Source organism: Hyunsoonleella aestuarii (genome assembly GCF_006148925.1).
Taxonomy (GTDB): domain Bacteria; phylum Bacteroidota; class Bacteroidia; order Flavobacteriales; family Flavobacteriaceae; genus Algibacter_D; species Algibacter_D aestuarii.
This window is the reverse complement of record NZ_VAWB01000001.1, coordinates 688,358-746,028: the sequence shown is the minus strand read 5'-3', so window position 1 is coordinate 746,028 and position 57,671 is coordinate 688,358. Positions and strand designations below refer to the sequence as shown.

Genomic DNA, 57,671 nt, shown 5'->3' with positions numbered 1-57,671 from the left:
ATATAATATGTCATCAAACAAGAAATACTGGAAAAGTGTTGAAGAGCTAAACGAAAACAGCTCTATTGTTGAGACGCTAAAACAAAACGAGTTTGTTAGTGAGATTCCTACTGATGAATTTTTAGGAGATAAAGAGACTTTAGAGTCATCTTCAACAACTCGTCGCGATTTCTTAAAATATGTAGGTTTTAGTACAGCCGCAGCATCGCTTGCAGCTTGTGAAGGACCTGTGAAAAAATCAATACCATACGTAGTGCAGCCAACGGAAATTATTCCTGGTGTTGCTAACTATTATGCGACTACAATTGCCGATGGTTTCGATTTTGCTAGTGTTTTAGTAAAAACGCGTGAAGGTCGTCCAATTAAAATTGAAAACAATACTATGGCAGCTACTAATGGTAGTGCTAATGCCAGAGTTAATGCTTCAGTTTTAGGTTTGTATGATAGCTTAAGAGTTCAAGGACCTAAAAAAGGTGGCGAGTCTATTTCTTGGAGTGATTTTGATAGTGAAACAACAAAGACATTAACAGATGTTGCTGCTGCAAATAGAGATATTGTATTATTAACTCAAACTTTTGCAAGTCCATCAACTAGTAAGTTAGTAGCTGAATTTTCTGAAAAATATGGAAATGTACGTCACGTTGTTTACGATGCTGTTTCAGAATCTGCTGCTTTGGATGCTTTTCAAGCAAAATATGGAGAACGCGGTTTAATAAATTACGATTTTTCTAAAGCCATGACCATTGTTTCTGTAGGAGCAGATTTCTTAGGAGATTGGCAAGGAGGTGGATTTGATTCTGGATACTCAAAAAATAGAGTGCCGGATCATGGTAAAATGTCAAGACATATTCAGTTTGAATCAAACATGTCTTTAACAGGTGCTAATGCAGATAAGCGTGTGCCTTTAAAACCAAGTGAACAAAAATTAGCTTTAGCTAAACTATATAGCTTAGTTGTTGGTGGTGCTGTTTCTGGAAGTTTACCAGAACACATTGAAACCGCAATTAAAAATGCTGCTTCTCAACTTAAAAAAGCAGGAAGTAAAGGTGTTGTAGTTACAGGGATTCAAGATGTAAATGCTCAAACAGTAGCTTTAGAAATTAACGAAGCTTTAGGTAGTAAAGCTTTTGATTCTGCTTCACCAATTAAGACAAGACAAGGTAGTGATAAAGCAGTAGCCCAATTAGTGGCTGATATGAATGCTGGTAAAGTTGGAGCCCTTATAATGAGTGGTGTAAACCCGGTATATTCTTTACCAAATGCTTCTGAATTTGCAGAAGGATTAAAGAAAGTGGATTTATCGGTTGCATTTTCACTGAAATCTGATGAGACATCATCTTTAACAGATTATATTGCTGCTGCACCACATTATTTAGAATCATGGGGAGATGTTGAGTTGAAAAAAGGACATTATGCCTTAACACAGCCAACTATTCGCCCTTTATTTGATACAAGACAATTCCAAGAAGCTTTATTAAAATGGACAGGAAACGATCTTTCTTACCACGATTACATTAAAGAAGCTTGGGGAACAGCTATTTTAGGAGAAAGTTCTTTCAACAAAGCTTTACACGATGGTGTTTACGTTGGAAGTATTGATACTGAAATAGAAGAAACTTCAATTGTTTCTGAAGAGGAAGAAGTAACTGAAACGCCTTCTGGAAATGCGGCAAGAGCTTTAGCGGCATCTGCTAAATCTGAAGGTTTAGAATTAACATTATACACCAAAGTAGGTATGGGTGATGGGCAACAAGCCAATAACCCATGGTTACAAGAGTTTCCAGACCCAATTACAAGAACATCTTGGGATAATTATTTAACAGTGTCTAAGTCTGATGCTGAAGCTTTAGGCTTAACAAACACGCATGTTGCTAATGGCGCTTTAAATAGTAATTATGCCAATGTTACTGTAAATGCTGTAACTATTACTGTTCCAGTAATTATCCAACCAGGACAAGCTAAAGGATCTGTTGGTCTAGCATTAGGATATGGTAGGACAAATGGATTAAAAGAAGAGATGCAAACAGGTGTTAATGCCTATGCATTATATCAAGGATTCAATAATGTTCAAAATGTTACTGTAGAATCTGCTGGAGGAGAACATGAATTTGCTTCAGTACAGTTGCATAATACTTTGATGGGTCGTGGTGATATTATCAAAGAAACGACATTAGAGATATTTAATACTTACGATAGAGAAGATAAGAAGCATGGTTGGAACAAGATTCCAGTTGTTTCTTTAAATCACGAAGAGACTCCGGTAACTTCTCCAGAAGTTGATTTATGGGATGAGTTTGATCGTTCGATTGGTCATCACTTCAACTTATCTATTGACTTAAATGCTTGTACGGGATGTGGGGCTTGTGTTATTGCTTGTCACGCTGAAAATAATGTGCCTGTAGTTGGTAAAACCGAAGTACGCCGTAGCCGTGATATGCATTGGTTACGAATAGATAGATATTATTCATCTGAAGAATCGTTTGAAGGGGACAATGAGAAAAAAGATAATATTTCTGGTTTAGGAAGCTCGTTAAGTGAGTTTGGTGAAATGGAAGGCGCTTCTGAGAATCCTCAAGTAGCATTCCAACCAGTAATGTGTCAGCATTGTAATCACGCACCGTGTGAAACAGTTTGTCCTGTGGCAGCAACTTCTCATGGTCGTCAAGGTCAAAACCATATGGCTTACAACCGTTGTGTTGGTACGAGATATTGCGCAAACAACTGTCCTTATAAAGTTCGTCGTTTTAACTGGTTCTTATACAATGGTAATGATGAGTTCGATTATTATATGAATGATGATTTAGGGCGCATGGTATTAAACCCAGATGTTGTAGTACGTTCTCGTGGTGTGATGGAGAAATGTTCTATGTGTATTCAAAAAACACAAAAAACTATTCTTGACGCTAAACGTGATGGACGCGCTATTAAGGATGGTGATTTCCAAACGGCTTGTTCTGCTGCATGTAGTAACGGCGCAATGACTTTTGGAGATATTAATGATAAGGAAAGTAAAGTTGCAAAACTTAAAGAAGATAATCGTATGTATCACTTGTTAGAGAGCGTTGGAACAAAACCAAACGTTATTTATCAAACAAAAGTGAGAAATACAACTGAAGTATAAATCTAATTAAAGAATCAATTATATAATTATGGCGTCTCATTACGAAGCACCTATTAGAAGACCTTTAGTTACAGGCGAAAAGTCGTACCACGATGTTACAGTGGATGTAGCAAAACCTGTAGAAGGAAAAGCCAATAAGCAATGGTGGATAGTTTTTGGTATCTCACTTGCTGCTTTTCTTTGGGGAATTGGATGTATTATTTATACAATATCTACAGGAATTGGAACTTGGGGTTTAAATAAAACTGTAGGTTGGGCTTGGGATATTACTAACTTCGTTTGGTGGGTTGGTATTGGTCACGCAGGAACACTTATTTCTGCAGTACTTTTATTATTCCGTCAAAAATGGAGAATGGCAATTAACCGTTCTGCTGAAGCAATGACCATTTTCTCGGTTGTTCAAGCTGGTTTATTCCCTATTATTCACATGGGCCGACCATGGTTAGGGTATTGGGTATTACCTATTCCAAATCAATTTGGTTCTTTATGGGTTAACTTTAACTCACCATTACTTTGGGATGTATTTGCAATTTCAACATATTTATCTGTATCATTAGTATTCTGGTGGACTGGTTTATTGCCTGATTTTGCCATGTTACGTGATAGAGCTATAAAACCTTTCCAAAAGAAAATATATTCATTATTAAGCTTTGGATGGTCTGGTCGAGCAAAAGATTGGCAACGTTTTGAGGAAGTATCTTTAGTGCTTGCTGGTTTAGCAACACCTTTGGTGCTTTCGGTACATACTATTGTATCGTTTGACTTCGCAACTTCGGTAATTCCAGGATGGCATACCACTATATTTCCTCCTTACTTTGTTGCAGGAGCGGTATTCTCAGGATTTGCGATGGTAAACACACTACTTATTATTATGAGAAAAGTATGTAACCTAGAAGATTACATTACTGTGCAACACATCGAATTAATGAACATAGTAATTATGATTACTGGTTCTATAGTTGGAGTGGCTTATATTACAGAGTTATTTATTGCATGGTATTCTGGAGTAGAGTACGAACAGTATGCCTTCTTAAACAGGGCTACTGGACCTTACTGGTGGGCCTATTGGGCGATGATGACATGTAACGTGTTTTCTCCTCAATTTATGTGGTTCAAAAAATTAAGAACAAGTATCATGTTCTCTTTCTTAATATCAATTGTTGTAAACATAGGTATGTGGTTTGAACGTTTTGTTATTATTGTAACCTCGTTACATAGAGATTACTTACCATCATCTTGGACGATGTTCTCGCCAACATTTGTAGATATTGGAATTTTTATTGGAACTATTGGATTTTTCTTTGTACTATTTTTACTATACTCTAGAACATTCCCTGTTATAGCTCAAGCCGAGGTGAAAACGATTTTGAAATCGTCTGGAGAGCGCTACAAGAAAATTAGAGAAGCAGGAGACAGTTTGGTAGGTACGGGTACTGATGAAAGAACCTCTGGTAAGAAAGTTAATAAATCAAAAAAATAAAAGTAGCATATGGAAGCTTCAAAAGTAATTCACGCTATTTATACTGATGATGATGTATTGATGTCTGCTGTAAAAACAGTTAAGGCGGATAGACATCATATCGAAGAAATATACACACCATTTCCAGTTCATGGACTAGATAAAGCGATGGGATTAGAGCCAACACGTATTGCTATCACAGCATTTATGTATGGGTTGGTTGGACTTACGGTTGCAATAGTAATGATGAACTTTATAATGATTGAAGATTGGCCACAAAACATAGGTGGCAAGCCAAGTTTTAGTTATATAGAAAACATGCCGGCTTTTGTACCTATCATGTTTGAGTTAACGGTCTTTTTTGCTGCGCATTTAATGGTAATCACTTTTTATTTAAGAAGTAGAATGTGGCCATTTAAAAAAGCAGAAAATCCAGATCCAAGAACAACAGATGATCATTTTTTAATGGAAATTGCAGTTCATGGAAATGAGAAAGAGCTTCAAAGTTTATTAAAAGAAACAGGAGCAGTTGAAATTAATTTAGTTGATAAAGCCCATTAATAAATAATATGAAAAGCTTAATTAAGATATTAGTAATAGCAGTCGTTTTTGTAGGTGTGTCATGTAATAAGAGTACAGCACCAAACTATCAATTCATGCCAAATATGTATGAATCTGTTGGTTACGAGACATATGGAGAAGCTGCATTCAGAAATGGAGTGGAAGCACAATTACCTGCTGAAGGATCTATTCCTAGAGGATATGTTCCTTTCGATATTGAGAATTCAACTGAAGGTTATGCGTTGGCGAAAGCAACGTTAACGAATCCATTGGATTCAACACAAGTGGATTTAGCTAGAGGTAAAGAGTTGTATGATATTTACTGCGGTATTTGTCATGGTAATAAAGGAAAAGGCCAAGGTAATTTGGTTAAAAGAGAAAAAATACTCGGGATACCAAGTTATGATGATGTGGGTAGAGCAATTAATGAAGGAAGTATTTACCATACTATTTATTACGGTAAAAATGCAATGGGTTCTTATGCGAACCAATTAAATGAAGAGGAACGTTGGCAAGTGGTGTCATACGTTTTAAAGTTGAAAACCGATTTAGAAAAGTAAGAAGATAAGATTATATAGATATGTACACATTTTCAAATAGATTAAAGACATTTTCTATCATTCTAATGGTTTTAGGATTGTTAGGTGTTGGATATGGTTTTATGTCATCTCATAAATCTTTAGACGAAGTAAAAACGATGCTTGCTGAAGAAGCTTCACATCATGGTGGAGGACATTCAGAAGAAGCTTCACATACTGTTGACGATTCTCATGATACGCAAGTGGTGGAAGCTTCACATAGCGGCGAAGCTCATGGAGAAGATGCACATCACGGTGATGCGCATGCTGAACATGTTATGCACCAAATTCATAACAGACCTTATGCAGCACTTTATGTTGCGGCTTTCTTTTTTATGATGATTGCATTAGGTGTTCTAGCGTTTTATGCGATTCAAATTGCTTCTCAAGCAGGTTGGTCTCCTGTATTGTTTAGAGTTATGGAAGGGATAACAGCATACTTGTTGCCAGGAGCCTTAATTGTTGTGGCTGTAGCTATTTTTGCTGGCGATCACCTTTTCGTTTGGATGAATCCAGACATGGTAAATCCAGAAAGTGATCATTATGATGCTTTGGTAGCGGGAAAATCAGCCTGGTTAAATAAAACTGGTTTTGTAATTCGTGCACTTGTTTTTATTGGAGGATGGAGTTTGTATAGATATTTTGCTCGTAAATTTTCGATTGCTCAAGATACAGCCAAGGACAATAAAAACTTTAAAAAGTCATTCCGTATAGCTGCTGGATTCTTAGTATTCTTTATTTATACAGAATCTATGATGTCTTGGGATTGGATTATGAGTGTAGACCCACATTGGTTCTCTACATTATTCGGTTGGTACGTGTTTGCAAGTATGTTTGTAAGTGGTATTACAGTTATTGCCTTAATTACGTTGTACTTAAAATCGAAAGGACAATTAGAATTTGTTAATGAAAATCATTTGCATGATGTGGCGAAGTTTATGTTTGCATTCAGTATTTTCTGGACATATTTATGGTTCTCTCAGTTCATGCTTATTTGGTATTCCAACATACCAGAGGAAGTTACCTATTTTGTAACACGCTTTGCAGATTACAAATTGCCATTCTTAGGTATGGTAGTTATGAATTTTGTATTCCCAATATTGATGTTAATGAATGCAGATTATAAGCGTATCCCTTGGTTTGTTGTTATGACTGGACTTGTAATTTTATTTGGACATTATATTGATATTTTCAATATGATTATGCCTGCAACAGTTGGTGATAGATGGTTTATTGGAATTCCAGAAATAAGTTCAATATTGCTATTTGCTGGGTTATTCATATTTATAGTATTTACGGCATTATCAAAAGCTCCTTTGCTTGTTAAGAGATATCCTTTTAGAAAGGAAAGTGAAGAATTTCATTATTAATTAGATATAAATAAAGACGAACGATAACAATGACTGCTTTATTAACAATTATAGTTTTAGTATTTATTTTAGTTGCCATTTGGCAAATGGTTAAAATTTTCGATTTAGCTCAAGCTAAAAATGAAAATGATAACCCAGGTGTAGCAACCGATAAAGATAATAGCATCAATGGTTACTTAATGATGGGCTTTTTAGCTTTCATATATGTAATTACCATTGTGTCTTTTGTAAAATGGGGAGATTTACCATTGGTATCTAATTCTGCTTCAGAGCACGGACCAACTATTGATAATTTAATGATTATCTCTATGATAATCATCTTCTTTGTTCAAACCGTTACCCAGTTTTTATTACATTATTTTGCTTTTAAATACAAAGGTGAAAAGGGTAAAAAGGCATTATTCTTTGCTGATAATAATAAATTAGAAGCTATTTGGACAATTATTCCTGTAATTGTTTTGGCTGGTTTAATTATATACGGATTAAATACCTGGATTAACATAATGGGTGTTGATGAAAGCGATGATCCTTTGGTGGTTGAATTATATGCACAACAATTTAACTGGAAAGCCAGATATGGTGGCGCAGATAATACCTTAGGTAAAGCAAATGTTCGTTTAATCGATATTGATCGTGCTAACATTTTGGGTTTAGATGAGTCAGATCCTAACGCTCAAGATGATGTAATTACGACGGAGTTACATTTACCTGTTGGAAGACCAGTTTTATTTAAAATGCGCTCTCAAGATGTTTTACACTCGGCATACATGCCTCACTTTAGAGCACAAATGAACTGTGTTCCAGGTATGATTACTCAATTTGGTTTTACACCAACGGTTACAACAGCAGACATGCGTCAAACATCTCAAATGATAGAGAAGGTAGCCAATATTAATAAAATTAGAGTTGAAAATAGTAAGCCTTTAATAGCTCAAGGAGAAGAACCTTTAGAACGCTATGAATTTGATTACTTATTGCTATGTAATAAAATTTGTGGTAAGTCTCACTACAATATGCAAATGAAAATTGTAGTGGAAACTCAAGAAGAATATGATGCTTGGATGAAAGAGCAAAAGGAATTCAAGAACTCTCTAGTAAACTAATTAAAAAAAGATAAACACGATATAAGATTATGTCAGCACACGCAGATAACCACGCTCACGACGACGATCACGGACATCATCATAAAGAAACATTTGTGACTAAATATATATTTAGTCAAGACCATAAAATGATTGCTAAGCAGTACCTAATTACAGGAACTATCATGGGCGTTATTGGGGTTTTAATGTCTATGATGATGAGAATGCAAATAGCATGGCCAGAAGAGCCTAATGTTATCTTTGAGGCATTATTAGGCAAATGGGCACCAGACGGTGTTATGGACGCAGATATTTATTTAGCTTTAGTTACCATACATGGTACTATTATGGTATTTTTCGTATTAACTGCAGGGTTAAGTGGTACATTTAGTAACTTATTAATTCCATTACAAATTGGTGCACGAGATATGGCATCAGGTTTCTTAAACATGGTATCTTACTGGTTATTCTTCTTATCAAGTGTAATCATGGTTATTTCTTTGTTTGTTGAAGCTGGACCAGCAGCAGCAGGTTGGACTATTTATCCTCCATTAAGTGCTTTGCCAATGGCTCAAGCCGGATCTGGTATGGGAATGACGTTATGGTTAGTCTCTATGGCTATTTTCATTGCTTCATCATTATTAGGTTCACTAAACTATATAGTAACAGTAATAAACTTGCGTACTAAAGGAATGTCTATGACAAGGCTACCATTAACTATATGGTGTTTTTTTATTACTGCGGTAATAGGTGTTATTTCATTCCCAGTATTATTATCTGCAGCGTTATTATTAATCATGGACAGAAGTTTTGGAACATCATTCTTCCTGTCTGATATATTTATTCAAGGTGAAGTATTACATTATCAAGGAGGTTCACCTGTATTATTTGAACACTTGTTTTGGTTTTTGGGTCACCCAGAAGTATATATTGTAATTTTACCAGCAATGGGACTGGTGTCAGAAATAATGGCATCCAATTCGCGTAAACCTATTTTTGGTTATCGAGCTATGATTGCTTCAATACTTGCAATTGCATTTTTATCAACTATTGTTTGGGGTCACCATATGTTTATATCTGGTATGAACCCATTTTTAGGGTCTGTATTTACTTTTACGACCTTGTTAATTGCAATTCCATCAGCGGTCAAGGCATTCAACTGGATTACAACACTCTGGAAAGGTAATTTACAGATGAATCCGGCTATGCTATTTTCAATTGGATTTGTCTCAACGTTCATAACAGGAGGATTGACAGGTATTATTCTTGGAGATTCTGCATTAGATATTAATGTTCACGATACTTATTTTGTAGTAGCGCATTTCCATTTAGTAATGGGTATATCTGCCTTGTATGGTATGTTTGCTGGTATTTATCACTGGTATCCTAAAATGTTTGGTAGAATGCTTAATAAGAATTTAGGATATATTCACTTCTGGGTAACAGCTGTTTGTGCTTATGGGGTATTCTTCCCAATGCATTTTATTGGAATGGCAGGTTTACCGAGACGCTATTATACAAATAGTAATTTCCCATTATTTGATGACTTAGCTAATGTAAATGTTATAATTACCATATTTGCTTTAGTAGGGGGGGTTGTTCAAATATTATATTTATACAATTTTTTTGCTAGTATTTTCTATGGAAAGAAAACAGTACAAAACCCTTGGAAATCTACAACTTTAGAATGGACTGCGCCAATCAAACATATTCATGGTAATTGGGAAGGGGAAATTCCTCATGTACACCGTTGGCCTTACGATTATAGTAAACCGGGACATGATGTAGATTTTGTTCCTCAAAATATTCCACTTAAAGACGGAGAGGAAGAATTACAACATTAAATAGAATATTTCATAATATGTGTTAAAAGCTCGCTAATATTAGCGAGCTTTTATCGTTAAAGCGATATTTTTTTTCGATGAAATACAAAAAAACTTAAAATAATACGATGAAATACGAAAAAATCAGTTAAATTGCGTTCGTAAAAACTGATATTGAATTTTAGATAGAACAATTTAGTCTAGGAGTGATTCAGTTTATTAAAGAGATTATTAATAATAATATTCTAAACCAAATCCAGTCATGAACGCAAAACCCTTATTAAGGAACCTGCTAAACATAGTATCCTTTATTTTGTTATTATTTTGGACTACCACGTATGTTTCTGCTCAATGCCCTACAATTACAAACTCAAATCCACCACCAATATGTGATGCTTCGGGACTTACTTTTGGTGATTTAGATGCTTTTGCAACGGATGGAGGAGATGGTATAGTTTGGTATAATTCCGCTACAGGTGGAACATCTTATTTTGATACAGAATTAGTGGCAGAGGGTACCTACTACGCCGATAATAATTCTGAAAACTGTATTTCGAGACCATCGTTAACAGTTTCTTTTTCCGTAAGTCCATCCAATCAAAACTTAGATAGGCTTTATTGTAGTAATGAAAATGCAACCATTCAAACCTATATAAATGATGTATTACAACCGTTTATTCCTTCCGGGGGTTCGGTTGAAGTTTATAATGATTCGGAGTTATCAGATGAGGCAAATACGACTGATACCATTGTGGTTGGAGCATTTAGCTATTATATTGTTTTTATTGATAATGTAGGATGCGAAAGCCAAATTGAAGTTGGTAATGTTGGATTATTTAATTCTCCACCAGATCCAACACCTGCTAGTCCTCAATTACTATGTTCAGCTTCAAGTCCAACTATTGGGAATCTCGATCCAGGAACAACGGCGAGTTTTAGTTGGTATGTAGATTTAGACATATTTGGGAACCCAGTACAACCTGCTCTATCACCATCTACACCGTTGGTTAATGGAAACACCTATTACGTTCAGGTAGATGACTTCTTTTGTGATAGTAATCCAATACCTGTAACAGTTAATATTGATATTCCAGTAGATCCAGGAACACCGACTAGTTTGGAATATTGTGAAGATAGTATCCCAACATCAGATTTTGATTTGTTTACTCTTTTAGGAGGAACGCCTGATACATCGGGAACTTGGACAGGACCAACTACTACCTCTAATGGACATATTGGTACTGTAAATATTTCAGCTTTAACAGCGCCAAGTACAAATGTTTATACCTATACAGTGCCAAGTAATGGTGTTTGTCCAGATGGTGTTTCAGCTGTAACTATAACGTTATTTGAGATTCTTAATTCTGGAATACCTTCATCGGCAAATCCTGCTAGTTATTGTGAAGCGGACTTACCTAGTGCATTCGATTTGTTTAGTTTGTTAGATAATGAAGATCCAAATGGTCTATGGACACAAGGTACTTCTAGTGCAGATCCTCCAGTGGCTTCACCATTTAATTTAGTTGGTCTTACACCAGGTACATACAGCTTTACATATACTCAGAATATGTTACCAAGTCCATGCGTTGAAGAATCTACTACCGTGCAAGTTACTGTACTTCAAGATCCAAATGCGGGTAATGCTATTAATCAGGTATTTTGTGAAAATGATATTGTTGCCAATTCACCGTTCGATTTATTCAACGCGCTAGACGGTTCTCAAGACAATAACTCTGGTACGTGGACAGACTCAAGTAACAACACAATTTCAAACACACTAGACATTACAGGTTTTACTGTGGCGGGAAGCCCTTATACTTTTAATTATACCATTGATAATGGAACTTGTACAGATACAGAACCAATTACAATTACTATTGAACCAGCTCCCGAATCGGGAACTCCAAATGCACCACTTGAATTTTGTGCTTCGGAATTAACAGCAGGTCAAACAGTTGATTTATTTGACTTATTAGAAGGCGAAGATCAAACAGGTACATGGAATGATGATAATGGTTCATCAGCTTTAACCGGTAACACTCTTACAGTAGACGGTTTAGGTGATGGAACTTATAATTTCACATTCGATGTAGATGCAGTAGGTTCGTGTGATGACGTTTTAGTAACAGTTACTGTTATTATAAACGATCCACCACCTCCAACGGCTTCTCCTACCCAATCATTTTGTGATGCTGGAACCGTTGGAGATATTACGGTTACTGGAACAAATATACAGTGGTACGAACAGGCAACAGGAGGAACACCTATATCTGGAACTATCGATTTAACAGACGGTGGTATGTATTATGCAACTCAAACTGACCCAACAACAGGTTGTGAATCTTCAATTAGGACTTTAGTATCAGCATCAGTAAATCAAACACCAGTGGCTGGAAATGTAGGATCGCCCGTTACCGAATGCAACAACAATAACAGTATCGATTTATTTTCAACTTTAGATGGGACTCAAGATTCTGGAGGTGTTTGGCAAGACACTGATGGTACAGGAGCAGTCTCTGGTAATAGCTTAGACGGCACCATACTTTCAGCAGGCACTTATAATTTCACTTATTTTATTGCGGCTACGGCTCCATGTGTTGATGCTAGTGTTAACGTAAGCATAACTATTGAAGAATCATTAAATCCGGGAACACCGGCCTCAATCAATATTTGTGAAGATAGTGGGACTACAGATTTATTTCCTCTACTAGGAGGTGCAGATACTGGTGGAACATGGTCACCTGCTTTAACAAGTGGAACAGGTGTTTTTGATCCAACCGTAGATGCTTCAGGTACTTACACCTATACATTATCCAATGTATGTGGCGATGTAAGTAGTAATGTTGCAGTATCTGTTACTCAGGTTGCTAATGCAGGATCAGATAATTCTGTTACTGTATGTGTTGCAGATGGACCAACCGATTTATTTGGCTTTTTAGGAGGTGCTCAAACAGGCGGAACTTGGTCTCCAGCTTTAGCTAGTGGAACAGGTGTTTTTGATCCTTTGGTTGATATAGCAGGAGATTACACCTATACTATTGCACCAACTGCACCTTGTACAAGTGGAGCAAGTGCAACTATTACTGCAACTATAGGTGATAGCCCACCACCAACGGTTGTTAATCCGAACCCATCATATTGTTTAGTAGACAACCCAACCGTAGCTGATTTAGATATGAATTTAACTGCTACAGGTATGATTACTTGGTACACGGATGCAACATTAACAATTACATTAAATCCAGCAGATAATTTAATTGATGGAGAAGATTATTTTGCTACACAAACTGGTACAAGTGGATGTCCGTCTTCTGTAAGTGTTCAGGTAGATGTTAGTATTAATGATACGGCAACACCATCCTTGAGCGATCCATCTGAAACCTATTGTATTAATGATGGTCCAACAATTAATGACCTAAACTTAAATATTGTAGAATATGATGCATCATCTAATAATATTGTGTGGTATGATGCCCTTACAGGAGGTAATGTTGTTAATGACCCCGATTTACTATCCAATAATACGACCTATTATGCGGCTTTAGTTAATCCTATTACAGGATGCGAAAGCAGTATTCGTTTGGAGGTAATACCTGATTTATCAGATTGTGGAGAATTAGTAATACCTGATGGATTTTCACCAAACGGTGATGGAACTAATGACACTTTTGATGTGGATAATTTAGATGTTCTATTTCCTGATTTTGTGATGGAAATATATAATCGCTACGGAAATTTGGTGTATAAAGGTAATGCCAGTACCGCAAGATTTGATGGAAAATCGAATCAATCCGGGACTTTTGGTCAAGGAGATTTGCCAGTTGGTGTTTACTTTTATGTATTCAATTTTAACGATGGAGTCAAGAAACCTATTCAAGGAAGGTTATACTTAAGTAGATAATTAGATAAAGCGAAATTTAGAAAAGATGAAAAATTTAAATATATATCATAAAATAATTGCTTTGTTTAGTATCGCTTTAGTGTCTTTACAGAGCTTTGGGCAACAAGACCCGCAGTTTACACAGTATATGTACAATATGAGTGTGATTAATCCAGCCTATGCAACCGCAGACGAAGGGATGCTAAATTTAGGTGGATTATATAGAACACAATGGGTAGGCATAGAAGGTGCACCTAAAACAGGAACATTCTTTGCACACACGCCTATCAATCAAAAAATAGAAGCTGGTATTTCATTTACAAATGATAATATAGGAGATGTAGTTACAGAGAATAATATATATGCAGATTTTGCATACGTGTTACCTGCAGGAGCAGATGGTAAAATATCTTTCGGACTAAAAGCAGGTTTTACCTTCTTTAACACAAATTTTAATGGTTTTGTATTACAATCAGGAAATACATCAACAGATATAGCCTTTAATGATAACATCAGTAAAACATTTCCAAATATTGGTATTGGAGCATTCTACTTTACAGATAGGTATTATCTAGGTCTGTCTGCTCCAAATATGTTAACTACAAAACATATTGAAACGGAGAATGGAATTAAATCAACCGGTGTACAAAGTGTTCATTATTTTTTAACAGGTGGATATGTTTTCGACATTAATGAAAATTTAAAATTGAAACCAGCATTTATGGCAAAAGCTGTAAGTGGAGCCCCTTTAGCATTAGATATAACAGCAAACGTTTTAATTAATGAAAAACTTGAAGCTGGTTTAGGCTATCGTTTAGATGATGCCATAAGTGCTTTAGTAAATTTTAGAGTTGCTCCAGATTTAAGGATTGGTTATGCCTACGATTTTACAACCTCTAACTTAGGAGATTTCAATTCTGGATCTCACGAAATATTTATTTTGTTTGATGTCGATTTATTCGGTCTCAAAAGTGGTTACGATCGTTCACCTAGATTCTTCTAAAATTAAAGACTATAAAGATGAAAAAACACATATACATACTTGCAAGCCTTTTATTAGTTAGTGGAATCACGCTAGCTCAGAAAGGAAATTTAAAAAGAGCACATAAACTTTTCGAGCTGAAAGCTTATGCAGAGGCAGCTGAAATTTATGAAACAAAAAACCGATCAAAAACAGTGCTTCAAAACTTAGCAGATAGTTATTACTACAATGCAAATATGAGTAATGCTGCTACTACTTATAAAGAATTATTTACTAATTATTCAGATTCTTTAGATGTTGATTTACGATTTAGATATGCCCAGGCTTTAATGGGTTCGAAAAATTATAAAGAAGCCGATGTTCAACTAAGTAAATATTTTGGTGAAAATTTTGATACAGAGTCGTTTATTGAATTAAATGAAAAAACAACACCCCATGTATTTAAGCTTTCTGCCCTAGATAATGCAAATTCAAGTAGTGATTTTGGATTATCTTTTTACGGAGACGATAAAGTAGCTTTTGCTTCGGCAAGAAATAATGAAAACCCAACTTACAGTTGGAATAATTTGCCGTATCTGGATTTATATAAAGCAACCTTAACTAGTGATGGAAAAATTGAAAATATCACACCATTTTCAGATGAAATAAATACAGATTCGCATGAAAGTAACGTTACTTTTAGTAAAGATGGTAAGACTATGTATTTTAATAGAACCAATAAGTCACGTATTAAATCAGATGGAGAAAGAATTGCTCATGTTAAAATATTTAAAGCTGAATTTGTTGAAAATAAATGGACAAATGTAAAAGCATTACCATTTAACTCTAATGCATACAGTACCGAGCATCCTAGTTTAAGTAAAGATGGAAAGACACTTTATTTTGCAAGTGATATGCCTGGTACATTGGGTAGTTTCGATATCTATAAAGTGGCTATTAATGAAGATGGAACCTTTGGAGAACCTGAAAATTTAGGAGATAAAATCAACACATCACAACGGGAACAATTCCCATATATTAGTGATTTTGACGTGTTATATTTTTCATCAATTGGCCATCAAGGATATGGTGGTTTGGATGTATTTAGAAGTAATAAAGTAAATAACTCTTTTGATAAACCGGTAAACCTTGGCAGTTCAATAAATAGCAATCTTGACGATTTTGCTTATGTAATAAAAGAAAGCAAAAACAAAGGTTATTTGTCTTCTAATAGAAGTGGACGCGATAGATTGTATGGATTGTCGAGAGAAGAAAATATCTTAACTAAATATTTAGTTGAGGGTCTTGTGCAGGATAAAAACAGCAAAGAATTATTGCCTAATGCTTTAGTGACGCTTTTGGATGACACGGGAAGAGTGCTCCAAGATTCTATTGTTGGAGAAAAAGCTGATTATTTGTTTAAAATAGAACCAAATAAAAAATACACAATTCGTGGTACTCGAAAAGCCTATATTCCTCAAGATGTAGAATTTTCAACTGATAGCAATGGTAAGGTAAGTCACAATATTTATTTGTCTTTAGAATCTTTTGCAGATGCAGAAGAACGTGTTAAGGAAAACGAAAAAGGTGATGTGCAAGTAGAATTAGATAAAATCTATTTTGATTTTGATAGGTCTAAAATTCGTGAAGATGCTTCAATTACGCTGAACGTATTAGTAGATTTAATGAAAAAATATCCATCTATGGAAGTTGAAGTTTCAGCACATACAGATGCACGTGGTAAAGATCAATATAACTTAGAGCTGTCAAAAAGACGTGCAGCTTCAACCTTGGAATATTTGGTAAGTCAAGGTATTGATAGAAGTAGACTAAGAAGTATTGGCTACGGTGAAATGCAACCACTTAACGAGTGCACGAAACCAGGAATTTGTACAAAAGAAGAATACGAAATTAACAGACGTTGTGAGTTTACGATTCTAAATTAAAAACAATCAAATTAAATATTAAGAAGCCTTTCCTATTTGGAAAGGCTTTTTTTGTTGAAAATTGTAACGAATTCTTCCGTAAAACGTCTTATTATAGTTTGAACCACTAAAAACACTTTCAATGAATAAACTAACTATTACCAACTTGTCAAAAACTTATCCAAACGGTGTAAAAGCATTAGATAATGTATCTATTGAAATTGAAAACGGAATTTTCGGGCTTTTAGGTCCAAACGGAGCAGGAAAGTCTTCTTTAATGCGAACCTTAGCTACGCTTCAAGAAGCAGATTCTGGTTCTATTACTTTAGGTGAAATCGATGTAATAAACCAACCAGCAGAATTACGCAAAGTATTAGGTTATTTGCCGCAAGAGTTTGGTGTTTATCCCAGAATTACGGCCAAACAATTATTAGACCATATGGCAATTTTAAAAGGGATAGTTAAAAAATCTCAAAGAAAAGAGTTGGTTAATTATTTGCTGGACAAGGTAAATTTATACGATAAGAGAAACAAAAGTGTAAAGAGTTTTTCTGGCGGAATGAAACAACGAGTGGGAATCGCTCAAGCTCTTATTGGCGCACCGAGATTGATTATTGTAGATGAACCAACAGCAGGGTTAGATCCTAGCGAAAGAAACAGATTTTATAATTTATTAGCAGATGTTGGTAAAGACGTTATTGTAATACTTTCTACGCATATCGTTGATGATGTTAGAGAGCTATGCACAAAAATGGCGATTATGAATTTGGGACAAATTGTTTATCAAGGGTCACCTCAAAAAGCTATTGAGGAATTAAATGGTAGGGTTTATAGAAAATTGGTTGAACGTGATGAACTTAAGACTTACCAAAGCACTTACGATATTATATCGAATAAAATGTCTGGAGGGAAACCTTTAATTCATGTATTGAGTGAGTCACATCCAGAAAACGGTTTTGAATTGGTAACACCAAATTTAGAAGATGTATTCTTTTCGAGAATAAATACATCAAACGTTCTTGTTTAACCTATTCAAACTTATATCATGTTTAAAACATTCTTTTTTTCAGAATTAAAGTACACTTTAAAACAGCCCATGGTTTATATCTTCTTGGGTGTTTTTAGTTTATTGGTTTTTTTCGCCATAGTTAGTGATAATGTTAGAATAGGTGAGTCTGTAGGAAACGTTTATAAAAACGCACCGCATGTGATTACGATCTACATCAGCATCATGACTATTTTTGGGTTATTAGTTGCTACGGCCTTTTTTAATAACGCTGCGCTTAGAGATTTTAATAATAATTTTAATGAAATAATTTTCAGTACGCCATTAAGTAAGTTTGGCTACTTTTTTGGGAAGTTTTTTGGTGCTCTGTTATTGGCGACTATCCCATTACTTGGAGTTTATCTTGGTGTTTTAGTTGGAACAGCAATGGCTCCAGCTTTTGGATGGATAGATGCCGAACGATTTGGAAGCTTCTACTTAGAGACTTTCGTAAATAATTATTTAATTTTTGTTTTGCCTAATATGTTTTTAGTTGGGGCTATTATTTATGCTATTGCAAATAAATGGCGAAGCACTGTAATTTCTTTTGCAGGCACATTAATTATAATTGTAGCTTATATTATTTCGGGGACTTTAATGTCGGATGTTGATAATGAAACTTTAGCAGCACTAACAGATATTTTTGGGAGCAGAACATATAGTATTCATACGCAGTATTACACTCCAATAGAGAAGAACACCATTAGTCCTACATTCGAAGGATTAATTTTATGGAATAGGCTTATTTGGGTTTTTGTTGGACTTGCCATTCTACTTTTATCTTATTTCAGTTTTTCATTTCAAGAAAAGAATAAAAAAATTAAGGAAGATAAGAAAGATTTACAAGGTGTAAATAAGGCTTTTGCTTTACCAGAACTAGATTTTCAATATGATAAAAAGACAAATTGGCTACAGTTTAAAAGTTTTTTCTATGTTAATTTTTTGAGTATTGTAAAAAGCGTAACCTTTAAGATATTATTTATTTTTAGTGCCATAATTCTTATTTCAAATTTAATAGGTGGCTTCGAATATTTTGGTTTACAATCCTACCCTTTAACGTATAAGATTATCGATCTTATAAATAATGCTTCGGGTATTTTTGTTGTAATTATTTTAGTGTTTTTTAGTGGAGAACTTATTTGGAGGGATAGAGACTATAAGATTAACGAAGTAATAGATGCTACGCCTCACCAATCACTTATATCATTGTCTGCTAAAGCTTTATCCTTGGTTGGAGTTACTACTATTTTACATGTGTTTTTTGTTTTTTGTGGAATAATTTACCAGTTACTTAATGGGTACACACGACTTGAATTAGATGTTTATTTTCTAGATTTTATTTATTCTAATTTAATACTTTATATTGTTTGGAGTGGTGTTATGATCATGTTTCAAGTAGTACTTAATAATAAGTACATTGGTTACTTTGTGTCAATAGCCGTCATTTTCATTTGGGAAATTGTTTTGGCCATTTTAGATATTCAAAGTAATATGGTTGAAATAGGGGCTGGTCCCTCATTGCAATATTCAGATATGAATGGGTTCGGTCCAGGACTCAAGAGTGCAACGTGGTTTAATTTGTATTGGGTCTTGTTTTCCATTATTTGTTTACTTATTGCAGGGGCGTTATGGAATAGAGGTGTTTTAGGTTCTTTAAAAGAAAAAATTATAATTGCTAAGCGAGAAGTTTCAAGAGGTTATAAACTATTAATTATTGTCTTTACCGTGGCTTGGATTGCTGTTGCTGGAGTTGTGTATTATAATACGCAGGTTTTAAACACCTATAGAACATCCGATGAACAAGAAGTTTTCGCTTCTAATTTTGAGAAGAAATATAAGCAATATGAAAATGTAAAGCTTCCAAAAGTAACTGATGCTAAGTATTTTATAGATATTTTTCCAGAGGACAGAAACGTATTTGTAAATTCTAAAATTCAATTGACTAATGAGAATAATACAATAATTGATTCACTTCATTTTGTAATAAGTGAAACTTGGGAGCAGGATATTAAAATCCCTAATTCAAAACTGGTTTTAAAGGATGAGGAGTTTGGTTATCTTATCTATAAGCTTAAAAATCCATTACAGCCAGCAGCAAGTATAGAAATTGAAGTTGATGCAAAGTTTATAACAGAAGGTTTTACAAACGGAAGGGGAAGCACCAACGTAATTAAGAACGGAACTTTTTTAAACAACTTCGACATATTACCAAGTTTGGGATATAATTCCAGTTTAGAACTTAGTGATAAAAATACCAGAAGAAAATACGGGTTAAAGCCAAAGGATAGAATGCCAGAGTTAGAAGCTGATTGTTCTGATAAATGTATGGCAAATTATCTATCTGATGGGCTTTCCGATTATATAAATGTTGAAACCGTTGTTTCTACTTCGGAAGACCAAATAGCAATTGCTCCAGGTTCCTTAAAAAAACAATGGAAAGAAAATAGGAGGAATTATTATTTATATAAATCAGATCATCCCTCATTAAATTTCTATTCATTTATTTCTGCTAAATATGAAATTGCCAAACGTAAATGGAATGGTATAGATATAGAAGTTTATTATGACGAAAAGCACTCCAAGAATATTGAAATGATGCTAGATGCGGTTGAACGTTCATTAAAATATTACACTGAGAATTTTGGCCCTTATTATCACAAACAATGTAGAATAATAGAATTTCCGCGTTATGCCACATTCGCACAGGCATTTCCTGGTACTATGCCATATTCAGAAGGGTTTGGTTTTATAACTAATCTTGAAGACGAAGACGGTAACAATGTTATTGATGCAGTGATAGCACATGAGATGGCGCACCAGTGGTGGGCACATCAAGTTATCGGAGCGAATATGCAAGGAGGTACTTTAATGAGTGAAAGTTTTTCAGAATATTCCGCACTAATGACCATGAAAGAAATATCTAAGACTCCTATGAAAATGAGAGAGTTTCTTAAGTATGACCATGATCGTTATTTAAGAGGAAGAAGTGCCGAAGTAGATAACGAGTTACCACTATATAAAGTAGAGAATCAAGGACATATTCATTACGGAAAAGGAAGTGTTATTTTATATGCACTTCAAGATTATATAGGAGAGGACAAGGTAAATACAGCTATGAGAGATTTTCTTGATGAATATAAATATATGAAGCCACCTTATCCGACATCTTTAGATTTCTTGAGACATTTAGAACCTCAAGTTCCAGATTCTTTGAATTACTTAATAAAAGATTGGTTTAAAGAAATAACGCTTTATGATAATAGATTAAAAGAAGCACGTTATAAGAAATTAGACAATGGGAAATATGAAGTTACAATGGATTTAGAATCGTATAAAGTGAAAGCCGATTCCATTGGAAATGAAACCAAAGTAGCTATAAACGACTGGATAGACATAGGTCTGTTTTCTGATACCAATGAAGAAAAATTGTTCTTTGAAAAACGCGTGAAAATAAATAAACCTAATATGACCTTTACAATAGAAGTCGATTCGTTGCCAAGAAAGGCTGCCATAGATCCAAGACATCTTTTAATAGATCGAGTTTACGAAGATAATATAAAGACAGTTTCATCTGAATAATAACAAAAAGCCTTTCTAAATCAGAAGGGCTTTTTTTATGCTGAATTTATTTCAGTATGTTTATATTTGCTCATATAGTATTTTTTGTAAGTCACTCTAATTAGAGAATTTACTTAAATTGAAACTAAATGTCACCCTGAGCACAGTCGAAGGGTTTTTAACAAAAAGAGATTCTTGCTTTTGCAGGAAATTAAAATGAACGAAAACCTAGACCCAACAAACGAAAATTTTTCTCCTGAAGAAATTGATGTAGAAAAGAAATTAAGACCCTTATCTTTTGATGATTTTACGGGACAAGATCAGGTTTTAGAAAATCTTCAGGTCTTTGTTCAAGCAGCAAATTTAAGAACAGAGGCGTTAGATCACACTTTATTTCATGGGCCTCCAGGTCTAGGAAAAACTACATTGGCACACATTCTTGCAAATGAGTTAAGTGTTGGTATAAAAGTAACATCTGGACCTGTTTTAGATAAACCAGGAGATTTGGCAGGGTTACTAACAAATCTTGAGGAGCGTGATGTTTTGTTTATCGACGAAATTCACAGGCTAAGTCCCATTGTAGAAGAGTATTTATATTCAGCTATGGAGGACTACAAGATTGATATCATGATTGAGTCTGGACCAAATGCGCGAACGGTTCAAATTAACTTAAGCCCATTCACGCTGGTAGGTGCTACTACACGTTCAGGATTGCTAACATCTCCAATGCGAGCTCGTTTTGGTATTCAAAGTAGATTACAATATTATAAAACCGATTTGCTAACAACCATTGTACAACGAAGTGCTATGATTTTAGATGTGCCCATTTCTATGGAAGCTGCAGTCGAAATTGCAGGTCGAAGCAGAGGAACGCCTAGAATAGCCAATGCTTTGTTACGTCGTGTTCGTGATTTCGCTCAAATTAAAGGCAATGGTACTATTGATATAAAGATTGCAAAATTTGCACTAGAGGCATTAAATGTAGACGCTCATGGTTTGGATGAAATGGACAACAAAATTCTATCAACCATTATTGATAAATTTAAGGGAGGCCCTGTGGGAATTACCACCATCGCTACAGCAGTAAGCGAAAGCCCCGAAACAATTGAAGAAGTATACGAGCCTTTTCTTATCCAACAAGGGTTTATTATGCGTACCCCTCGTGGTCGTGAAGTTACAGAACAGGCTTATAAACATTTAGGTAAAATAAAAGGAAATATTCAAGGCGGGTTATTTTGACAATTAGGGTAATTCTGAACTAGTTTCAGAATCTCAACATGATTAACAATAAATTAAAATACACACAACTCATCAAAACCGAAGCCAAACGCCTCGGTTTTTTGTCATGTGGAATTAGTAAGGCTGACTTTTTAGAAGAAGAAGCGCCTCGATTGGAAAAGTGGTTAAACCAAAATATGCATGGTGAAATGCGCTATATGGAAAACCATTTTGACAAACGATTGGATCCCACAAAACTGGTGGAAGGCTCAAAAAGCGTCGTGTCTTTATTGTTAAACTATTACCCCAATCAAGAGCAAACAGCTAATAGCTATAAACTATCTAAGTATGCCTTTGGAACAGATTATCATTTCGTTATTAAAGATAAACTTAAATCGCTGTTGTATTTCATTCAGGATGAAATAGGAGAAGTTCAGGGTCGTGCTTTTGTAGATTCTGCACCGGTTTTGGATAAAGCTTGGGCGGCAAAATCGGGGTTAGGCTGGATTGGTAAGCACTCTAACTTATTAACCCAACAGGTAGGTTCATTTTATTTTATTGCTGAATTGATTATTGATTTAGAACTGGAATATGACGCCCAAGTAACAGACCATTGTGGCACCTGTACCGCATGTATTGATGCATGTCCAACAGAGGCTATTACGGAACCTTATGTGGTTGATGGCAGTAAATGCATCTCATATTATACCATCGAACTTAAAGAAAATATTCCAACAGAATTCAAAGGAAAATTTGATGACTGGATGTTTGGTTGCGATGTGTGTCAAGATGTATGCCCCTGGAATCGTTTTTCAAAAGGACATTCAGAACCATTATTCAATCCACATCCAGAATTACTATCCATGTCTAAAAAAGATTGGGAAGAGATTACCGAGGAAACTTTCAGAAAAGTATTTAAAAAATCTGCAGTGAAACGTACAAAGTTTTCTGGATTAAAAAGAAACATCAATTTTTTAAAAGAGTAGTTGTTTCCTTAATAGGATTGCTATATTTGTTAGTCTATATAATTTAATCCATATGAGCGAAGAAAGTAAACGAAGAGAGGCCCTTATATATCACGCAAAACCAACTCCCGGTAAAATAAAAGTAGTTCCGACAAAAAAATATGCAAGTCAGAGAGATCTTTCTTTAGCATATTCTCCAGGTGTCGCTGAACCTTGCTTGGAGATTGAGAAGGACAAGGATCAAGTATATCGCTATACTTCAAAAGGAAACTTAGTTGCAGTTATTTCTAATGGTACTGCCGTTTTAGGCTTAGGTAATATTGGACCAGAAGCCTCAAAACCGGTAATGGAAGGTAAAGGATTGTTGTTTAAAATTTTTGCAGATATCGATGTTTTTGATATTGAGGTTGATACTGAAAACGTCGATGAATTTATTGAAACCGTAAAAAATATTGCGCCTACTTTTGGTGGAATTAACTTAGAAGACATTAAAGCACCAGAGGCTTTTGAAATTGAAAGACGTTTAAAAGAAGAACTGGATATTCCAGTAATGCATGACGACCAGCATGGTACTGCAATTATTTCTGCGGCTGCCTTATTGAATGCTGTAGAATTAGCAGAGAAAAAACTTGATGAAGTAAAAATAGTCATTAGTGGCGCTGGAGCTGCTGCTATTTCGTGTTCAAGATTGTATCAATCTTGTGGGGCCAAAATTGAAAACATGGTCATGTTGGATAGTAAGGGGGTTATAAGAAAAGATAGAGATACTCTAACTTCTGAAAAAGCCGAGTTTGCGACTGATAGAAAAATTGATACTCTTGAGGAGGCTATGAAAGATGCCGATGTTTTTATCGGTTTGTCTATGGCAGATATTGTGACTCCAGAAATGTTATTGTCTATGGCAGATAACCCTATTGTTTTTGCAATGGCTAACCCAAATCCTGAAATAAAATATGATCTAGCAATTGCAACGCGGAAGGATATTATTATGGCGACAGGACGAAGTGATCATCCTAATCAAGTAAATAATGTGCTTGGTTTTCCATTTATTTTTAGGGGAGCACTTGATGTTCGTGCCACAAAGATTAATGAGGAAATGAAAATGGCTGCAGTAAAATCTTTAGCAAACTTAGCGAAAGAGCCAGTGCCAGAACAGGTGAATATAGCCTATGGAGAAACCAAATTAACTTTTGGTAAAGAGTATATAATCCCAAAGCCATTTGACCCTAGGTTAATTGCCGAGGTGCCTCCAGCCGTTGCAAAAGCAGCAATTGAAAGCGGAGTGGCGAAACGTACCATTCCAGATTGGGACAAGTATCAAGATACGCTAAGAGAACGATTGGGTTCAGATAATAAATTAGTTAGGTTATTATTAAATCGCGCTAAGTTGGACCCCAAACGTGTTGTATTTGCAGAAGCGGATCAGTTAGATGTATTAAAGGCAGCTCAAATTGTTTATGAAGAAGGGGTCGCGATGCCTATTTTATTGGGACGTAAAGAAACAATAGAATCATTAATGAAGGAGATCGAATTCGAGGGAGATATTTCTATTATCGATCCGAAAACGGAAGAAGAAAACGAAAGAAAGAATAAGTATGCCAAAGTATATTGGGAACAACGTAAGCGAAGAGGAGTAACGTATTATGCGGCTCAACGCTTAATGCGCGAGAGAAATTATTTTGCTGCAATGATGGTTAATGAAGGGGATGCCGATGCATTAATATCGGGGTATTCGAGAAATTATCCGTCGGTGGTAAAACCAATGTTGGAATTAATTGGGATGAGACATGGCGTTAGTAGAATTGCCACAACCAACATTATGATGACAAAAAGAGGACCTTTATTTTTAAGTGATACCTCAATTAATATTGAACCTAATGGTAAAGTTTTAGCGAAAATAGCACAAATGACTTCACATGTTGTTAAAATGTTTGGTATGGAACCAGTAATAGCCATGACATCTTATTCTAATTTTGGGTCATCGGATCATATAAACGCTTCTAAGGTAAGGGAGGCTGTAGCGTATTTGCATCGTCATTATCCAAATATGGTTGTAGATGGCGAGCTACAAACAGATTTTGCTCTAAATGATGAGATGCTGCGCAACAGATTTCCATTTTCAAAATTGGTTGGGAGAAAGGTTAATACGCTTATTTTTCCAAACTTAGACTCTGCGAATATTACATATAAATTATTGAAAGAATTACACGAAGCAGATTCCATTGGTCCCGTAATGATGGGAATGAAAAAACCAGCACATATTCTTCAATTAGGAGCAAGTGTTGACGAAATTGTAAATATGACCGCTATTGCAGTAATAGATGCGCAACAAACAGAGTTAAGAGAATTGGAAAATGCAAAGAAGTAATGACTAAATGTGAATAATTTTATTACATTTGGTGGGTCAACGAATCACAATTCATGATAACTCATATTCAAGGGAAACTTACTGAAAAGAATCCAACGCATGTTGTTATAGACTGTAATGGTGTAGGTTATCAACTCAATATATCATTACATACATTCTCTCAAATTCCAGAAGGCGAAAATTTAAAACTGTTTACGCATCTTCAAATAAAAGAAGATTCTCATACATTATATGGGTTTTCATCATTATCAGAACGGGAAATATTTAGATTATTAATTTCTGTAAGCGGTATAGGTGCTAGTATTGCGCGAACAATGTTATCATCTTTAACTCCAAAACAGATACGAGAAGGAATTGCAAGTGGCGATGTTCATCTAATACAATCTGTTAAGGGAATTGGTGTTAAAACTGCACAGCGTGTTATTTTGGACTTAAAAGATAAAATTTTGAAGATATATGATATTGATGAAGTTTCTGTTTCTAAAGGCAATACCAACAAAGATGAAGCGTTATCTGCTTTAGAAGTGCTTGGTTTTGGAAAAAAACAGGCAGAACGTGTTGTGGATAAAATTATGATAGCTCAACCAGATGCAAATGTTGAAACTATTATAAAGGAAGCCTTAAAAAACTTGTAGCATATTTTGAACCAAACTAACCAAACACTGAATAAAATAACTAAACATCTTCTTCTCATAGTAATTTTGCTGTGTGGTTCTTTGGTGACATGGGGGCAACAAACACCTCAAGATTCAACTAAAACAGGGTTTAGTTTAGGGAGTATAAAAACGCCTAACCCAAATAGTATTGAGTCTAAATATACCTATGATGCTTTAACCGATCGATATATTTATACAGAGAAAGTTGGAAACTTCGATATCAACTACCCGGTTATATTAACACCGAAAGAATATTTTGAACTTGTTGCAAAGCAAAACCTGAAAGATTATTATAAGGATAAGATTGATGCTTTTGATGGTAAAAAAGATGGTGCCGAAGATGCCCAAAAAAATTTACTACCAGAGTTTTATGTTAACTCAAATTTCTTTGAAACAATATTTGGAGGTAACACGATAGAGGTGATACCGCAAGGTTCTGTTGAAATGGACTTAGGGATTCTTTTTTCCCAGCAAGATAACCCCACGTTTTCGCCAAGGAACAGGAGTAATTTTACTTTCGATTTTGATCAAAGAATTAGTTTAAGTTTACTCGGTAAAGTCGGAACGCGTTTACAAGTAACAGCTAACTATGATACCCAATCGACTTTTGATTTTCAGAATTTGGTAAAGTTGGAATACACACCAACTGAGGATGATATTATTCAAAAAATAGAAGTAGGTAATGTAAACATGCCGCTTAACAGTTCTTTAATTACAGGGGCGCAAAGTTTATTTGGTGTAAAAGCGCAACTTCAGTTTGGGCGAACTACTGTAACGGGCGTGTTTTCTGAACAAAAATCCCAATCGACATCTGTGGTTTCTCAAGGAGGAGGAACCTTAGAAGAGTTTGATCTTTTTATTAGGGATTATGACGAAAATAGACACTTCTTTTTGGCGCAGTATTTTAGGGATAATTACGATAAAGCTTTAGCAACCTATCCATATTTAGATACTAAGGGCTTACAAATCACTAGAATTGAGGTTTGGACAACCAATAGAAGTAACAGGACCGAGAATGTTAGAAATATTGTAGCCCTTCAAGATTTAGGAGAAGGTGATCGTATTGGATTGCAAACACCCCCTACCAACTTTGTAAACGTAGGCCCAAATGCATTTCCAGATAATGGTAACAATGACTTTGACGTCAATACGATTGGACCAACGGGTTTAATAACTGATGCTGTTAGGGATGTAGCTACTGTAGATCAAGCTATTACTGTTCCTAATACAAATGAAGGTTTTGATTATGCCAAACTCGAAAATGCGCGTAAACTTATTCAAGGGCAAGAATATATTTTAAATACTGAATTAGGTTATATATCGTTAAACCAGCGTTTAAATAACGATGAGGTTTTAGCAGTAGCTTTTCAGTTTACAGTAGCAGGACAAGTCTATCAAGTAGGAGAATTTGCGAACGATGGGGTTAACGCTACCGATGTTACTACCAATAATCAAGGACAGGTAACACAGGTTGTTAATTCTAACCTTGTCGTAAAAATGCTGAAAAGTAGTGTAACTGCTGTTGATTTGCCAGTATGGGATTTAATGATGAAAAACATCTACGATACAGGTGCTTTTAATTTAAGTCAAGACGATTTTAAATTGAATATTTTTTACAACGAAGCGTCTCCTTTAAATTTTATTACACCGGTTGGGTCAACACCTTTCCCAACTCCAGCACCAAACGAAAAAGGCATTCAAGAATCCCCTCTATTAAGAGTTTTTAATTTAGATAAATTAAACTTTAATAATGACCCACAAATTAATGGAGACGGTTTCTTTGATTTTGTTCCTGGAATCACTGTATTGCCTCAAAATGGGAAAATAATTTTTCCGAGCGCTGAACCTTTTGGAGAATTTTTATTCAACAAATTGGCTATAAATGCAGGTGAAGATTACGATGTAAAAAGTACATATAACGAGAATCAATCGAAGTATGTTTACGATATTCTTTATAAGAGTACAAAAACAGCAGCACTCGAGGAGGTAGAGAAAAATAAGTTTAAGTTAAAAGGACGCTATAAATCTAGCGGAGGCGACGGTATTCCATTAGGAGCGTTTAATGTACCAAGAGGATCGGTTCGTGTTACTGCCGGTGGACGTGTTTTAGTAGAAGGTATAGATTATACCGTTAATTACCAATTAGGGCGGGTACAAATCTTAGATGAAGCCTTAAAAGCCTCGAACACACCAATTAATGTTTCAACGGAAAATAACGCTGTTTTTGGTCAGCAAACAAGACGATTTACGGGATTCAATGTTGAGCATAAGTTTAACGAGAATTTTGTTCTTGGAGCAACACTTTTAAACCTTAACGAAAGACCTATAACTCAAAAAGCGAATTATGGGTCTGAACCAATAAACAATACTATTTTCGGATTTAATGGTAATTATGCTACTCAAGTTCCTTTTTTAACACGTTTAGCTAATAAATTACCAAATATTGATACAGACGTTGAATCTAACATATCTGTTAGGGGGGAGTTTGCATATTTAGCTCCTGGAGCTCCAAAGGGAACCAATTTAAACGGCGAAGCCACTTCTTATATTGATGATTTTGAAGGTTCTCAAAACGCTATAGATTTAAAAGCGCAACAGTCTTGGTTTTTGTCTAGTAGACCTTTACAGATTGACGGGACAGATGTTTTTGATGTTAATGGTCCAACCAACGGATATGATAGAGCATTACTTAACTGGTACAATATTGATCCAATTTTTTACAGTAGCCAACGACCAGATGATATAAATGATGATGACTTATCTGATTTGTTTACCAGTCGTATTTTTATAAATGAATTATTCCCTAATAGAGATTTAGTTCAAGGTCAAAACTCAGTGCTTTTTAGTTTAGATTTGGCTTACTATCCAGATGAAAGAGGACCTTATAATTTTGAACCACTAAGTTCCTCTGACGCAAATAATGATGGAAGATTAGATAACCCCAATGACTCATGGGCAGGTATAACGCGTCAATTAACATCCACTGATTTAGAACAAGCCAATGTGGAATATATTGAGTTTTGGTTACAAGATCCTTTTCAGGAAAACCCAACTAATCCAGGAGGTAAACTAGTTTTTAATTTAGGTAATGTATCCGAAGATGTCGTTCGAGATGGTAGAAAGCTTTATGAAAATGGATTGCCAGAAGACGGTGATGTAAGTTTGTTGTTACCTACAGATTATGGAACTGTTGTGCCACAAAATCAATCACTTATTTATGCTTTTGATACTACAGGGCAAGAACGTGATAACCAAGATGTCGGTTATGATGGTTACGACGATGCCGAGGAAACAGCAGCCTTTGGTACCGATTTTGGTCCAGACCCAGCAAACGATAATTACACATACTTCTTAAACGCATCTGGAGATATTTTTGAACGCTACAAACAGTATAACGGCGTTCAAGGGAATACACCAGATACGTTTTCAAATACAGATAGAGGTGCTAATACACAACCAGATGTAGAGGATATCAATCGTGATAATACAATGAATACGATTGATAGTTATTTTGAATATGAGTTAGAACTTACACCTCAAAATTTACCTGAAGATCAAGCAGGTTTTGAAAACTTGCCAGATTCAAACCCTTTAAAGGAATTTTTAACCGATATTAAAATTCAACCACGTTCGCTTCCAAATGGAGAATCAGTAAATGTAAGATGGTTTCAAGTAAGAATTCCTGTTAATGTGCCGTTGGATAGATTTGATGACCCAGCCTTTCCAGAGTACAAACGTTATGGTGGGATTACAGATTTTAGATCCATTCGTTTTGCACGTGTTTACCTTAAAGAGTTTACGGAAAAAACAGTATTCCGTTTTGGAACTTTAGATTTAGTTCGAAGTGATTGGAGACGGTACACACAAGCTCTGGATAAAAATGATGCTACTCCTGATGATCCTCAAACCGAATTTTCGGTAGGGATAATAGGAACCATTGAAAATGAAGGAAGTTATCAAAGACCTCCAGGTATTGAACCGGAGGAATTATTTAACAACAATACTGTTGTTGAACAAAACGAACAATCACTGGTTGTTAACGTTTGTAATTTAGAAGCTCGCGATTCTAAAGCAGTATTTAAAAATATAAATATTGATATGCGCCAGTATAAACGTATGAGAATGTTTATGCATGCTGAAGCTGGCGATGCTGGTAACCTAACAAGTGACGAATTGGTTGGATTTATTCGTATGGGTAATGACCTAACAGAGAATTATTACCAAATTGAAATTCCACTTCAAGTATCATCTGGAATATCTAGAGAAGAATTATGGCCAGAAGAAAATGAAATTAATTTACCAATAGAGGTTTTAGGTAAAATTAAGGCTCAAGGAATTTCAGATATGACCTTAACTAACGAAGATCCAACTTTTTATGATGTAGTTAATGGAGAAATTATTCCTGTGCCTAATGATGAGTTTTCAGATTATGTTGCAGGACAGCACCGTGTTGGAATTAGAGGTAATCCTAACTTCGGGGATATTAGAACCCTAATGGTAGGTGTAAAAAATAGATCTAATAGTAATGATGTTTGTGCAGAAGTTTGGTTTAATGAACTGCGTTTATCAGATTTAGATAACGAAGGTGGTTGGGCTGCAGTAGTTAGTATGGATGCTAACATTGCCGATTTCATGAATATAAGCGCAACAGGTAGAAGAAGTACATCTGGTTTTGGTTCGCTAGAACAAGGACCAAGTCAACGTAGTTTGGAAGATGTGGCTCAATATGATGTAGTTACTAACATTAATGTTGGGCAGTTACTACCAAAAAAATGGGGTATCCAATTACCATTTAATTATGCACAGAGTGAAGAGTTAATCACTCCAAAGTACGATCAGTTTTATAAAGATTTAACCTTAGATTCAAGATTAGACGCTGCCAATTCTAATGAAGAGCGTGAAAGAATAAAGGAGCAATCCGAAGACTATACAAAAAGACAAAGCATCAATTTTATTGGTGTTAGAAAAATTAGAACAACTGATGCTACTCCAAGATTCTATGATGTTGAAAACCTAACCGTAAACTATTCATACAACAAAGTAGAACACCGCGATTTTGAAATTGAAAATTCGCTTAATCAAACAATACGAGCTGGGGTTAATTATGCATTTAACTTTAATCCTGTAAAAGTAGAACCATTTAAAAATAATGATTCGCTCTTTAGAGGTAAATACTGGAAAATATTGAAAGATTTTAATTTCAATCTGTTGCCAACGAGTATTGCGGTTAATTCAGATATTAATAGACAATTTAATAAGCAAAAATTTAGAGAAATAGATTTGGGGGGTGGTAATATTGGAATTGAGGAACTATTTAGAAGAAACTATACTTTCGATTTTCAGTATACAATTAATTATAACTTAACAGACGCTTTACAGTTAAACTTTACAGCTGCAAACAATAATATTGTTCGAAATTATTTTAAGGATAATATAATTAACGGCGAACAAGATGCAACACTTAATGTTTGGGATGGTTTCTTGGATGTGGGTGACCCAAATAGGCAAACACAGCAACTAGGGATTACCTATCAATTACCATTTAGTAAAATTCCAACCTTTAGTTTTTTGGACGCAACATATCAATATAGTGGCGATTTCCAATGGCAAAAAGGTTCGGATTTATTCGGAGATTTAGAATTGGATGGACAAACATATGATTTAGGAAACACCATACAGAATGCCAATACCCACAACTTAAATTCATCTTTAGACATGAACAAGTTGTATCGATATATAGGATTAATAAAAAAACCAATAAGAGGTGCCAGAACAAGAAGAGCTGCTCCAGGACCTCCAGGAGCTAATAATCAAGATGCTAATAATCAACAAAAAAATAAAACCAAGTCTGGTGCAAAAATATTAAATGCAGGAATAGATATTTTAACTAGTATTAAAAGGGTTCAAGTAAACTATTCAGAAAATAATGGATCATTCCTTCCAGGATATTTGCAAACGCCAGGTTTTATTGGAACCCTTAAGCCTACATTAGGATATACTTTTGGAAGTCAAAGTGATATTAGATTTTTAGCCGCCAGAAGAGGCTGGTTAACGGTGTTCCCAGAGTTTAATCAGCAATACACCGAAACACAAACAAGACAATTAGATTTATCTGCAAATCTCGAACCTGTTAGAGACTTAAAGATTGATATTGTTGGTAATAGGACTTATTTCGAGAATTATACCGAAAACTATAGGGTGAATGATGTAAATGGCCAACTAGAATATGAATCTTTAACCCCTAATACCTTCGGTAATTTTAATATATCTACTGTTTTAATTAAAACAGCTTTTGGTAAGAGTGATGAAAACACTTCTGATGCATTTAACGATTTTAGAGACAACAGACTTACAATTGCGAGAAGGTTGGCTCAACAAAATGGTTCGGATGTTAACGATGTGGACCCAGATGGATTCCCAAGAGGCTATGGTAAAAATAGTCAAGCAGTTTTACTTCCTGCATTTTTAGCAGCCTACTCTGGTCAAGATGCAAGTAAAGTTAAGACAACAGCTTTTAGAGATGTTCCAATTCCTAACTGGGATTTGAAGTACACAGGTTTCATGAAGTTTAATTGGTTTAAAAAACGCTTTAGAAGATTTTCTGTAACACATGGTTATCGTTCAAGTTATACCATTAATCAGTTTCAGTCAAATTTAGATTATGTTAGACCAGATTTTAGTTTAGATTATGACAGTCAAGCACCAGAGACTAAAGATCAATCGGGTAATTACAAAAACGAAACACTTTTCAGTAATATCAATTTAACCGAAATGTTTAGTCCTTTGGTTAGGATAGATATGGAAATGAAGAACTCCATTAAAATACTAGCAGAAATTAAGAAAGACAGATTGCTTTCCCTTAGTTTTGATAATAACTTGATGACAGAAATACAAGGAAATGAATATGTTTTAGGTCTGGGTTATAGAATAAAAGATGTTCGAATTAAATCTCAGTTAGCGGGTCCAAGAAAACGTATTGTGAGTGATTTAAATATGAAGGCAGATATTTCTATTCGAGATAATAAAACGATTATTAGATATTTAGACCTTGAAAATAATCAGGTAACCTCTGGCCAGACAATTTGGGGATTGAAATACTCGGCAGATTATGCTTTCAGCAAGAACTTAACGGCTATCTTCTATTTTGATTATGCGTTTTCAGAATATGCTATCTCTACAGCATTCCCTCAAACAACGATACGTTCTGGTTTTACCCTTAGATATAATTTCGGAAATTAATAAATAAGTATTTGAAATTATATTTTGAATAAATACATTTGTTGAAATTAAAAAACAAGCATAATGAACATACCATCGGAATTAAAATATACAAAAGATCATGAATGGGTTCTAATAGATGGCGATATTGCTACTATTGGAATTACTGATTTTGCTCAAGGAGAACTTGGAGATATCGTATATGTTGAGGTTGAAACTGTCGATGAGACTTTAGATGCTGAAGAAATATTTGGTACGGTTGAGGCAGTAAAAACAGTGTCCGATTTATTTTTACCAATGTCAGGAGAAATTATCGAATTCAATGAATCTTTAGAAGATGAACCAGAAAAGGTAAACACAGATCCTTATGGAGATGGTTGGATGATAAAACTTAAATGTTCAGATTTATCTCAGGTAGAAACCCTTTTGTCTGCCGATGATTATAAAGCACTAGTTGGTGTTTAAAAAATATGCCTTATTTATTTCCGTTTTTTATACGATTGCTTTAGCTTGCCTAAGTTTAATTGAATTAGGTGAATTACCAGATTTAGGGACATCTTTTGGTGATAAAATATTTCATTTTTTAGCTTATTTTGTTTTACCATTATTATGGTTCAATGCACTTTTTAATCGATTTAAATTTACAAAAACGAAGGCTATTGTTTGTGCTGGATTGGTTTCTTTTGTAATTGGTGTAATCATTGAATTTATTCAAGGCAATCTTACAGACACAAGAGTTTCAGATATTTATGATGTTGGTGCTAACACAATTGGTATTATTGTTGCTGTAATTGTATTAGTAATTTATAAAATAAAAGACGTTAAATTAATATAATCACTTGCTTTTTTGACAAATAAATGGTTATTTTAGCAATCCTGATAAAACAATAAGATTATGGAACCGAAGAAAAATTCTCAAGCTAATGTTGGACGTAATAGTTCACTCTATTTCGCAATTGGTTTAGCTTTAATGTTGTTTTTAACAAATTATGCGATCAATTACAAAACTTATGATAAGTCAAATATAGATATTGGACAGTTGAATTTAGATGAATTAGATGATGAAGAAATTCCAATCACAGAACAAATTCAAACACCTCCGCCTCCTCCGCCTCCACCTGCAGCTCCAGAAGTTATTGAGATTGTAGAAGATGAAGAAGAAGTAGAAGAAACCGTAATTGAATCGACTGAGACTGATCAAGAAGAAGAAATTGTTGAGGTTGAAGAAGTAGAAGTAGAAGAAGTAGAGGAAGATATAGAAGTTCCTTTCGCAGTAATTGAAAATGTACCAATTTTCCCAGGATGTGAAAATAAAAGTGGTAACAATGCAAAAAAAGCTTGTATGTCTGAAAAGATTTCGAAGTTTGTTAATAAAAAATTTAATACAGAACTAGCAAGTGATTTAGGATTATCAGGAAGACAGCGTATAAACGTAATCTTTAAGATTAATAAAAATGGAGATATAACAGGCGTTCGTGCTAGAGCACCACACCCTGGACTGGAAAAAGAAGCAGCTAGAGTAATTAACTTGTTGCCAAAAATGAAACCAGGAAAGCAACGTGGTAAAGCAGTAACTGTGCCATATTCATTACCTATTATTTTCCAAGTACAAGATTAAGCAGTAACCTTTTTAATAAGGAGAACTCTAATAATTTAAAATCCCGTTACAATATTTGTAACGGGATTTCTTTTTGGTATGCTTATTGTGATTTTATCAAAATATTAACATTTAAACTATAATTATTATGAGCACTTCTAAGAAGTCTCGCGAACTCATTCGCCAAAATGAGCAAATCGCGAAAAAGCCACAAAAGCATGATGCGAATTTACAAAAAAACTCAACCCTGTATTTTCAAATCGGCTTAATTGTCTGTTTGTTGTTTATCTATGGGTTATTTGAGATGAATTTTGCAACGACTATTCCAAAGTACATGGAGTTACCACCATTAATTGAACCCGAATATGTTGATGTTCTAAATATTAAACCCATTAAACCCACTTTTGAAGAGTCGATAGAACAAAAAAAGAGTAAAGAGTCTAAGGATTTTGAAGTTGTTCCGAATGACACCGAGCTTAATCCTGTATTACCAACAATTGATGATCCTGTGATAGATGATAACCCACCAATTGATCCAGATGATATTGTAGTGATTGATGTTCCTGACGATGCACCAGTGCCATTTATAAGTATTCAAGATGCACCAATTTATCCTGGTTGTGAAAAATACAAGGATAACGATGATAGAAAAAAATGTATGTCTGAAAAAATTTCTAAGCTTATTTTAAGAAAATTCGATACAAGTATTGGAAGCGACTATGGATTGAGCGGGAGGCAAAGAATTGACGTTCAGTTTGAAATTGACAAGACAGGAGAGGTTACAAACATTAAATCACGTTCACCACATCCTAAGTTAGATGACGAGGCAGAACGTGTTGTCAATAAAATACCCAAAATGACTCCAGGAAAGCAACACGATAAAAACGTAGGTGTAATTTATACATTGCCCATTGTTTTTCAAGTTGATTATTAAAATTAAGTAAACTATTTAGTCATAGAAACCGTTATTGAAATAAAACGATAGCGGTTTTTTTAATGGTAACTTTGCTAAAATATAGTATCTTTCGCCTTAAAATCAACGCCTAACAAAATAACATGAAGCGATTAATTGTTCTACTCCTACTTTTAGTTCAATACACAACCTCCTCACAAACTTCTTCGTTTAATGAAAAACCTCCAGTTTTTTCAGATTGCGAAAATACAGCTATAGATTCACTGCAAAAATGCTTTGATAAAAATGTGTTTAAGCGTATCTATGAAAACTTTAAAGTGCCTCAAAAAGCTTTAGATGAAAGTTACAAAGGAGAGGTTGTAGTGCTATTTGAAGTAGATACAGCAGGTATTTTTCGGGTAATTTATGTGGATGCTATTTATAACGAATTAAAAGAAGAAACAAAACGTGTATTTTCAATATTTCCAAAAGTAAAACCTGCCACTTATAATGGACGATCTACGTATAAGCAATATTCCATGCCAATTAAAATACCATTGGTTAATCAGGAAGCGGTTTCTCAAGATTTAGTGAAGGAGAACGAAATTTCAAAGCTAGAACAAAAAGCAAAACAAGAATTCGATAGTGTTAATACTACTTTGGTTCCGTTTGATAATAAAAGATATTCTAGTCAATTAAATATTCCTTTCACGCATGGTGATTATGCGCGATTCGATAGGAATATTAACCTAATTGGAACCAATACCCATACAGCATCTAAACCCTTTGTATATGAAGACGTATCAAAATATTACGATTTTAAGGCTGAAAAGGAAAAGCTAAAACGAGAAACCAATACTTGGGCTGGAAAAAAACTTTGGAATGAACATTTAGTGCAATTACAAGGAAAGGATTATTGGTTCACCATAGATCCTATTTTCGATTTACAAGTAGGGAAAGATACCGAAGCAGAATTCAACTCTACATACAATAATACAAGAGGTTTTTTGGTTCAAGGAGGTCTAGGTAAAAATTTTAATTTTTATACCTCGGTTTTTGAGAGTCAAGGTCGATTTGCACAATATGTTAATCAATATGCCGAAAGCTTAAAAGCTTTTGGGCCAGATCCGGCCATTATTCCAGGACGCGGTATTGCAAAACGTTTTAAAAGTGATTCTTACGATTATCCAGTAGCAGAGGCTTATTTATCGTATAGTCCTGCAAAGTTTATAAACATTCAGTTTGGGCATGGTAAAAACTTTATTGGAGATGGTTATCGTTCTTTATTCTTGAGTGATGTGTCTAGTCCGAGACCGTTTTTAAAGTTAAATACGAAGTTTTGGAAAATAAAATATACCAATACTTGGATGTGGCTTAGAGATGTTAGACCAGAGGTAACTGAAGATGGCGCCTTTTTAACGAAGTACATGGCGAATCATTATTTAAGTTGGAATGTATCGAAACGATTAAATTTAGGATTCTTTGAATCTGTTTTGTGGACCAACTCTAACGAGCGTGGTTTCGATATTAACTATTTAAACCCAGTTATTTTTTATCGAGCAATTGAATTTGAAACAGGCCAAGGAGCAGGAAATGCTATTTTGGGAGCTTCGGCTAAATATAAATTCAAAGATAATATATATGCCTACAGTCAATTTATTTTGGACGAATTTTCACTTAATGATATTAAAGGGGGTGAAAAAAGTTGGAAAAATAAATATGGTTATCAATTAGGAGTAAAATATTATAATGCGTTTAAAGTAAATAACCTTTTATTGCAATTGGAGTATAATCGTGTGCGTCCTTATACCTATTCTCACAATACCATTGTATTAAATTATGCGCATAACAACCAATCTATGGCGCATTTATGGGGTGCTAATTTTAGTGAAGTGGTGTTGATAGGAAGATATCATTATAACCGATGGTTTGCAGATGCTAGAATTATTTTTGGAACGCGCGGGTTAGATTTTAATAACGGCACTGATAATTTTAGTTATGGTGGTGATATATACCGAAATTATAATGAAAGACCTTTTGATACCGGTGTAGAGGTAGCGCAAGGGATTAAGACAAATACTTTTTATGGGAATTTACAAGCAGGTTATTTAATTAACCCTGCATCCAACCTTAAAATATTTACCGACATTACATTTAGAAATTTTAACCCAGATGTTACATCAGCTTCAACGTTTAAAAGTGATACTTTATGGTTTAATTTTGGCATTAGAACCGACTTATTTAATTGGTATTTTGACTTTTGATAACAAAAAGCGTATGCTGAACTCGTTTCAGCATCTAACACTTTCTTAATTACTTTAATTCAAACTCTTATAAACCGTTCTTCTAAATTTTTCAGAATTAATAAAACCCCAACTGTAACCCAAATCATCATAAGTTTTTGATAGGGATGTATCAGCGGCTACTTCATCTTCAGTTTTACCTTTTTTAATTTCAGTTAATACCTTCCCTCTCAAATCTTGAAGCATTGTTAAAAAAGTTAAGTATTCTTTTTTATTTGAAATATTTCCGTGTCCCGGTATAATTTTAGTTTCTTCGTCAATTAACATTAATATCTTTTTTACAGCACCTATGTAGCCATCAATACTTCCACCAGAATTTAAATCGATGTAAGGATAACGGTTATGGAAGAAAACATCTCCTGTATGCAATACATTACTTTCTGTAAAATAGAGCATAATATCACCATCTGTATGGGCATTATCGAAATGTATGGCCATAACCTGCTCACCGTTAATGTAGAGACTTAATTTATCATTAAAAGTGATAGTAGGTAAAGCATTATTACCCTGCTTTGCATTGTTTTTTATGCGGTTATATACATTATCGTGTGCAATAATATTGGCCCCAAGGTTTGAAATATTTTCATTACCACCAGTATGGTCTCCATGGTGATGGGTGTTCGCTAAAAAAGATATGGGTTTATCGCTTAGTGCTTTTATGGCATCATGTATTTTGGGAATTAATGGTGCAAATTGGCTGTCAATCATAAACACCCCATCTCTGCCAATCGATATGCCTATGTTACCACCTCTACCTTCTAGCATAAAAATTGTTTCAGTAAGTTGATGTGTTTTTATAATTACCTCATTTTTTTGAGCACAGCTTGAGATTATTAAACCTAATGTTAGAAACAGTGAAAGTGTTTTATGGCATTGCATAACGAATGGTATTCAAGGTTATATTTAATAAAAATACGACTTTTTATTTCAGAATCTAGAATAAAATTACACCTGAAAACCATTGCTCAAAATGCTGTAATAAAGTATCTTTGCACTCGCAATTGGAAAGCGATCAAGCAAATAGAACATTGAGTTATTCAAAATCTTCATTAGCAATACCATCAGTGATTTCAGATTTTAAGGAAATCACTAAAATGCGACTCGCTCTTAGTGTTGTTTTTTCATCATTAGCAGGATATTTATTGGGCGTAGAAACCATAGATTTTAAAACACTATTGTTGCTAGGTCTTGGAGGTTATTTTATGGTAGGAGCGTCAAATGCTTTTAACCAGATTATTGAAAAAGATTTAGATGCATTGATGAGTCGCACTAAGAACAGGCCAATTCCTGCAGGTCGTATGTCTATTAAAACGGCATTTATTATTGCAACAGTATTTACGCTTTTAGGGATTATTATTCTTTACAACATCAATAAGCAAACCGCTATGTTTGGTGCTATTTCAATATTCCTTTACACTTGCGTTTATACCCCGTTAAAAACAAAAACACCGCTGGCTGTTTTTGTTGGAGCCATTCCTGGAGCCATTCCCTTTATGCTTGGTTGGGTAGCTGCAACTGATGATTTTGGCATTGAGCCTGGAACTCTGTTTGCATTGCAATTCTTTTGGCAATTTCCTCATTTTTGGGCCATTGGTTGGTTTTTATTTGAAGATTACAAAAAAGGCGGATTCTTTATGCTACCTACTGGAAAGCAAGATAAAGGAACAGCTGTTCAAACCATTATGTATACTATTTGGACGTTAATCGTTTCTGTAATTCCAGTTTTTGGTTTTACTGGAAAGTTAGAGTTATCGATTGTATCAGGGGTTGTTGTTTTACTTTTAGGGTTGTGGATGTTGTATTATGCCATAAGATTATTTAGGTTAATGACCGAAAAAGCGGCAAAGCAATTAATGCTGGTGAGTGTGTCCTATATTTCACTAGTTCAAATCGTATATGTAATAGATAAATTTATTAGGTAATAGTTTATGGATTTAACTCAAGGTACATCAGAGGAAAAGAATAGCAGAGCAAAAAAGATGATGCTTTGGTTCGGGATTATTTCATTAATAATGTCGTTTGCAGGATGGACTAGTGCGTATATCGTAAGTAAATCGAGACCAGATTGGTTAAAGGATTTTGATTTACCTAACGCATTTTTGATTAGCCTATTAATTATAGTAATAAGTAGTTTTACATTTATACTTGCTGGAAAAGCTTTGAAAAACAATAATAGAAGTCAGGCTTCAGCCTTTTTATTAGTAACACTTTTATTAGGATTAGCATTTATTTATAATCAGTTTTTAGGATTTAATGAAATAATTGGTGATGGTTATCATTTTACTGGACCGACTAGTAATATAACGATGACTTTTATATTTGTAATCGCATTTATGCATATTCTGCATGTTGCAGTGGGCTTAATTTGTTTATTGGTAGTAATTTATAATCATTTTAAACAAAAGTATACACCTTCTAGTATGCTGGGGTTTGAACTGGCAGCTACCTTTTGGCATTTTCTAGATGCCCTTTGGGTATTACTCTTTTTATTTTTATATTTTTTTAGATAGTTTTTATTGTTTTTTATACGTCTGAAGTAACATCTTAATGCACTTTTATTTAGAGTCTCTATAATTTACAGCAGGATGTTTCTTTAGATAAATAAAATGATTATTTTTGTGCAACTTTTAAATAACAACCATTATATATGAGTACAACAGTTGTAAATACTGGAACAGAAGGAAAAACTTGGGGAGGGGGAAATAAACCTCTTAATGCAAGTTATGGTAAAATGATGATGTGGTTTTTCATCGTATCGGATGCTTTAACTTTCTCAGGGTTTTTAGCAGCCTATGGCTTTTCAAGATTTAAGTTTATAGATTCATGGCCAATTGCAGATGAGGTATTTACACACGTACCTTTTTTACATGGACAGGAGCTACCAATGATTTATGTAGCTTTTATGACATTTATACTTATTATGTCGTCGGTTACTATGGTATTAGCGGTTGATGCTGGACATCACTTAAACAAAGCTAAAGTTACCTTGTATATGTTTTTAACCATTATTGGAGGCTTAATTTTCGTTGGATCTCAAGCATGGGAATGGGCTACATTTATAAAAGGTGATTTTGGAGCTGTACAAACCAAAGGTGGCAATATTTTGCAATTTGTTGATAATGAAGGTCATAGAGTGGCGTTAAGAGATTTTGTTACTGCTGATGCTCATGCAGATAGAACACAACACCAGCGTAAAAGTGGTTTATGGTTTGTTTCAGAAGGCACATTACCAACTTACACCATAGACGAGGTGGTTCATGGTTTAGAATCTCATGAAAATGTTTTGGTTAGAACACAAACATTAACTGAAGAAGGAGAGAAAACAGTATTATCGAGACAAGAGTCTTTAAAACAAATTAAAGAAAACGGGAAACTGGTTGTAGAAGGTGCTAATTTACAAGTAAATGAATATGGTTCACCATTATTTGCAGACTTCTTTTTCTTTATAACTGGTTTTCACGGTTTTCACGTATTTTCAGGTGTAGTTATTAATATCATTATTTTCTTTAATGTTATTTTAGGGACCTATGAAAGACGTAAAAGTTACGAAATGGTTGAAAAAGTCGGTTTATACTGGCACTTTGTAGATTTGGTTTGGGTATTTGTATTTACATTCTTCTACCTAGTTTAATAAGATAATTATATTTATAAAATGGCACACGCACATAAATTAGAAATATTTAGAGGTTTAGTAAAATTTAAATCAAATACTCAAAAAATTTGGGGGGTTTTAATCTTTCTTACTATTGTAACAGCTATCGAGGTAGTTTTAGGTATTTATAAACCAGAAGGTTTATTGGCTAAGTTTTTAGGCATGAAAATCTTAAACTGGATATTTATTATTCTTACAATTGTTAAGGCCTATTACATTACTTGGGATTTCATGCACATGCGAGATGAAACAAAAGCGTTAAGACGTATGGTTGTCTGGACGGCTATATTCTTAATTCTTTATTTGATATTTATATTGTTACAAGAAGGCGGATACGTTTTTGATGTTTATAAAGACGGGTTTGTAAAAAGAGATTTTTAATAAATTTTCAGAGGTAGCTTTATAAGCTGAATGATTTGTTAAATAGATACGATTAGGCGGTTATTAAACCGCCTTTTTTTAATTTTGCGTCATATTAAATTTGAAAAGAAACGCACCTTTTGAATGAATTATAAGAAAGTAAGTAGATATATTGTTTTAGGGATTTTATTCTTTCTTCCAGTCACTTTTTTATTGTTTTTATATCCTGCCACACACAATTATGAGCCTTTGGATATAGTCAATGACAAGGTTAAAGAAATTGATACTTTTAATTCGGCTTCTAAAGACAAGATTCTATTAAAAGAACACATTTCTGTTGTTGGTTTTTTTGGTAAAAACCCAATTTCCAAATCTATCACTGCCTTAAATTTAAAGGAGCTGATTTACGATAAATTTAAAGGCTTTAAACGTTTTCAAATTGTTATTGTTATGCCACAAGGGACGGAAGAAGCTGTAGGAGAACTTAAAGGTGAAATTAGCTCATACGAAGATATTAGATTTTGGCACTTTGTTTTCGGAACAGATAAAGAAGTAAAAAGGGTCTTTTACAGCTTAAAAAGTAAAAATAGTTTAGCAGAGGATTTAAGCTCGGATATGGTTTTTATTATTGATAAAGACTTGAATCAAAGAGGTCGAATTGATGATAGAACAGACAATGAAATTGAAAAGAATAAACCAATATATCCTTTATTAAGTTATAATTGTATTGAAGTTTCGGAAATTAAAAATAAAATGAGTGACGACTTACGCATAATTTTTACGGAGTATCGTCAAAAACGTAAAGGGGAGTTTAATTCTGACATTAGAAGAGCTAGCGATTTAAAATCTGAAAGTAATGAGTAAGAAAACGAATTATTCATATATCGGTGTATCATTCATAATTTTAGTTTTTGGAATCATTTTCATTCCAAGAATTATAGATAGGATATCTAATGATGATATTTCTCGTCAAGAGAGTAGAACCGATTTTGCTGATAATAATAAAACTGAATCCACTGATTTAATTTTTATAGAAAATAACGGTGAAAAACGAAAAGTTCCAACTTTCAGCTTTACAAATCAAGATGGTAAAACTATAACTAATCAGGATTATATAGGTAAAGTTTATCTCGTAGAATTCTTTTTTACCACCTGCCCAACTATCTGCCCAAAAATGAATGCTAACTTGGTTCAAATTGAAAGTACGTTTCAGGGTTTAGATAATTTTGGGGTGGCATCTTTTACTATAAATCCAGAGTACGACACTCCAGAAATTCTAAAAAATTATGCAGAACACTACGGAATTTCAAATCCTAATTGGCATTTTTTAACTGGTGAACAAGAGGATATATATAAACTAGCAAACGAAGGGTTTTATATTTATACAGCAGAAAATAAAGATGTGGAAGGCGGTTTTGAGCATTCTGGAAATTTCGCTTTAATAGATAAAAATGGCTTTATTCGTTCAAGAAAGGATGAATTCGGAAACCCGATAATATATTACAGAGGTATTGTTTCTGAAGAAGAACGTGTGACGGACGAGGGAGTGAAAGAACAAATATCGGCCTTAAAAGAGGATATTAAAATATTGCTTAATGAGTGATTCTAAACAAATACTAAACGAAAAGAAGTATAACAAATTAATTGTTGTTTTATCTGTAGTTATACCTATTGTTGTAGCGGCCTTATTTGGAATAAAAATTCCAAATGTTGAGCCTCTAAGCTTTTTGCCACCAATTTATGCAACAATAAATGGCTTAACAGCTGTTATTTTGGTTCTTGCCTTCATAGCTATTAAGAACAAAAAAATTGTATTGCATGAGAATTTAATGACCACTGCCATTTGGTGTTCCGCCTTGTTTTTAATTATGTATGTTGCTTATCACATGACGAGTGATTCTACAAAGTTTGGTGGAGAGGGTGCTGTAAAATATATTTATTACTTCATATTACTAACACATATTGCGTTGTCCATAGCGGTAATACCCTTTGTCTTGATTACTTATGTTAGAGCTATCACGAACAATATTGAAAAGCATAAAAAAATAGCAAAAATCACTTTTCCGCTTTGGCTTTATGTGGCGGTTACAGGTGTTATTGTTTATATTATGATTTCACCTTATTATTAATGAAACTTAAGATAATCTTATTTCTATGCTTTTATCTCTTTATATTAGAGACTAATGCTCAATGCGCTATGTGTCGAGCAGTTTTAGAGAGTGAGGGTAATGAAACTGCGGCGGAAGGCATAAACGATGGTATAGTTTATCTTATGTTCATACCATATCTTCTTGTTGGTGGTATTGGGTTTATTATTTATAAAAAATATAGTAAGTTCAATAAGAAAAAAAGCTAGATTACTTTTGTAACTTTCTAGAGTGTTTAATGTCTTATTAATAAGACCAGGAATTTATTAATTAAAACAGCCATGTTAGAAATTCGTGATTTGCAAAAGTCTTATCCAATTGGAGGAACAAGCCTACATGTTTTAAAAGGAATCAATTTATCTATTAAAGATGGAGAAATGGTTGCGATTATGGGGTCTTCTGGTTCTGGAAAATCCACTTTATTAAACATTATAGGAATGTTAGACGAGTTAGATTCTGGAGAATATATACTTGACGGGCTACCTATTAAAAACCTTACAGAGAAGAAGGCTGCTCTATACCGAAATAAATTTCTTGGATTTATCTTTCAATCTTTCAATCTTATAAATTATAAGAATGCTCTGGAGAATGTAGCACTTCCTTTGTATTATCAAGGAATGAGCCGTAAAGACCGTCAAGAAAAAGCACTATTTCATTTAGGGAAGGTTGGTTTAGCAGATTGGGCGAAGCATTTACCAAAAGAACTTTCTGGAGGACAAAATCAACGTGTTGCTATTGCCAGAGCTTTAGCGGCAAATCCTAAATTATTGTTGGCTGATGAGCCGACTGGTGCTCTAGATACAACTACATCATATGAGATAATGGCATTCATACAACAATTGAATGATGAAGGAAAAACAATTTTAATGGTAACTCACGAAGAAGATATTGCCAATATGTGCAAGCGTATTGTAAGATTGAAAGATGGGGTAATAATGGAAGATACAAAAGTAATTCAAGTACGAGCAGACCAATATGTTTGATCTAGACCTTTGGCGAGAAATATTTCAAAGTATTAATAAGAACAAAACAAGAGCTGCGCTTTCTGGTTTTACGGTGGCATTTGCCATTATGTTGTTTACCATACTTTTTGGAATTGCCAATGGACTAGAAAATACTTTTGAAAAGTTTTTTTTAACTACGGCCGACAATGCCTTGACTATAAGATCTGGAACAACTTCAAAACCATATAAAGGCCTTCAAATAGGCCGACTAATAACATACGCTAATAAAGATTTAGATTATTTAAAAAAAGAGTTTGGTGATAAAATTCAATATATAACGCCTAAATTATCTAGAACCTATCAACTAAAATATAAAAAGAGAAAAGGAGAGTATACCATTACTGGTGTGTCTCCAGATCATCAATATTTAGAAAAAGCAGTTATTATTAAAGGACGCTTTATAAACGAGCGAGATGTAAAAAATAAAGATAAAGTTATTGCTATTGGTCGCCTTGTAGAGAAAGATTTGTTTGTTAAAGAATCTGCTCTAGGTAAATATATAGATTTAGAAGGTGTGGTTTATAAAGTTGTTGGTGTGTTTTCAGATAATGGAGGCGACGAGCAAGAGCGTACCATTTATACAGGTTATACAACTATACAAAGGTTGTATTTAGCTACAGACGAGATAGGAAGTATCACCATTGGTTATAATCCGAACATGAGTGCAGATCAAGCATTGGTTTTAGTCCAAGAGATTACTGCAAAGTTAAAAAGCAGATACGATGTTGCTCCTAATGACCAACGAGCAGTAAGAATAGGAAATAGGATTTTACAAGAAAAAAAGCGCTTAGATAACATGACTACCGGACTTGGAATATTAATTCCCATTATTGGTTTTGGTACACTTATAGCTGGTATTTTAGGTATAAGTAATATCATGATTTTTATTGTAAAGGAAAGAACAAAAGAAATTGGTATTCGTAAAGCTTTAGGTGCTTCACCTAGATCGATAGTTTCTATTATTTTATTAGAATCTATCTTAATTACAGCCTTTGCAGGTTATGTTGGTTTGCTTATTGGTGTTGGTGTTTTAGAAGCTATAGGTTCTAGTATAGAACGTTACTGGATTACCAATCCAAGTGTTAAACCCTCAATTGTTTATACAGCGACAATTGTTTTAGTAATTGCTGGAGCTATTGCAGGATTTTTACCAGCAAAAAAGGCATCAAAAATTAAACCTATTGTGGCATTAAGAAATGGGTAAATGATAAAGTTTTTATTAGAAAAAGATACCTGGCAAGAAGTTTTCGATAGCCTTAGTAAAAATAAACTCCGGTCTATTTTAACTATGGTTGGCGTTTGGTGGGGTATTCTTTTACTAATTAGCTTGCTAGGATCTGCAAAAGGGATTGAAAACAATTTTAATAGAATGTTTGAAAATTTCGCCACCAATAGTTTATTTATTTTTAGCGGTAGAACTACAATGCCATTTAAAGGTTATCAAGAAGGCAGACCAGTACCTCTAAGTTTAAATGATGTAGAAAAAATTAAAGAGAATATTAAAGGTGTTGAAGAAGTTCTCCCAAGTCATTTTTTCAATATTACTCTAAATAGAAAATCTTTAGCTGCAAGTTTTGGTGGAAGAGGCGAATTCCCTTTAATAGATGTACTAGCAAAAAAAGATTTATTGTGGGGAAGATACATTAATCAAAATGATATTGATGAACGCAAAAAGGTGGCGGTGATATCTGAGGACGCCTACAAACAATTATTTGAAAAAGATGAATATCCCATTGGTGAAATGATTTATGGGGAAAATGTAAGTTTTACTGTAATTGGCGTTTATAAAGTAGTAAGATTTGGAGGCCCTCCAATAGATATTGATATACCTTTCACAACGTCGCAACAGATTTATAATCGAGGAAATAAAATCGATTTAATGATGATTACTGGAGATCCTAGTTTCGAAATTAATCAGATAAATGCCGATGTAAAACTCCTGCTAAAAAATATTCATAATATTCATCCTGATGACAATAGAGCCCTAAACGGCTTTAATCTTGGCGATCAATTTGAACAACTTACGGGCTTTTTAACTGGCATGCAGTTTTTAACTTGGTTTGTAGGTATAGCAACCTTAATAGCAGGGGTGTTTGCTATTGGTGGTATATTATTAATATCAGTTAAAGAACGCACAAAAGAAATTGGTGTTAGACGTGCATTAGGCGCTACGCCGTTCTTAATTAAACGTCAAATCATTATTGAGTCGGTAGCCATTTCGCTAATTGCAGGGGTTTTAGGTATAATAAGTGGCGGAATAATATTAATGTTGGTTAATAAACTTGCAGGTATTGGTGAAGATGCCTTTATGCGAAATCCATCTGTATCTATAGGGATTGTGTTTTTCGCCTTATTAATTGTAACATCGCTAGGCACATTAATAGGACTAATTCCAGCATTTAAGGCTACGAGTGTAAAGCCAATTGATGCATTACGTGAAGAATAAATAAAGTAAGTAGTATATAAAATGAAGAAATTTTTAAAAATCAGTTTTATCGTTGTTGTTGTGGTATTATTTTTAATGGTACTTAAGTATTTCTACGATTCAAATATTAAATCAGTTGTAGATTATGATGTTGAAGAGCCTTTTCGAACTTCAATAAATACTAAAATAATTGCTACAGGTAGTTTGAAGCCTGAAGAGGAAATTGAATTAAAACCTCAAATTTCTGGAATTGTCGATGAGATTACTGTTGAAGAAGGAGATTTAGTTGAAAAAGGAGACTTAATTGCTAAGATTAGGGTTGTGCCTAACGAACAATCATTAGCTAGTGCTAATAGTAGATTAAATGCTGCTAGATTATCTTATGATAATGCCAATACATTGTATAAAAGAAACAAGGTGCTTTTCGATAAAGGCGTTATTTCGAAACAAGATTTTGAAAACAGTGAGCTCTCTTTTAATCAAGCGAAAGAATCATTAAGGCAAGCTCAAAATGATTATCAAATAATCAAGAAAGGATCTTTATCTGGTGGTAATTCAGCCAATACAAGTATTACGGCTCAGATATCAGGAACAGTTTTGGAGATTCCTATTAGAGAGGGAGATCAAGTTATTCAGAGTAATAATTTTAACGCTGGAACCACCATAGCGACAATTGCCAACATGAGTAAAATGATTTTTGAAGGGACTGTAGACGAATCGGAGGTAGGTAAACTCATTGAAGGAGATTCAATAGATGTCGTTATAGGTGCGCTAGACGAAAAAAAGCTTCCCTCAAAATTAGTGTTTATTGCCCCAAAGGGGATTTCCGATAATGCCGGTGCAGTTCAGTTTACTATAAAGGCAGATGTAAAAGTAGAGGTTAATACAAATATTAGAGCGGGTTACAGTGCTAATGCCGAAATTGATATAGAAAGTAAAGATGATCTTTTTTGTATTAAAGAATCTCTTGTGCGCTTTGATCGTATTACCGAGAAGCCTTATGTAGAAATTCAAGAAGAAAACAACACTTTTAAAAAACAGGATGTTACTCTTGGTCTGTCAGATGGAATTAATGTTGAAATTCTTGAAGGCATTAATGAAGGCGATAAAATTAAAGTTTGGAATAAAGTGTCAAAAGAAAATTAGATAGCAATGACTACCAAAGAACTAAAAAAATATTTAATTCTTTTTGCATGCTTTACAACAATAGTATCGTTTTCACAGCAAAAAAAATGGACGCTTAGAGAGTGTGTAGATTATGCTTTAGAGCATAACATCTCCGTACAACAATCTATATTAGACCAAAACTTAGCTGATATAGATGAAGATCAAGCATTATATAATTTCTTACCAAATTTAAATGCAAATTCTTCTTTTAACATAAATACAGGTGCAAATATTAACCCTGCAACCAATCAGTTTGAAAATTCTACATTCGAATCTGCTTCTGGCGGTATAAGTTCTGGAGTTAATATTTTTTCAGGACTTAAAAATTGGAAGGTTTTACAACGCGCTAGGTTAAATAAAGTGGCAGCTCAATATAGATTAGATAAAATTAAAGATGATATCTCACTATTTGTTGCGAATTCTTTTTTACAGATTTTGGCGAATAAAGAGCGTATTAAGGTTTTAAAAACTCAAAACTACATTACAGCCTTGAATATTGAAAATACAAAAACGCTAGTGGAGTCTGGAGTATTACCCGAAGGCGATCTTTTAGAGCTAAATGCAACTAACGCCTCTCAGCTTCAACAAATTATCCAAGCCGAAAACGACTTGTTTATTTCGCAATTAGGGTTGGCTCAAACCTTACAGTTACAAGAGTATGAAACCTTTGATGTGGTTGATGTAGATTATAATTTAATTGCTGAAACTATTTTGGAAAAGTCTCCAACAGAAATTGCAAATAAAGCCAAAGAAGAGGTTAACGATATTAAGATAGCTCAGGCTAATTTAGATTTAGCTGTTAAGGACTTAGAAGTAACAAAGGCAGATTATTATCCTACTTTGTCTGGTTTTTTAAGTTATAACACAAGATGGTCGAGTTCACAGACCAATCCTTTTACTGGAGAAGAAATTAATTTTATCGATCAACTTTATTTGTTTGATGGTACCGCAATTGGATTACAATTGAATGTCCCAATATTTAATAGGTTTAATACACGGAATAGTGTAAGACGAAGTAATATAAACATTCAAAGGTTGGAGTTTGATAAAAAACAGGCTGAACTCGATTTAGAATCTACAGTATATCAAGCATATAATGACGCTAAAAATGCAAAGAAATCTTATGAAGCAGCATTAAAAGTTGTTGAAGCTAGAGAATTGGCGTTTAATTATGCGCAAGATCGTTATGATGTGGGACTTTCAAATGCCTTCGACTTAAACCAATCGCGTGGACAATTAGATAATGCACAATCCGATGTAATTAGAACAAAGTTTGACTATCTTTTCAGTCTAAAGGTTTTGGAGTTTTATTTCGGAGTCTCAACATTCAATTAAATAAACAAATTATTGTGGCACATATACTTAATATAGAAACAGCAACGACCAATTGTTCGGTATCGATATCTAGAAATGGTGAATGTATAGCTTTAAAAGAGGATTATGATAAAAAATATTCTCATGCAGAGCGTTTACATGTGTATGTTGATGATGTTTTAAAAGAAGCCAATCTTAACTCCCAAGATTTAGATGCCATAGCAGTAAGTAAAGGTCCAGGGTCTTATACAGGTTTAAGAATAGGAGTTTCAGCAGCCAAAGGACTTTGTTTTGCACTTAATATTCCTTTAATTTCTGTTTCTACTTTAGAAGCTTTAGCTTATCAGGTTGATTGTGAAGATGGAACTATTGTTTCTATGTTAGATGCAAGGAGAATGGAAGTGTATTCGGCGGTGTTTGATGCAAAACACAATCAAATTAGAGAGACACAAGCACAAGTTTTAGATGAAGATGCTTTTAAGCATTATTTAGACCAAGGCAAGGTCTATTTTATTGGTAACGGCGTCGAAAAAACTAAAGAATTAATTAATCATTCAAATGCTATATTTATTGAAAACAAATTACCATCTGCCAAGGAGATGTGTAGTTTAGGATTTAGTAAATATAAAATAAGCGACACCGAAGATGTCGCCTATTTTGAACCTTATTATTTGAAAGATTTTGTGGCTATAAAGCCGAAAACTTCTTAACCTTTCTTTTGAATTTCAACTTGATGTGGGTAAGGGATTTCAATACCAGCCTTGTCAAGAGCTTCTTTCACGTCTTCCGTTATTCCGAAGTAAACATCCCAATAATCGCCTGCAGTACTCCATGGTCTAACCGCAAAATTTATTGAGCTATCAGCTAGTTCAGATACATTTACTGTTGGAGCTGGTTCCCTTAGCACTTTTGGATGAGCGGTCAGTACATTCATTAAAACTTCTTTTGTTTTCTTAATGTCTGAATCATAACCTACACCAAAAACCAAATCAACACGACGTGTTCCTTCAGTAGTATAGTTAATTATATTTCCGTTTGATAACGAACCATTAGGAATAATTATTTCTCTATTAGATAATCCTGTTAGTTTTGTAGTAAAGATTTCAATTTCTTTTACAACTCCTACTTCACCCTGAGCTTCAATTAAGTCACCAATTTTAAACGGCTTGAAAATCATAATTAAAACGCCTCCTGCAAAATTTCCCAAAGAACCTTGTAGAGCTAAACCTATAGCTAAACCAGCTGCTGCAAGTATGGCGGCAAAAGAGGTGGTTTCCACGCCAAGTTTGGCAAGAATGGCTAGGATTAATAATATTTTTAAAATCCAACCAAGTAAGTTTAATAAAAACTTTTGTAAACTTTCATCGTATTCGGCTTTAGTCATAATACGTTTTGTGCCATTAAGTAATTTTTTAATTACCCAAGAACCAATAATCCAGATAATAATGGCTCCAATAATTTTAAGACCATATTCTGTGGCTAAGCCAATCCATTTTTCTGTGTCAATGTTTTCCCAATTCATAATTTTTTTGAATTAATTAGTTAAGTAAAATTAAAGAGTAAATATTAAATTTAAATTATTAAAATGATAATAATCTATCATCAATTTTTTACAAAAAGCAAATAATTAAAGCTACAATAGCAGGAACTGCTTGCACATAGAATAGTTTAATTTGCTTTGTTGAGTAAGACCCATAAATGCCTGCTAAAGTCACACAAATAAGAAAAAATATTGTAGTTTTCATGTCATTTTGAACTATTGAAAAGATTAGTCCAGCAGCTAAAAAACCATTATATAGCCCTTGATTAGCTGCAATTACTTTAGTTTCCTCTGCAAATTCTTTAGATTTTAGACTAAAAGTTTTTATACCCTTCGGTTTAGTCCAAAGGAACATTTCTAATATTAGAAAGTAAAAGTGTTCCAGAGCTACAAGAGCTATTAAGATTATTGTTAAAGAACTCATTCTAATAATAGTTTTATAGCTTTACCAACTTCTGAAACGGGGAGCTTACAGGCTTTATTGACACATACATAAATAAGGGTACTTTCTGGATTATATCTGTTTTCTAAAAGCGGCATATTGTTTTCATTGGTGCTACCAGCAATAAGCTTATTAGGGATATAGGTTTTATTTAAAGTTTCAATTTTATCCTTGGCTTTTTCGCCTACAATGGCTACTTCGTAATAGGGCTGGGCATAGTTTAGCATAAGGTCTAACCAATTAGAATACCCAGATGGATATTCCTGCATTTCTGGTTTTACATTATTAAGCATGGTCATAGCAGTTTTACTGAAATGAGAATTATCAAAATAATGTGATAGTTTGAATAAGTTTTTTGCCATAATGGAATTACTCGCTGGAATAACATTATCGCGATACTCGATGCTTCTAGATACTAACGAGTCATCTTCATTAGAGGTAAAGAAAAACATTTTGCTGCTTTCATCATAGAAATGATCAAAGGTGTAATTCGCTAAGTCTCTGGCCGTATTTAACCACTTTTCATTTAAAGTAGTTTCATAAAGACTAATAAAAGCGTCAATTGTGGCTGCGTAGTCTTCTAAGTAGCCATTAATAGTGCTTTTACCATTTTTATAGGTGTGGTAGAGTCCACCATCTTCTCTTAACTGATTGCCAATTATAAATTCAGCATTTTGTATTGCCGAATTCAAATAATTTTTATTTTCTAAAACTCTGTAAGCATCATTATAGCCTTTTAGCATAAGGGCATTCCATGAAGTTAGGGTTTTATCATCTAACCTTGGTTTGTCTTTTTTATCACGCTCTTTTAAAAGCATGTTTTTCCATTTAGAGACTTTTTCGGTTAGTGTTTCAAGAGTTATATCATGTTTTTTGATAATGGATTCATCATCATCTTTTCTAATTAAAACATAATGGCCTTTTTCCCAAAGCCCATAGTTGTTAATATTGAAATAATCTGAAAACAAATAAAAATCATCACCTATAACTAGCTGGAGTTCCTCTTTATTCCAAACATAGTAAGCGCCTTCTTCTAATTCTCCTTCTGGTGAGTTACTGTCGGCATCAAGCGATGAGAAAAATGCGCCATTTGCTAGAGTCATTTCATTTTTAATGTACTCAAGGGTCTCGGTTATAACATTTTTATATAATTCGTTTTTTGTGATTAGGTAAGCATCCGCATATAGACTAACTAACTGACCATTATCGTAAAGCATTTTTTCGAAATGAGGGATGTGCCAAACAGGATCTACAGAGTATCTCGAAAATCCGCCTCCAACTTGATCGAAAATACCACCATATGCCATTTTCTTTAGCGTTAAGTTAACAAACTCTTGAAGTTTTTTATCATTGGTTTGATATGCATATCGCAACAAGAAATGGTAGTTATTTGGCATCATAAACTTAGGGGCTCTATTTAAGCCACCATCACGATTATCGAATTGTTTAGACCAATTTTTTATAGCTTCATCTATATAGTCTTTCTCAAAAACGGGTTCATTTGTGTTTAATTGAACCACATCGAGTGCTTTTATACCTTGTTCTAATTTTTGTGCATATTCACGGAGTTTTTCAGGTTTTTCATTGTATAATTTTGAAATCTGTTCTAGAGCGCTTAACCATTGTTCTTTCTTAAAATAAGTACCTCCCCAAACCGGACGTCCATCTGGTAGTGCCACAACGTTTAATGGCCAACCACCACTTCCGTTCATCAGCTGAACAGCATTCATGTAAACTTGATCCACATCTGGACGCTCTTCTCTGTCGACTTTAATATTTATAAAGTTTTTGTTCATTATTTGGGCTACTAAGCTATCTTCAAAACTTTCATGTTCCATAACGTGACACCAATGGCATGCCGAATAACCAACACTTATAAGAATCAATTTATTTTCTGTTTTTGCTTTGTCTAAGGTGCTTTTATTCCAAGGGTTCCAATCTACTGGATTATGCGCATGCTGTAATAAATAAGGACTTGTTTCATTTATTAATGCGTTCGTGTATTTATGCTCCATAGGTTCATTATTCTGACCTTTACAGCCCATTATTAAAATAACAAATACTAATAATTGTAGATACTTCATAAATCAAAGTTAGCAAAATTAAGGCATAAAAAAAGTGTTCATTAATTGAACACTTTTCTTTTATTGTCTATGTTAAAGAGGTTGTTCATTACAACAATCGAACAAGATTTTGCTAGTTTTTAGGTTCAGCTTCCTGATTTTGTAACGCTTGTTTTTGTCTTAAAAGCTCATTTTTACTAATGTTAACTAAGTTAAAATTAGGAGCAGTTTTTAGTGTAGCATCCAATATATCTACAGCTGCATCAATATTAACTTTTGGGTCCTTGTTATATTCTAAAAGGGCATTTAAATACATGAAAGCAGATTTTAACGGTACTTGATAAGGAGTTTGCGTCTCATAAAAAGCTTTCTTTTCTTCCGCATTTGCATTTGCTAAACCATAAGTAATATGTTTATTAGCTTCGTCTAATTTTTTTAGTTGTAAATTAATTTCCGCTAATTCATAAGCTATAAGGGCATTAGGTTTTCTTTTAAACATTTCTTCAAACTGTAAAACGGCCAATTTAGGTTGATTAACGGCTTTAAGTGCCACAGCTTTAACCTCTACTGCAATATCAGAATCATCAATAATTCTATCTATACCTATCGTATTTAAGGCTTGTAAATTTAAACCTTCGCTCATATAAATATATGCTAAAGTGTCTTTTCTAGCTTGGGAAGGGGCAATTACGTTTAAATGTGTCATGGCGTTTATTATACCTTGCACATCACCTTGAGCTTTCATTTCCTTGTAATAAGCCTCGAAGTGTTTTAAAAGACCATCATTGCTTTGTGCATTTAGTTGCAAGCCAACTACTAATAATATCAGCGTCAAAATTCGTTTCATTTTTATTATTTTAAAATTTTGCTAAAACTAAAAAAAAATAGCAGTTTAACTCTTAAAAGAATGCTAATATTTTTTAAGTCGTTTTTAGTGTATTCAATAGTATTCTATTGCTTTTAAGTATTTGTATGTCAGGATAATGGTTTGCTGAAATTGTTTTCCTTTTAGGAAATCTAAAAAAAAAAAACTATATTTAAGATAACTAAATTTTTAGACATGGGTATAAAAAGTTTTCAAGGTTCAAGACGGCAGCAAGCAAACACGAGTGATGATACGCCTTTAAAGGTTAGTGATTATATGACAACTACTTTAATAACCTTTACACCAGATCAAACTATTGAGAGCGTCATGCAAAAGCTTATTAAGAATAGAATTTCTGGTGGTCCTGTAGTAAATGAAAAAAATGAATTAATTGGTATTATTTCTGAAGGCGATTGCATTAAACAAATTAGTGAAAGCCGTTATTATAATATGCCTATGCAAGATAAAACCATTGAGAAACATATGGCCACTAATGTAGAAACTATTGATGGTAATATGAATATTTTTGATGCCGCCAGTAAATTTATTCAAGCAAAACGGCGGCGATTTCCCATTGTTGAAAATGGTAAATTGGTAGGGCAAATAAGCCAGAAAGATGTGCTTAAAGCGGCAATGAAATTAAAGGGTCAGACCTGGAAATAATTTGTAGTTAGTTTTTTAACTTTCGCGTTTCACCAAGGCGTAATAATCTCCATCTAAAGGGAGGTATCCTTGATCGTAAACAAAGTAATAGATTGTACCAGCTTTAGTTCTGTAAATGCTGGTAAAATAATTAAAGTCGAAACCCGCTTCGATAAGTCTTGCTCTTGAAATTTTAGTTTTTTGATTTGGATTTAATATTTCTAGAATTCTATAATTTTTACGTAACCTATTATTTGTATTTCGTATAAGGTTTTTACTATCCTTATTAACTTTATTGTTATATGCATTTCGGCAACCATCGCTACAGAATTTTTTATCAATTCTACCCACAATTTTATCGCCACATTCTAAACATTGTTTATCCATAATTTTGTTGTTTTAATTCATACCAATTAATCATTTCATTTTCATAAGGAAACTGCTCCATATACTTTAGACCTATTTTTTGCAAGACTTTATTAGAAGCAATATTGTCAATTTCGGCTGCACCACAAATGGTTTTAATGTCTAAATCTTTAAACCCAAAATCTAAAACTGCTTTTGAAGATTCTGTAGCATAACCTTTTCCCCAGTATCTTGGGATAAATCGATAACCAATATCATAAAAGTCTCTTTTGTCTCCTAAAGTTTCCATGTCTCCAGTATTAAATTTAATACCAGACCAACCAATGAACTCTCCAGAAGGTTTTTCTATGGCTGCAAAACGACCGATACCTCTTTCTTGGTATTGACTAATGACACTTTCGAGAATCTTAACCGACTCCTCTAAAGTTTTCACAGGTTTTTTGCCCAAGTAAGCATGAACTTCTGGGTTAGAGTCTAGTTCGAACATCCCATCTAAATCCGATAAGCGTAATTCTCTCAAAATAAGACGTTCTGTTTCAATATAAAATGTCATTCTTTTATTGTTATTAAAACCAAATTGTCAATTAAATCATTCATGCTTAAAACTGAGGAGGCATAATCGCAATTAAACTGTAATGCAGCTGCAATTTTTTTGCCAGGATAGTAGATAAATATGGAATTAAAACCAGGCATAAATCCTGTATGACCATAAGCTTGCCCTAATTTGGATTCATAAATAAAACTCCCCATGCCATAGGAGCTTTTATTTTCAACGTTAGTGCCATTTGGATTTGGAGTGGTTATATGCTTTAAAGTAGATTTTGAAAAAAGGCTACCCTCGTAATATAATTTTACCCACTTTGCCAAATCTGAAGTTGTTGAAGCCATACCACCCCCAGTCCATTCCAATTGAGGATTAATAAAATATTCGCCATTCTCGACTGTTTTTCTTGGAGCATAAAATGTTTCAGGTAATTTGGAATATCCCGTTGCTAAATTTGGAATTGATCTTGTTAATGAAGGATGAGTGTTAGAGAGCTCATGCGGATTTAACAATTTAGATTTCACCATATCGTAATAGTTATTTGATGTTACCTTTTCAAT

General features: G+C 34.0%; 44 protein-coding genes and 1 pseudogene (1 of these 45 cut by a window edge). 37 read left to right on the top strand and 8 right to left on the bottom strand.

Going from position 1 to position 57,671, the window contains the following annotated elements:
- The first annotated feature begins 7 nt into the window (after nt 1-7).
- The 22 genes and pseudogenes from FEF17_RS03525 (at nt 8) to FEF17_RS03420 (ending at nt 38,541) form a co-directional block, all read left to right on the top strand.
- The gene (locus FEF17_RS03525) at nt 8-3,121 is read left to right on the top strand and encodes a TAT-variant-translocated molybdopterin oxidoreductase (RefSeq protein ID WP_139000982.1); all 3,114 of its coding nucleotides are present in this window, start codon (nt 8-10) and stop codon (nt 3,119-3,121) included.
- 28 nt (nt 3,122-3,149) lie between these two features.
- Nucleotides 3,150-4,571: pseudogene (gene nrfD, locus FEF17_RS03520) on the top strand (NrfD/PsrC family molybdoenzyme membrane anchor subunit); the annotation flags it as partial.
- Between the two features lie 39 nt (nt 4,572-4,610).
- Nucleotides 4,611-5,141: a DUF3341 domain-containing protein gene (locus FEF17_RS03515; protein WP_139000980.1), complete on the top strand. Its 531-nt coding sequence runs from the start codon at nt 4,611-4,613 to the stop codon at nt 5,139-5,141.
- 8 nt (nt 5,142-5,149) lie between these two features.
- Nucleotides 5,150-5,701, top strand: a complete 552-nt coding sequence (locus FEF17_RS03510; RefSeq protein ID WP_246046779.1) for a c-type cytochrome — start codon at nt 5,150-5,152, stop codon at nt 5,699-5,701.
- Nucleotides 5,702-5,721: 20 nt separating this feature from the next.
- Nucleotides 5,722-7,089, top strand: a complete 1,368-nt coding sequence (locus FEF17_RS03505) for a quinol:cytochrome C oxidoreductase (protein ID WP_139000979.1) — start codon at nt 5,722-5,724, stop codon at nt 7,087-7,089.
- Between the two features lie 29 nt (nt 7,090-7,118).
- Nucleotides 7,119-8,192 carry a cytochrome c oxidase subunit II gene (locus FEF17_RS03500; RefSeq protein WP_139000978.1) on the top strand — a complete coding sequence of 358 codons (1,074 nt, stop codon included), beginning with the start codon at nt 7,119-7,121 and terminating at the stop codon, nt 8,190-8,192.
- 29 nt (nt 8,193-8,221) lie between these two features.
- The gene (locus tag FEF17_RS03495; protein ID WP_139000977.1) at nt 8,222-10,015 is read left to right on the top strand and encodes a cytochrome c oxidase subunit I; all 1,794 of its coding nucleotides are present in this window, start codon (nt 8,222-8,224) and stop codon (nt 10,013-10,015) included.
- A 241-nt stretch (nt 10,016-10,256) separates the two neighbouring features.
- Nucleotides 10,257-13,895 carry a gliding motility-associated C-terminal domain-containing protein gene (locus FEF17_RS03490; RefSeq protein WP_139000976.1) on the top strand — a complete coding sequence of 1,213 codons (3,639 nt, stop codon included), beginning with the start codon at nt 10,257-10,259 and terminating at the stop codon, nt 13,893-13,895.
- Between the two features lie 25 nt (nt 13,896-13,920).
- A complete protein-coding gene (locus FEF17_RS03485; protein WP_139000975.1) occupies nt 13,921-14,877 on the top strand; it encodes a PorP/SprF family type IX secretion system membrane protein in 957 nt (318 codons plus the stop codon).
- Nucleotides 14,878-14,894: 17 nt separating this feature from the next.
- The gene (locus tag FEF17_RS03480) at nt 14,895-16,781 is read left to right on the top strand and encodes an OmpA family protein (protein WP_139000974.1); all 1,887 of its coding nucleotides are present in this window, start codon (nt 14,895-14,897) and stop codon (nt 16,779-16,781) included.
- A gap of 121 nt (nt 16,782-16,902) precedes the next feature.
- Nucleotides 16,903-17,787, top strand: a complete 885-nt coding sequence (locus FEF17_RS03475; RefSeq protein ID WP_139000973.1) for an ABC transporter ATP-binding protein — start codon at nt 16,903-16,905, stop codon at nt 17,785-17,787.
- 18 nt (nt 17,788-17,805) lie between these two features.
- Nucleotides 17,806-21,384 (top strand): M1 family aminopeptidase, encoded by a 3,579-nt coding sequence (locus FEF17_RS03470; RefSeq protein ID WP_139000972.1) that lies wholly within the window; start codon nt 17,806-17,808, stop codon nt 21,382-21,384.
- A 195-nt stretch (nt 21,385-21,579) separates the two neighbouring features.
- Nucleotides 21,580-22,602, top strand: a complete 1,023-nt coding sequence (ruvB, locus tag FEF17_RS03465) for a Holliday junction branch migration DNA helicase RuvB (protein ID WP_139000971.1) — start codon at nt 21,580-21,582, stop codon at nt 22,600-22,602.
- 38 nt (nt 22,603-22,640) lie between these two features.
- Nucleotides 22,641-23,567 (top strand): tRNA epoxyqueuosine(34) reductase QueG, encoded by a 927-nt coding sequence (gene queG, locus FEF17_RS03460; RefSeq protein WP_425552624.1) that lies wholly within the window; start codon nt 22,641-22,643, stop codon nt 23,565-23,567.
- A gap of 52 nt (nt 23,568-23,619) precedes the next feature.
- Nucleotides 23,620-25,914 carry an NADP-dependent malic enzyme gene (locus FEF17_RS03455; RefSeq protein ID WP_139000970.1) on the top strand — a complete coding sequence of 765 codons (2,295 nt, stop codon included), beginning with the start codon at nt 23,620-23,622 and terminating at the stop codon, nt 25,912-25,914.
- A gap of 53 nt (nt 25,915-25,967) precedes the next feature.
- Nucleotides 25,968-26,549 carry a Holliday junction branch migration protein RuvA gene (gene ruvA / locus FEF17_RS03450; RefSeq protein ID WP_139000969.1) on the top strand — a complete coding sequence of 194 codons (582 nt, stop codon included), beginning with the start codon at nt 25,968-25,970 and terminating at the stop codon, nt 26,547-26,549.
- Nucleotides 26,550-26,555: 6 nt separating this feature from the next.
- Entirely contained in the window at nt 26,556-33,809 is a 7,254-nt protein-coding gene (sov, locus tag FEF17_RS03445) for a T9SS outer membrane translocon Sov/SprA (RefSeq protein ID WP_139000968.1), read from the top strand.
- 63 nt (nt 33,810-33,872) lie between these two features.
- On the top strand, nt 33,873-34,253 hold the full coding sequence (gene gcvH / locus FEF17_RS03440) for a glycine cleavage system protein GcvH (protein WP_139000967.1): 381 nt from the start codon (nt 33,873-33,875) through the stop codon (nt 34,251-34,253).
- Complete coding sequence (locus FEF17_RS03435; RefSeq protein WP_211342465.1) at nt 34,246-34,623, top strand: VanZ family protein; 378 nt, start codon at nt 34,246-34,248, stop codon at nt 34,621-34,623. The genes gcvH and FEF17_RS03435 overlap by 8 nt, the downstream gene beginning before the upstream one ends.
- Before the next feature lie 60 nt (nt 34,624-34,683).
- Nucleotides 34,684-35,406 carry an energy transducer TonB gene (locus FEF17_RS03430; RefSeq protein ID WP_139000965.1) on the top strand — a complete coding sequence of 241 codons (723 nt, stop codon included), beginning with the start codon at nt 34,684-34,686 and terminating at the stop codon, nt 35,404-35,406.
- 127 nt (nt 35,407-35,533) lie between these two features.
- Nucleotides 35,534-36,319 carry an energy transducer TonB gene (locus FEF17_RS03425; RefSeq protein WP_139000964.1) on the top strand — a complete coding sequence of 262 codons (786 nt, stop codon included), beginning with the start codon at nt 35,534-35,536 and terminating at the stop codon, nt 36,317-36,319.
- Between the two features lie 122 nt (nt 36,320-36,441).
- A complete protein-coding gene (locus tag FEF17_RS03420; RefSeq protein ID WP_139000963.1) occupies nt 36,442-38,541 on the top strand; it encodes a gliding motility protein RemB in 2,100 nt (699 codons plus the stop codon).
- Nucleotides 38,542-38,595: 54 nt separating this feature from the next.
- Here FEF17_RS03420 and FEF17_RS03415 read toward each other — a convergent pair whose 3' ends face one another.
- A complete protein-coding gene (locus tag FEF17_RS03415) occupies nt 38,596-39,459 on the bottom strand; it encodes an MBL fold metallo-hydrolase (protein WP_139000962.1) in 864 nt (287 codons plus the stop codon).
- 149 nt (nt 39,460-39,608) lie between these two features.
- On the opposite strand from FEF17_RS03415, the gene cyoE reads away from it, so the two are divergent.
- The 14 genes from cyoE (at nt 39,609) to tsaB (ending at nt 51,359) form a co-directional block, all read left to right on the top strand.
- Entirely contained in the window at nt 39,609-40,502 is an 894-nt protein-coding gene (cyoE, locus tag FEF17_RS03410) for a heme o synthase (protein ID WP_139000961.1), read from the top strand.
- 6 nt (nt 40,503-40,508) lie between these two features.
- Nucleotides 40,509-41,090 carry a cytochrome c oxidase subunit 3 gene (locus FEF17_RS03405; RefSeq protein ID WP_139000960.1) on the top strand — a complete coding sequence of 194 codons (582 nt, stop codon included), beginning with the start codon at nt 40,509-40,511 and terminating at the stop codon, nt 41,088-41,090.
- Between the two features lie 137 nt (nt 41,091-41,227).
- A complete protein-coding gene (locus FEF17_RS03400; protein ID WP_139000959.1) occupies nt 41,228-42,211 on the top strand; it encodes a cytochrome c oxidase subunit 3 in 984 nt (327 codons plus the stop codon).
- Nucleotides 42,212-42,232: 21 nt separating this feature from the next.
- A complete protein-coding gene (locus tag FEF17_RS03395; protein WP_139000958.1) occupies nt 42,233-42,613 on the top strand; it encodes a cytochrome C oxidase subunit IV family protein in 381 nt (126 codons plus the stop codon).
- Nucleotides 42,614-42,736: 123 nt separating this feature from the next.
- Entirely contained in the window at nt 42,737-43,456 is a 720-nt protein-coding gene (locus tag FEF17_RS03390) for a hypothetical protein (protein ID WP_139000957.1), read from the top strand.
- On the top strand, nt 43,449-44,195 hold the full coding sequence (locus FEF17_RS03385) for an SCO family protein (protein ID WP_139000956.1): 747 nt from the start codon (nt 43,449-43,451) through the stop codon (nt 44,193-44,195). Before FEF17_RS03390 ends, FEF17_RS03385 begins: the two co-directional genes overlap by 8 nt.
- Complete coding sequence (locus tag FEF17_RS03380; protein ID WP_139000955.1) at nt 44,188-44,721, top strand: DUF420 domain-containing protein; 534 nt, start codon at nt 44,188-44,190, stop codon at nt 44,719-44,721. Before FEF17_RS03385 ends, FEF17_RS03380 begins: the two co-directional genes overlap by 8 nt.
- Nucleotides 44,721-44,948, top strand: coding sequence for a hypothetical protein (locus tag FEF17_RS03375; protein WP_139000954.1), 228 nt, complete (start codon nt 44,721-44,723; stop codon nt 44,946-44,948). The genes FEF17_RS03380 and FEF17_RS03375 overlap by 1 nt, the downstream gene beginning before the upstream one ends.
- A 72-nt stretch (nt 44,949-45,020) precedes the next feature.
- Nucleotides 45,021-45,722 (top strand): ABC transporter ATP-binding protein, encoded by a 702-nt coding sequence (locus FEF17_RS03370; protein ID WP_139000953.1) that lies wholly within the window; start codon nt 45,021-45,023, stop codon nt 45,720-45,722.
- The gene (locus tag FEF17_RS03365) at nt 45,715-46,947 is read left to right on the top strand and encodes an ABC transporter permease (RefSeq protein ID WP_139000952.1); all 1,233 of its coding nucleotides are present in this window, start codon (nt 45,715-45,717) and stop codon (nt 46,945-46,947) included. Before FEF17_RS03370 ends, FEF17_RS03365 begins: the two co-directional genes overlap by 8 nt.
- Nucleotides 46,948-48,189, top strand: a complete 1,242-nt coding sequence (locus tag FEF17_RS03360; RefSeq protein ID WP_211342464.1) for an ABC transporter permease — start codon at nt 46,948-46,950, stop codon at nt 48,187-48,189.
- A gap of 21 nt (nt 48,190-48,210) precedes the next feature.
- Entirely contained in the window at nt 48,211-49,314 is a 1,104-nt protein-coding gene (locus FEF17_RS03355) for an efflux RND transporter periplasmic adaptor subunit (RefSeq protein ID WP_139000951.1), read from the top strand.
- Nucleotides 49,315-49,320: 6 nt separating this feature from the next.
- A complete protein-coding gene (locus tag FEF17_RS03350) occupies nt 49,321-50,670 on the top strand; it encodes a TolC family protein (protein WP_139000950.1) in 1,350 nt (449 codons plus the stop codon).
- Nucleotides 50,671-50,684: 14 nt separating this feature from the next.
- Complete coding sequence (gene tsaB / locus FEF17_RS03345) at nt 50,685-51,359, top strand: tRNA (adenosine(37)-N6)-threonylcarbamoyltransferase complex dimerization subunit type 1 TsaB (RefSeq protein ID WP_139000949.1); 675 nt, start codon at nt 50,685-50,687, stop codon at nt 51,357-51,359.
- Here the strand turns inward: tsaB and FEF17_RS03340 are convergent.
- The 4 genes from FEF17_RS03340 to FEF17_RS03325 all read right to left on the bottom strand — a co-directional run bounded on the left by FEF17_RS03340 (nt 51,356) and on the right by FEF17_RS03325 (nt 55,541).
- Entirely contained in the window at nt 51,356-52,171 is an 816-nt protein-coding gene (locus tag FEF17_RS03340; RefSeq protein ID WP_139000948.1) for a mechanosensitive ion channel family protein, read from the bottom strand. The genes tsaB and FEF17_RS03340 overlap by 4 nt on opposite strands.
- 88 nt (nt 52,172-52,259) lie before the next feature.
- Entirely contained in the window at nt 52,260-52,613 is a 354-nt protein-coding gene (locus FEF17_RS03335; RefSeq protein ID WP_139000947.1) for a DUF1304 domain-containing protein, read from the bottom strand.
- A complete protein-coding gene (locus tag FEF17_RS03330; protein WP_425552626.1) occupies nt 52,610-54,715 on the bottom strand; it encodes a thioredoxin domain-containing protein in 2,106 nt (701 codons plus the stop codon). Before FEF17_RS03330 ends, FEF17_RS03335 begins: the two co-directional genes overlap by 4 nt.
- Before the next feature lie 112 nt (nt 54,716-54,827).
- A complete protein-coding gene (locus FEF17_RS03325; protein WP_139000946.1) occupies nt 54,828-55,541 on the bottom strand; it encodes a hypothetical protein in 714 nt (237 codons plus the stop codon).
- Between the two features lie 213 nt (nt 55,542-55,754).
- Between FEF17_RS03325 and FEF17_RS03320 the strand changes: the two genes are divergently transcribed.
- Entirely contained in the window at nt 55,755-56,222 is a 468-nt protein-coding gene (locus FEF17_RS03320; protein ID WP_139000945.1) for a CBS domain-containing protein, read from the top strand.
- A 15-nt stretch (nt 56,223-56,237) separates the two neighbouring features.
- On the opposite strand, the gene FEF17_RS03315 is transcribed toward FEF17_RS03320, so the two are convergent.
- The 3 genes in view from FEF17_RS03315 to FEF17_RS03305 are tightly spaced (each overlapping or abutting the next) and all read right to left on the bottom strand, a layout consistent with a single transcriptional unit that may run on beyond the window.
- The gene (locus FEF17_RS03315; protein WP_139000944.1) at nt 56,238-56,588 is read right to left on the bottom strand and encodes a hypothetical protein; all 351 of its coding nucleotides are present in this window, start codon (nt 56,586-56,588) and stop codon (nt 56,238-56,240) included.
- Nucleotides 56,581-57,120 carry a GNAT family N-acetyltransferase gene (locus FEF17_RS03310; protein WP_139000943.1) on the bottom strand — a complete coding sequence of 180 codons (540 nt, stop codon included), beginning with the start codon at nt 57,118-57,120 and terminating at the stop codon, nt 56,581-56,583. Before FEF17_RS03310 ends, FEF17_RS03315 begins: the two co-directional genes overlap by 8 nt.
- Nucleotides 57,117-57,671 carry the 3' portion of a serine hydrolase domain-containing protein gene (locus tag FEF17_RS03305; protein WP_170180957.1) on the bottom strand. 591 nt of this gene lie beyond the right edge of the window, so only the last 555 of its 1,146 coding nucleotides appear in the window; its start codon lies off the right edge, out of view; the stop codon is at nt 57,117-57,119. Before FEF17_RS03305 ends, FEF17_RS03310 begins: the two co-directional genes overlap by 4 nt.

Coding starts and splice junctions, on each gene's coding strand:
- FEF17_RS03365 (WP_139000952.1), top strand. CDS start 45,715: ATGTTTGATCTAGACCTTTGGCGAGAAATATTTCAAAGTATTAATAAG.
- FEF17_RS03375 (WP_139000954.1), top strand. CDS start 44,721: ATGAAACTTAAGATAATCTTATTTCTATGCTTTTATCTCTTTATATTA.
- FEF17_RS03350 (WP_139000950.1), top strand. CDS start 49,321: ATGACTACCAAAGAACTAAAAAAATATTTAATTCTTTTTGCATGCTTT.
- FEF17_RS03480 (WP_139000974.1), top strand. CDS start 14,895: ATGAAAAAACACATATACATACTTGCAAGCCTTTTATTAGTTAGTGGA.
- FEF17_RS03500 (WP_139000978.1), top strand. CDS start 7,119: ATGACTGCTTTATTAACAATTATAGTTTTAGTATTTATTTTAGTTGCC.
- ruvB (WP_139000971.1), top strand. CDS start 21,580: ATGAACGAAAACCTAGACCCAACAAACGAAAATTTTTCTCCTGAAGAA.
- FEF17_RS03425 (WP_139000964.1), top strand. CDS start 35,534: ATGAGCACTTCTAAGAAGTCTCGCGAACTCATTCGCCAAAATGAGCAA.
- FEF17_RS03505 (WP_139000979.1), top strand. CDS start 5,722: ATGTACACATTTTCAAATAGATTAAAGACATTTTCTATCATTCTAATG.
- FEF17_RS03515 (WP_139000980.1), top strand. CDS start 4,611: ATGGAAGCTTCAAAAGTAATTCACGCTATTTATACTGATGATGATGTA.
- FEF17_RS03370 (WP_139000953.1), top strand. CDS start 45,021: ATGTTAGAAATTCGTGATTTGCAAAAGTCTTATCCAATTGGAGGAACA.
- FEF17_RS03485 (WP_139000975.1), top strand. CDS start 13,921: ATGAAAAATTTAAATATATATCATAAAATAATTGCTTTGTTTAGTATC.
- FEF17_RS03490 (WP_139000976.1), top strand. CDS start 10,257: ATGAACGCAAAACCCTTATTAAGGAACCTGCTAAACATAGTATCCTTT.
- FEF17_RS03415 (WP_139000962.1), bottom strand. CDS start 39,459: ATGCAATGCCATAAAACACTTTCACTGTTTCTAACATTAGGTTTAATA.
- FEF17_RS03475 (WP_139000973.1), top strand. CDS start 16,903: ATGAATAAACTAACTATTACCAACTTGTCAAAAACTTATCCAAACGGT.
- queG (WP_425552624.1), top strand. CDS start 22,641: ATGATTAACAATAAATTAAAATACACACAACTCATCAAAACCGAAGCC.
- FEF17_RS03360 (WP_211342464.1), top strand. CDS start 46,948: ATGATAAAGTTTTTATTAGAAAAAGATACCTGGCAAGAAGTTTTCGAT.
- FEF17_RS03325 (WP_139000946.1), bottom strand. CDS start 55,541: ATGAAACGAATTTTGACGCTGATATTATTAGTAGTTGGCTTGCAACTA.
- FEF17_RS03395 (WP_139000958.1), top strand. CDS start 42,233: ATGGCACACGCACATAAATTAGAAATATTTAGAGGTTTAGTAAAATTT.
- FEF17_RS03495 (WP_139000977.1), top strand. CDS start 8,222: ATGTCAGCACACGCAGATAACCACGCTCACGACGACGATCACGGACAT.
- FEF17_RS03310 (WP_139000943.1), bottom strand. CDS start 57,120: ATGACATTTTATATTGAAACAGAACGTCTTATTTTGAGAGAATTACGC.
- FEF17_RS03430 (WP_139000965.1), top strand. CDS start 34,684: ATGGAACCGAAGAAAAATTCTCAAGCTAATGTTGGACGTAATAGTTCA.
- FEF17_RS03420 (WP_139000963.1), top strand. CDS start 36,442: ATGAAGCGATTAATTGTTCTACTCCTACTTTTAGTTCAATACACAACC.
- ruvA (WP_139000969.1), top strand. CDS start 25,968: ATGATAACTCATATTCAAGGGAAACTTACTGAAAAGAATCCAACGCAT.
- FEF17_RS03385 (WP_139000956.1), top strand. CDS start 43,449: ATGAGTAAGAAAACGAATTATTCATATATCGGTGTATCATTCATAATT.
- FEF17_RS03335 (WP_139000947.1), bottom strand. CDS start 52,613: ATGAGTTCTTTAACAATAATCTTAATAGCTCTTGTAGCTCTGGAACAC.
- FEF17_RS03315 (WP_139000944.1), bottom strand. CDS start 56,588: ATGGATAAACAATGTTTAGAATGTGGCGATAAAATTGTGGGTAGAATT.
- FEF17_RS03390 (WP_139000957.1), top strand. CDS start 42,737: ATGAATTATAAGAAAGTAAGTAGATATATTGTTTTAGGGATTTTATTC.
- FEF17_RS03330 (WP_425552626.1), bottom strand. CDS start 54,715: ATGAAGTATCTACAATTATTAGTATTTGTTATTTTAATAATGGGCTGT.
- FEF17_RS03380 (WP_139000955.1), top strand. CDS start 44,188: ATGAGTGATTCTAAACAAATACTAAACGAAAAGAAGTATAACAAATTA.
- FEF17_RS03400 (WP_139000959.1), top strand. CDS start 41,228: ATGAGTACAACAGTTGTAAATACTGGAACAGAAGGAAAAACTTGGGGA.
- FEF17_RS03355 (WP_139000951.1), top strand. CDS start 48,211: ATGAAGAAATTTTTAAAAATCAGTTTTATCGTTGTTGTTGTGGTATTA.
- FEF17_RS03510 (WP_246046779.1), top strand. CDS start 5,150: ATGAAAAGCTTAATTAAGATATTAGTAATAGCAGTCGTTTTTGTAGGT.
- FEF17_RS03525 (WP_139000982.1), top strand. CDS start 8: ATGTCATCAAACAAGAAATACTGGAAAAGTGTTGAAGAGCTAAACGAA.
- FEF17_RS03470 (WP_139000972.1), top strand. CDS start 17,806: ATGTTTAAAACATTCTTTTTTTCAGAATTAAAGTACACTTTAAAACAG.
- FEF17_RS03405 (WP_139000960.1), top strand. CDS start 40,509: ATGGATTTAACTCAAGGTACATCAGAGGAAAAGAATAGCAGAGCAAAA.
- FEF17_RS03455 (WP_139000970.1), top strand. CDS start 23,620: ATGAGCGAAGAAAGTAAACGAAGAGAGGCCCTTATATATCACGCAAAA.
- FEF17_RS03320 (WP_139000945.1), top strand. CDS start 55,755: ATGGGTATAAAAAGTTTTCAAGGTTCAAGACGGCAGCAAGCAAACACG.
- gcvH (WP_139000967.1), top strand. CDS start 33,873: ATGAACATACCATCGGAATTAAAATATACAAAAGATCATGAATGGGTT.
- FEF17_RS03340 (WP_139000948.1), bottom strand. CDS start 52,171: ATGAATTGGGAAAACATTGACACAGAAAAATGGATTGGCTTAGCCACA.